Below are 43,913 nucleotides of genomic sequence, written 5' to 3' on the forward strand. Positions count from 1 at the left end.
GGCGCGCTTGAAAACCAGCGTGCCGTTAGTCCCGCCAAAGCCGAAGGAGTTCTTCAGCGCGACATCAATCTTCATGTCGCGCGCTTCGTTCGCGCAGTAATCGAGATCGCATGCCGGATCCTGATCGAAGATGTTGATGGTCGGCGGCGACACCTGGTTGTGCACGGCAAGCACCGTGAACACCGATTCGAGGCCGCCCGCCCCGCCCAGCAAGTGGCCCGTCATCGACTTCGTCGAGTTGACCACCATCTGCTTGGCGCGATCGCCGAACGCACGCTTGATACCGGTCGTTTCGGCCAGATCGCCGAGTTGCGTCGACGTGCCGTGCGCGTTCAGGTAATCGACCTGATCGACGTTGATGCCGGCGTTGCGCAGCGCAGCCAGCATGCAGCGGCGGGCGCCGTCGCCGTCTTCGAGCGGTGCGGTCATGTGATAAGCGTCGCCGCTCATGCCGTAGCCGCTGATTTCGGCGTAGATCTTCGCGCCGCGTGCCTTGGCGTGCTCGTACTCCTCGAGCACCATCACGCCCGCACCTTCGCCGAGCACGAAGCCGTCGCGATCCTTGTCCCACGGACGGCTCGCCGTCGCCGGATCGTCGTTGCGCTGCGACAACGCACGCGCGGCCGCGAAGCCGCCGATGCCGAGCGGCGACACGGTGGCTTCCGCGCCGCCCGCGATCATCACGTCGGCGTCGCCGTATTCGATCATGCGCGAGGCCTCGCCGATGCAGTGCAGGCCGGTGGTACAGGCCGTCACGATGGCGAGATTCGGGCCTTTCAGACCGAACTTGATCGACAGATGGCCCGAGATCATGTTGATGATCGAGGCCGGTACGAAGAACGGCGAAATCCGGCGCGGGCCGCGGTTCAGCAGCTCGGTTTGCGTGACTTCGATCATCGGCAGACCGCCGATGCCCGAGCCGACGATCACGCCGATGCGCTCGGCGTTTTCCTCGTTCACTTCCAGGCCGCAGTCCTTCATGGCCTGCATGCCTGCCGCGATGCCGTAATGGATGAAGGTATCCATGTGACGCGCTTCTTTCGCGGGCAGGTAGTCTTCGACGTTGAAGCCTTTCACCTCGCCCGCAAAGCGGGTCGAGTAGTTCGTTGCATCGAACTTGGTGATGTTGGCAATGCCGGACTTCCCGGCGACGAGATTGGCCCACCCGTCGGCAACATTATTGCCAACAGGCGAGATCAGCCCAAGGCCTGTAACAACAACTCGACGGCGGCTCACGGTACCCTCTTTTCCATAGGATGACAAAAACAGAAGCCACAGGGGCCGCAGGAACCAGCCCTGCGAGCCCTGTGGCTGTTAGCGCGGCCGGCAAGCGTGCCGGCGGCGAGATCTGGCGCCCATGCAGCGTTTCGACAACGTTGCAAGTGGCGTTGCCTTGGTTAGGCCTTGACGTTCGCGCGAGCGTAGTCGATCGCTTGCTGAACCGTCGTGATCTTTTCGGCCTCTTCGTCCGGGATTTCCATGCCGAACTCGTCTTCGAGCGCCATCACCAGCTCGACGGTGTCGAGCGAGTCTGCGCCGAGGTCGTTCACGAACGAAGCTTCGTTCTTGATTTCGCCTTCGGCCACGCCCAGTTGCTCGGCGACGATCTTCTTGACACGTTGTTCGATGTTGTCCATTACCCCTCCGAGGGAAGTTTGAGATTTACAAGTGCGCGCATTTTATCAGGTTTGATGCCTCCAAAAATGCGCGCCGGCATTGCGGTTCGACAGGCGCCGACAGCGCCTCCATCCGACATACGGCGCGGATGGTAAACGAATTCCGTTACGACATGTACATACCGCCGTTCACATGCAGCGTCGTGCCGGTGATATACCCGGCGAGCGGCGAGGCGAGGAACGCGACGGCGTGAGCGATATCGTCGGTGCTGCCGAGGCGCCCGAGCGGAATCTGGGTTTTCAGTGCGGCCTGCTGTTCTTCGGGCAGCGACTTGGTCATGTCGGTATCGATGAAGCCCGGCGCCACGCAATTGACGGTGATGCCGCGGCTGCCGATTTCACGTGCCAGCGCACGTGTGAGGCCGGCCACGCCGGCCTTGGCGGCCGCGTAGTTGGCCTGGCCCGGATTGCCGAGCGAGCCCACCACCGACGTGATGTTGATGATGCGGCCGCCACGGGCCTTCATCATCGGGCGCAGCACGCCGCGCGACAGGCGGAACACCGATTTCAGGTTGGTGTCGATCACGGCGTCCCAGTCGTCGTCCTTCATGCGCATCGCCAGTTGATCCTGGGTGATGCCGGCATTGTTGACGAGGATGTCGAGACGGCCGAATTCCTTGACGACGGAATCGATCAGCGCATCGCTCGACGCGGCGTCGTTTACGTTCAGCACCGCACCGCGGCCGGCCAGGCCGGCTTCGCCGAGCGCCGCGCCGATGCCTTCGGCGCCCGCTTCGCTGGTGGCCGTGCCGATCACCGTCGCGCCCTGGCGTGCGAGTTCGAGCGCGATCGCCCGACCGATGCCGCGCGACGCGCCGGTGACGATCGCCACCTGTTTGTCGAGAGTCTTGTCCATGTTGTTCCGTGAATCGGATGAATCGGAATGCGTCAGGCGGTGACGAGCTTGAGCACGTCGTCGAGCGTCGCCGGATCGTACACGGCAGCGCCCATCAGTTCGCCATCGATGCGCTTGGTCAGGCCCATCAGCACCTTGCCCGGCCCGCATTCGACCAGATGCGTGACGCCCGTGCCCGCGATATGCCGGACGCATTCGACCCAGCGCACCGGGCCTGCCGCCTGGCGCACCAGCGCATCCTTGATGGCGGCCGGATCCGACACGACGGCAACGTCGATGTTGTTGACCACGGGAATATGCGGCGCGGCGATCGTGACGCCGGCCAGGTAGTCGCGCAGTTGATCCGAGGCCGGCTTGAGCAGCGACGAATGGAACGGCGCCGACACCGCCAGCGGCAGCGCGCGCTTCGCGCCCTTCGCCTTGGCGACTTCGCAGGCCTTCTCGACCGCGGCCTTGGTGCCGGCGATCACGACCTGCGCGGGTGCGTTGAAATTGACGGCTTCGACCACGCCGGCCACCGACGCCTCGGCGCACACCGCGCGCACCGTGTCGTCGTCGAGGCCGAGGATCGCGGCCATGCCGCCCTCGCCGACCGGCACGGCGCTTTGCATGGCCTGTGCGCGGAAACGCACCAACGGCACGGCGTCGCGAAACGCGAGCGCGCCCGAGGCGACCAGCGCCGTGTATTCGCCAAGGCTATGGCCCGCGACGATCGACGGCGCCGGGCCGCCGGCCTGTTGCCAGGCGCGATAGCACGCGTAGGCGGCCGTCAGCATCACGGGCTGCGTGTTGGTGGTGAGGTTCAGTTCTTCGGCCGGGCCTTCGGCGATCAGCTTGCCGAGATCCTGGTTCAGCGCATCGGACGCCTCCTGGACCGTTTCGCGCACCACGGCGAGCTCGGCGAATGCGTTGAGCATGCCGACCGCTTGCGAACCCTGCCCCGGAAAAACAAATGCAAATTTCATCTCGTCCTCGTTTGATTCGTTCGAACGACGCGCCGGCCTGGGCGCGCCCGGTGAAGCGCGGCTCCGCTCAGAAGCGGAACACCGATGCGCCCCACGTGAAGCCGCCGCCGACGCCTTCGACCAGCACGGTCTGGCCGCGCTGGATGCGGCCGTCGCGCACCGCCACGTCGAACGCGAGCGGGATCGATGCGGCGGACGTGTTGCCGTGTTCGCCGACGGTGACGACCATGCGCTCCTGCGGCAAGCCGAGCTTGCGGCAAGTGCTGGTCATGATACGGATATTCGCCTGGTGCGGAATCAGCCAATCGACCTGGTCGGGCGTCAGATTCGCCTTCTCCAGCGCTTCCACGGCCACCTTCTCCAGCACGTTCACGGCGAGCTTGAACACCGCCTGGCCGTCCATGTGAAGAAACGCGCTGCCCGCGATCACGCCGCCGTTCACGTTGCCCGGCGTGCAGAGGATGTGCGAGTAGCTGCCGTCGGCGTGCAGTGCGCTGCCGAGGATGCCCGGCTCTTCCGAGGCGGACAGCACGACCGCGCCGGCGCCGTCGCCGAACAGCACGCAGGTGGTGCGGTCCTTGAAATCGAGGATGCGCGAGAAGGTTTCGGCGCCGATCACCAGCGCGTTGCGATGCTGGCCGCTGCGGATGAAGCTGTCGGCCGTCGCCAGCGCATAGGCGAAACCCGAGCACACGGCCTGCACGTCGAACGCGGCGCCGCCGTTGCGGATGCCGAGCTTGTTCTGCAGCAGGCAGGCGGTGCTGGGAAAGACGAAATCGGGTGTGGAGGTGGCGACGATGATCAGGTCGATCGACTGCGGATCGATATCGGCCGCTTCGATCGCGCGCTGCGCGGCGATCAGGGCGAGATCGCTGGTCGTGACGTCGGGATCGGCGAAATGGCGCGTATGGATGCCGGTGCGCGCGACGATCCATTCATCGCTGGTTTCGATGCCGTCTTTCGCGAGGCGGTCGGCGAGCGCCTGATTCGTGACGCGGTTGGGCGGCAGGTAGCTGCCCGTGCCGAGCACGCGGGAATAGAGAGTCGATTGGGCCATTTATGCTTTGGAGGACAAACCGGCAGAAGGTTCGGCCTGCTGGCCTGCAGACGGTGCTGCCTGACCGGCCCCGCCCGCGTCGTGACCGCTTTCGCCAAGCGGCATCGCGTTTTCCGCCATGGCCCGGGAAAGGCGCTCCAGCACGCCATTTTTGACCGCATCATACCCGCGTTTGATAGCCCACTCAAACGCGTAGGCATCGGCGGAACCGTGGCTCTTGATCACCAGGCCGCGCAGGCCGAGCAGCGCCGCGCCGTTGTATTGGCGGTGGTCGACGCGCTTCTTGAAGCGCATCAGCACCGGCAGCGCGAGGATCGCCATCAGCTTGCTGGGGAGCGAACGGCTGAACTCTTCCTTGATGATGTTGGCGAGCATCTGCGCGAGGCCTTCGGACGTCTTCAGGGCGACATTGCCGACGAAACCGTCGCAAACGATCACGTCGACCGTGCCCTTGTAGATGTCGTTGCCTTCCACGTTGCCGCGGAAATTGAGCGTGCTGGTACGCAGCAGCTCGCCGGCGCGCTTGATGGTCTCGTTGCCCTTGATCACCTCTTCGCCGATGTTGAGCAGGCCGATGCTCGGGCGCTCCTTGCCTTCGAGGGCGGCGACCAGCGCGTGCCCCATTTCGGCGAACTGGAGAAGGTGCTGAGGCTCGCAATCGACGTTGGCGCCGAGGTCGAGCATCATCGTGTAGCCGGACGGATTCGGCAGCGCCGAGGCGATGGCGGGCCGTTCGATGCCGGGCAGCGTCTTGAGCACGTAGCGCGACACGGCCATCAACGCACCGGTGTTGCCGGCCGAGATGCAGGCCTGGGCGGCGCCGTCCTTGACGTGATTGAGCGCGACGCGCATCGAGGAATCTTTCTTCCTGCGCAGCGCGACTTCGACGGGATCGTCCATCGCCACCACTTCGGTCGCCGCGACGATCGACAGCGAAGGATCGTCGAGCGCCTTGAGCTTCTTCAGCTGGGAGCGGATGGCCGAATCGAGGCCGACCAGCATCAGGTGCGCATCGGGATGCGCACGGACAAACTTGACTGCCGCGGGAACGGTCACGGACGGGCCGTGGTCGCCTCCCATGCAATCGATCGTGAGCTTTACTGTCATGGAGTGCGACGAATTTCAGGCACAAAAAAGCGGCAGTTGAATGCCGCCTTCTTGTTGAGCCAGGAAAGTGTCAAGCGAACCGGGCGTCACGCGTGTCCCCCTGCAATGGTGCGGGCGGGCGCGACGCAAGGTGCTTAGTCGTTCTTCGTCTTGACGACTTTCTTGCCGCGATAGTAGCCGTTCGGGCTGATGTGGTGACGCATATGCACTTCACCCGTGCTCGGCTCGACGGCCAGGGGCGTCGTCGTCAGGAAATCGTGCGAACGGTGCATGCCGCGCTTCGACGGCGACTTCTTGTTTTGCTGAACTGCCATGACTAACTCCTAAAAATTTTCCGGATTCTAACACAGCCCGAATCGGCGCTATCCATCCAGGCACTCCCGCCCGACGCCTTCCCGTGCTCCACCTACGTCAGTGTTTCTTGTCGCCGTCCCGCTTCAGCGCTTCGAGCGCCGCGAACGGATTGGGCCGCTCATCGCCGGGCACCTCGCCGCCTTCGGATTCTTCATCGAGATCCTCGGTATCGGTGGCGGGACCGCTCACCCCCGATACGAGACTTTCGTGAACCGACGGACAGCTTTCGTGCTTCGGAACGAGCGGCAACGAGAGCAACAGCTCTTCCTCGATCAAGTCGACGAGATCGAACTGGCGCGAACCCACGATCACATCGACTTCATCGGTCTCATCGAGCGGAATGGCTTCCGCTTCTTCTTCGGTTGCAACAATTCGATACAGCATGTCGACATCGAAGGCCTGCTGATACGGGGCCATGCAGCGCTGGCATCCGAGCCACGCGGTGCCGTGCAGCGCGAGGCGCAGATACGGCTGGGCCAGCTCGCTGCCGTCTTCCTGCAGTTCCGCTTGCGTCGAGCCTTCCACCTGCCACGTGAACGTGGTGTCGCGGTCTGGCGCGTCGGCCGGCACTTCGTTTAACATGCGCGGCAGTTGCGAGAGCCGCACCGCGCCTGCCGATTGCCGCCCGCTGCGGGCGAATTCGAACAGGTCGACGAGATGCGGATCGAGCGACACCGCAGGTTTGCCAGAAGAGGAATTCATGTGCGCTCCCGCGTTGTTCGCTTGGCTTTCACCTTGCTTTTGCCGACATCGCCGAACCCGAATCGACCGGCGGACCGAGACACAGGCCTGGCCGCTTTGCCGCTCGGGCCCTTGCGCCGATCGATCGAACCGATCAGCATCGCTGCCGATGAAAAGCGCAAAACTATATCCGTTTTATCTTTTCGAGTCAATCACTTAACCTGCCGCGCTGCGCAAGCCCGCGACGCCGCTTCCGACGCCCCATGATGACCACGTTTTCCCGCCCGCCCAGGCTGATCCTGGCGTCCAGTTCGCGCTACCGGCGCGAACTGCTCGAACGCCTGAAAATCCCGTTCGATGTCGTCACACCCGATCTCGACGAAACCCCGCAAGACGGCGAAACACCGGCCGACACTGCGCTGCGGCTCGCCGCCGCCAAGGCGCGCGCCGTCGCCGGTCAGCTCGATGCGCCCGACGGCGCGATCGTGATCGGCTCCGACCAGGTCGCCACCTTCGACGGCCGCCAGATCGGCAAACCGGGCAACCACGAACGCGCGCTCGAACAATTGCAGGCGATGCGCGGTCGCGAAGTCGAATTTCATAGCGCCCTATGCGTTTTCGACAGCCGCAACGGCCACACGCAGATCGAGGACGTGATCACGCGCGTGCGCTTTCGCTCGCTGTCCGACGCCGAACTCGATGCCTACCTGCGCGCCGAAACGCCCTACGACGTGGCCGGCAGCGCGAAATCGGAAGGGCTCGGCATCGCCCTGCTCGACGCGATCGATTCAAACGACCCGACCGCGCTGATCGGCCTGCCGCTGATCGCGCTGACGCGCATGTTGCGCGAAGCGGGCCTGCCGCTGGTCGGCGCGGAGGTGCGGGCATGAGCGCCGGTACGCTGTATCTGATCCCGAACACGCTCGGCGACGGCGATGACGCGATGCTGGCCGCCGTGTTGCCCGCGGCCGTGCAGGCGCGCGCCGCCTCGCTCGGTTATTACATCGGCGAGAACGCCAAGACCACCCGCGTGTTCCTGAAGAAAGTCGGCGTCGAACGGCCGATCCAGGAAATCGAGATCCGCGAGTTGAACGTCAAGACGCCGGCCGGCGAGATCGAGCGCCTGCTCGCGCCGATCCTGGCCGGCGCAGACGCCGGGCTGGTGTCGGAGGCGGGCTGCCCCGCCGTCGCCGATCCGGGCGCGCTGCTGGTGCGCCGCGCCCACGAGCGCGGCGTGAAGGTGGTGCCGCTGGTCGGCCCCAGCTCGATCCTGCTGGCGTTGATGGCCTCGGGCCTGAACGGCCAGACCTTCGCGTTTCACGGCTACCTGCCGGTCGATGCCGCCGCGCGCGCCAAACGGCTGCGCGAGCTCGAACAGCAATCGCGCAAAGGCAGGGAAACGGAGATTTTCATCGAGACGCCGTACCGCAACCAGGCGATGCTGGAGACGCTGATCGCGACCTGCGCGCCGTCCACGTTGATCTGCGTGGCGGCCGACCTGACGCTGGAGACGGAAACCATCGTCAGCCGCAGCGCGGCCGACTGGAAGAAGAAACCGGCGCCAAATCTGCAGAAACGGCCCGCGATCTTCCTGTTGCTGGCGAACTGACGCGTTTGGCCGGGCGCGCTGACGCGGTCCGGCCAAACGCATTGCCGGCGATCAGCGCAGCGTGATGCCGCCCGCCGACAGCGCCGACTTCACCGCCCCGCCCCCGATCGCCGCGCCGAACTTGCGCGCCACGCGGTTGCCGAGGCTTTCCTTGACTGTGTAATCGACGATATCGGGCGCCTTCAGCACGTCGCGCGCGACGCTGTCGGTGGTGCCGAAGCCGTCGGCCAGCCCCAGTTCGACGCTCTTCGCGCCAGTCCAGAACAGGCCCGAGAACAGATCCGGCGAATCGTGCAGGCGCTTGCCGCGGCCATCCTTCACGGCCTTGATGAACTGCGCGTGGATCTCGTCGAGCATCTCCTGCGCGTGCGCGTCCATCTTCGGCGTTTCCGGCGAGAACGGATCGAAGAAGCCCTTGTTCTCGCCCGATGTGTGCAGGCGGCGCTGGACGCCGAGCTTGTCCATCAGCCCCGTGAAGCCGAAGCCGTCCATCAGCACGCCGATCGAGCCGACGATGCTGGCCTGATTGACGTAGATGCGATCGGCCGCCGCTGCGATGTAGTAACCGCCCGAGGCGCACATGTCGCTGACCACCACGTAGAGCGGCTTGGCCGGGTATTTCTTGCGCAGCCGGTGGATCTCGTCGTAGACGATGCCGGCCTGCACCGGGCTGCCGCCCGGGCTGTTGATGCGCAACACCACGCCGACCGTGCCCGAATCGGAGAACGCGTCGTCGAGCGACGAATTGATGTCTTCCGCGTTGGCGTTGGTGCCGGCGGCGATTTCGCCGTCGATCGTCACGAGCGCCGTGTGACGGCTGCTCGACAGCTTGCCGTCGTTGGAAAAATCGAAGATCGCGAACACCAGCCCGATCACCACCACGAGCCACAGGAAACGGAAGCCGATCCGCCAGCGGCGCGCCGCGCGCTGCTCGACGATCGCGGCCATTGCAATGCGTTCGAGCGCGGTGCGCTCCCAGGTGGGCTCGTGCAGCGGTTGGCGGCCTGCGTCACGCTCGGCGCCGGGTGCATCGGGGGGAGTCGTTTGGTCGGTCATGCGGGAAGCCAGTGAGGGTCGGGAAATCGGTCAGGAAGCCTGCGGCAGCAGCTCGGCGTCGGGCAGCCAGTAGACGGCGCGGCCCTCGGGCGCATCGCGCTCGTCCACCTCGACGGCCCGCAGCCGCGCGCCGCGGCACGGCCCGCCGACGCATTTGCCGGTATCGGGGGTGTAGATCGCGCCATGGGTGGCGCACATCAGATAGAGGCCGGACGATTCGAAGAACTGGCCCTCGTTCCAGTCCAGCTCCATCGGCACATGCGCGCAGCGGTTCAGGTAGCCGTAGGCACGGCCGTCGTAGCGCACGAAGAACACCACGACCGCCTCGCCGCGCAACGTGGCCGGCACCCGGATGCCCGCGCCGCCGTCGACGAGGGCGGCCGACGCGCAGACGAATACGGCCTCGCCGCTCATGCGTGTTCGCGCAGCCAGCCGGCCAGCGCGCCGACATCGTCGGCAAGAAAACGCGGCGACAGCGCCGCCAGCGATTCGGCCGGATGCGCACCGTAGGCAACGCCGATACCGGCCGCGCCGGCGCTGGCCGCCATCTGCAGATCGTGGGTGGTGTCGCCGATCATGACGGTGCGCGCCAGATCCTGCCCCAGTTCGCGGCTCAGTTCGTGCAGCATGGCCGGATGCGGCTTGGAGAAGGTTTCGTCGGCGCAGCGCGTGCCATCGAAAAAGCGCGTGAGCTTGGTTTCGTCGAGCGCGCGGTTCAGGCCCACGCGGCCCTTGCCGGTGGCCACGGCCAACAGGTAGCCGGTGTCGCGCAACTCTTCGAGCATCTCGCGCACGCCGGCGAACAGCTCGATGCGCTGATCCTTCACCAGATAGTGGAACCGGTACCGCTCGGCGAGCTTCGCGTAGTGGGACGGATCGAGCGTGGGCGCGGCGATCGCCAGCGCGTCACGCAGGCCGAGGCCGATCACGTAGCGCGCGGCGTCGTCGGACGGCGCCGGCAGGCCGAGATCGCGGCAGGCCGCCTGGATGCTCAGCGCGATGTGCGCCGTCGAATCCATCAGCGTGCCATCCCAGTCGAAAACGATCAGGTCAAATTGCTGTCGGGACATGCGGTTCATGCGCCGGAAGCGCGCAGTTCGTTGAGTTGGTCGAGAAAGCGCCGGCATTCGTCGGGCAGCGGCGCGTCGAACTGCAGCGTGTCGCCGGACAGCGGATGCACGAGCTTCAGGCGATAGGCGTGCAGGAACATGCGCTTCAGCGAAGGGCGCGCGTTCGCACGCGCCAACGCCTTGTTCAGGGCGAAATCGCCGTACTTCGCGTCGCCGGCGATCGGCAGCCCAAGGTGGGCCAAGTGTACGCGGATCTGGTGGGTCCGACCCGTTTTCAGCTCCGCTTCGAGAAATGCATAGCCGGGCCAACTGTCGATCAGGTTGAACACGGTGTGCGACGACACGCCGTCGTCCTGCACGCGCACGCGGCGCTCGCCGTCGGGCGTCAAATACTTGAACAGCGGCGCCTTGACGGCCCGCCGGCGCCCCCAGTCGGGCGCCCACTCGCCATGGCCGCAGGCGTAGTAACGCTTGTCCATGCGATTTTCGCGGATCTGCTCGTGCAGCCCGACCAGTGCCGAGCGCTTCTTGGCCAGCATCAGGATGCCCGAGGTTTCGCGGTCGAGCCGATGCACCAGTTCAAGGAACTTGGCCGTGGGCCGTGCCGCGCGCATTTGCTCGATCACGCCGAACGATACGCCGCTGCCGCCGTGCACCGCCACACCGGCCGGCTTGTTGATGACGACCATCGCGTCGTCCTCGAACAGGATCTCGAATTCGGCGGCCGGCACCGGGGCGGACTCTTGCGCGGCATCCGGTGTGGCGAGCCGGATCGGCGGAATTCGCACGACGTCGCCATAGGCCAGCCGATACTGGGCATCGATCCGGCCCTTGTTGACACGAACCTCGCCACTGCGCAGGATGCGATAGATGTGACTTTTTGGCACGCCCTTACAGACGCGCAACAGGAAGTTGTCGATACGTTGACCGGCAGAATCATCACCGATCTCGACCATGGAAACCTGACCGCTCTCGACCGATTTCTGGGATATTTTGCCTAACTCATTCATACTGAATATAATTTTGCCGAGCTTTCCGCTGCGTGCGGCCGGATCGGCCGGTTTCGGGCGGATTGCGAAGGGCGCAAGCGCAAACCGCTATTTTACTTGCGCCAGGGGTCTGCTGCTCACCCTTGCATAAAAGAGAAGCAGCAAAAGTTGCACGCACGGCACTTCATCCCGGCAAGGATCGCGCCCACAGGCGGATTCGGTCGGAAGCGTGCCGCGGTAACGGAATGTTGGACAAAAAGAATTTAATTGGCAGCGGCAGACCGGCACGATTCAGGCCGGCCGCGCTGCCGGTTGCGATTATGACGGCGTGCGCCACCCCAGGTTTCGCGAAGCGTGCGAAGCCGGCGACGTCAAACCAGGGTAGAACACCCCAGGCGGGAAAGTCGGGCTGGATTCGATACTCCCCGCTGCGGCCTGGCCGCAGCACATGCCGCCCAGCAGCGTCGCGCGCAACTTGCGCCGCGTACTGCGTGGCATTGCCCGGTTACAGGCTTAGCGCGCCGCATGGCGCGCGGAGTGGTCATCCGTGCTTTGAAGCCGCATTCGCAGGTGCCCCTGGCTGCCGGCCGGTCGTATCGGCCCGCGCCTGATCAGGCAATTCTCCCGCCATCGTTCCCGCTCCAGCGTGCTTGTGACAACACAACAAGGCGCGGCCTGTCTTCGCACGCGTTCCGCCTGACAAGCGAAACGCGCCGCCGGCAGCGCCGCCTGGAGTCGTTCAATGAAACGCATGCTGTTCAATGCGACGCAGCAGGAAGAACTGCGCGTCGCCATCGTCGATGGGCAGAAGCTCATCGACATCGACATCGAAACCGCCGGCCGCGAACAGCGCAAAGGCAATATCTACAAGGGCGTGATCACGCGCATCGAGCCCTCGCTCGAAGCGTGCTTCGTCAACTACGGCGAAGATCGCCACGGCTTCCTGCCGTTCAAGGAAGTCGCGCGCCAGTACTTCCGCGACGGCGTCGACATGCGCTCCGCGCGCATCCAGGACGCCCTGCGCGAAGGCCAGGAACTGATCGTTCAGGTCGAGAAGGAAGAACGTGGCAACAAGGGCGCCGCCCTGACCACCTTCATCTCGCTGGCCGGCCGTTACCTCGTGCTGATGCCGAACAACCCGCGCGGCGGCGGCGTGTCGCGCCGCATCGAGGGCGACGAGCGTCAGGAACTGCGCGAAACCATGGCGCAGCTCGAAATCCCCGAAGGGATGAGCATGATCGCCCGCACCGCGGGCATCGGCCGCAGCGCCGAAGAACTGCAATGGGACCTGAACTACCTGCTGCAGCTCTGGCATGCGATCGAGGCTGCGTCGAAGAGCGGCCACAACGGCCAGCCGATGCTGATCTATCTCGAATCGAGCCTCGTGATTCGCGCGATCCGGGACTATTTCCAGCCCGATATCGGCGAAATTCTGATCGACACCAACGAAATCCATGACCAGGCCCGCGCCTTCATGGACATCGTGATGCCGGACAACGTCGGCAAGGTGAAGCGCTACCACGACGACGTCCCGCTGTTCTCGCGCTTCCAGATCGAACACCAGATCGAAACGGCGTACTCGCGCACGGTGCCGCTGCCCTCGGGCGGCGCGATCGTGATCGACCACACCGAAGCGCTGGTGGCGATCGACGTGAACTCGGCCCGCGCCACCAAGGGTGCGGACATCGAGGAAACGGCCACCCGCACCAACCTCGAAGCCGCCGATGAAGTGGCGCGCCAGTTGCGCCTGCGCGACCTCGGCGGCCTGATCGTGATCGATTTCATCGACATGGAATCGGCCAAGAGCCAGCGTGAAGTCGAGCAACGCCTGAAAGATGCGCTCAAGCACGACCGTGCGCGCGTGCAGATGGGCAAGATCTCGCGCTTCGGCCTGATGGAACTGTCGCGTCAGCGCCTGCGTCCGGCGCTGTCGGAAGGCAGCCATGTGACCTGCCCGCGCTGTAACGGCACCGGCCACATCCGCGATACGGAATCCTCGGCGCTGCAAGTGCTGCGGATCATCCAGGAAGAGGCGATGAAGGAGAACACCGCGGCGATCCATTGCCAGGTGCCCGTCGAAGTCACGGCCTTCCTGCTGAACGAAAAGCGTCAGGAAATCAACAAGATCGAGTCGCGCTTCAAGGTCGGCATCGTGCTGATCCCGAACAAGCACCTCGATACGCCGCACTACAAGCTCGAACGCCTGCGTCACGACGACGCTCGCCTCGACGACCCGCGCGCCTCGTGGAAGATGGCCGAGGAAGCGGCCCGCGAACTGGAATCGGAAACCGGTTACAGCAAGCGCGATACCGAAGCGAAGCCGAAGCAGGAAGCCGCCGTCAAGGGCATCACGCCGGCCAGCCCGGCGCCGAGCGCAGCACCGCAACGCGAAGCCGCACCGGCTCCGGTTGCCGCCCCGGCTCCGGCCGCGGTGGCCGCACCGGCCGGCGGTGGTTTCTTCGGCTGGATCAAGAGCCTGTTCGGCGCGGCGCCTACGCCCGCTCCGGCACCGGAACCGGTCAAGGAAGCAGCGGCACCGGCCCGTCCGGCCCGCGAACGCGGCGAGAAATCCGAGCGCGGTGAGCGCGGCGGCGATCGCAGCCGCAACGGCAACCGCCGTGGCCAGCAAGCCGGCACGCGCGACGCCCAGCCCGCCGTGACCGGCGGCCGTCAGCCGCAGCAGCCGCGCGGCGAGCGCGAAGGCAAGGAAACCCGCGAACCGCGCGAACAACGCGAACCGCGTGAGGCCCGCGAAGGCCGTGGCAACCGCGAACCGCGCGAGGCACGTGAAGGTCGCGAAGGCCGTGAGGGTCGCGAAGTCCGCGAACCGCGCGAGCCGCGTGAACAACGCGAACCGCGTGAGGCCCGTGAAGCCCGTGAGCCGCGCGAGAATCGTGAACCGCGCGAACGCGCCGTGACGGCCGACGATGCAGCGGAAACGCCGCGTCAGGAACGTCGCGAACGTGGCGAGCGCGGTGAACGCCGCAAGGCCGTGCCGCACGCCGCCACGCTCGAAACCGTCAACCGCGGCGAAGCCCACGCCGAGACGGACGAGAACGCAGCGCAACTGGATGCATCGGGTGCGGACTTCGCCGCCGACGCCGAAGCCGGCGCACGCGACGGTGAAGAACGCCGCCGCCGCCGCCGCGGCCGTCGTGGTGGTCGTCGCGATCGTGAAGAAGGCGCAGCAGGCGCACAGGACGGCGTGGAAGGTTCGGAAGGCGCAGAGCAAGCCGAAGCCGGTCATGCCGAGCACGCACCGGTGGTGGCCGCCGTCGCAACCGTGACGGCCGCAACCGCCGCCGTGGCGGTCGAAGCCGTTGCCGCACACGCAGAAGCCGCACCGGCTCCGGCCGAAGCAGCAGCACCGGAAGCCCCGGCGCCGGCGATTTCGCCTGCCGCCGCGCGGGAAGCCGTCGCACCGGCCCCGGTCGTCGAAACCGAACCGGCTCCGGAACCGGCCGTGCTGGCCACGCCGGCACCGGTCGAAGCCGCACCGGCCGCCGAGCCCGTCCAGGCGGAACCGGCTCCGGCCGCCGCCGAACCGGTCAGCGAAGCCCCGGCTCCGGTCGAAGCGCCTGCTGCCGAAGCCGCGCCGGTCGTCGAAACCGCGCCGGTCGTCGAAGCGGTTCCGGCCCCGGCCGAAGCACCGGCTGCCGTCGAACCGGCCGCGTCGCCCGCCGCCGCTCCGGCACCGGCTCCGGTGGAGGCCGCGCAGGTCGCCGCTGAACCGGCACCGGCTCCGGTCGCTGAAGTCGCGCCGCAAGTGCCCGCTGCCGTCGAAACGCAGCAACCGGCTCCGGCTGCCGCACCCGCAGCAGCCGTCGGCATCGAAGCCGCGCTGGACGCCGCCGGCCTGACCTGGGTGAACACGGATGCCGACAAGCTCCGTGCCGCGCAGGAAGCCGCGTCGCGCCTCGCCGCGCCGGTGCGCGCCCAGCGTGAACGCAAGGTGCTGCCGCCGGTCGATTCGGCGCCGATGCAGCAGGTCGAAACCCACACGCAGCAATAAGTCGCACCGGGTTTCGCCCCCCAAACCCGCCCTTCCGAGGGCGGGTTTTTTTATGTCTACCGGCTTGCAGCGTTGACAGGCGCGGCTGTGCATCGCCGTCTGTGCTCTTTTTCTACGGGTTTCCGTGCGCCGGCCCGATCGGCGCGTTGCCGCTAAAATAGACGTCTGAACGTTCCCACGAATTCGCACCCGATTCATCCGCCATGTCCCGACGCATCATCCCGCTCATCGACGCCAGCAGCATCCCGGATCTGTCCGGCGCCCTGCTCGCTCCGAACGGCACGCTGCGCGACGCGCTCGCGCGGCCGCTGCGGGACCTGCGCATCTCGGTCACCGATCGCTGCAACTTCCGCTGCGTCTACTGCATGCCGCGCGACGTGTTCGACAAGGACTATCCGTTTCTGCCGCACAGCGCGCTGCTCTCGCTCGAGGAACTGGAACGCACGGCGCGCCTGTTCGTCGCGCACGGCGTGGAGAAAATCCGCATCACCGGCGGCGAGCCGCTGCTGCGCAAGAACCTCGAATTCCTGATCGAACGGCTCGCGCGAATGGAAACGGTGGACGGCCACCCGCTCGACCTGACCCTGACGACCAACGGCTCGCTGCTGGCGCGCAAGGCACGCAGCCTGCGCGACGCCGGGCTGTCGCGCGTCACCGTCAGCCTCGACGCGCTCGACGACACGCTGTTCCGTCGCATGAACGATGCCGATTTCGCGAGCGCCGACGTGCTCGAAGGCATCTTCGCCGCGCAGGCGGCCGGGCTGGAGCCGGTCAAGGTCAACATGGTGGTCAAGCGCGGCACCAACGACGCCGAAATCCTGCCGATGGCGCGTCGCTTCCGGCACACCGGCGTGGTGCTGCGCTTCATCGAATACATGGACGTCGGCAGCTCGAATGGCTGGAACATGACCGACGTGCTGCCGTCAGCCGACGTGTTGAAACGCATCGACGCCGAATTCCCGCTCGTGCCGCTCGACGCCCACACGCCCGGTGAAACCGCCCAGCGCTGGGCCTACGCCGACGGCGGCGGCGAAATCGGCCTGATCTCCAGCGTGACGCGCGCGTTCTGCGGCGATTGCACGCGCGCGCGCCTGTCGACCGAAGGCAAGCTGTACACGTGCCTGTTCGGCACCTCGGGCCACGATCTGCGCGGGCTGCTGCGCAACGGCGCGTCCGATGCGCAAATCTCCAGCGCCATCGCGCGCATCTGGCACGCGCGCGACGACCGCTATTCGCAATTGCGCGGCACCAGCCAGGCCAAAGCGCCGGCCGAGGGCCATGCGCCGCGTGTCGAGATGTCCTATATCGGCGGCTGACCGCCGCTCCGCCACGCCCGTGCCGCCCTCCGATTCGTCCACGCCCCCGAGTGCCGCTCGGCACGCCACGCTGACCGGCCTGCTGCTCGCAGGTGGCCAGGGTTCGCGCATGGGCGGCGTCGACAAGGGCCTGCAACCGCTGCACGGCGAACCGCTCGCGCAGCATGTGCTGCGCCGGCTCGCGCCGCAAACTAGCGCCTGCCTGATCAGCGCGAACCGCAACCCCGAGGTCTATCTCGCGCTCGGCCAGCCCTACGGCGCGCGCGTCGTGGCCGATGCGACGCCCGGCTTCGCGGGGCCGCTCGCCGGGCTGCTGGCCGGGCTGCGCGCCGCGCCCACGCCGCTGGTGCTGACGGCGCCATGCGACACGCCGTATCTGCCGCTCGACCTGGCCGTGCGCCTGCTGGCCGCGCGCGAGGCGCACGCCGCCGAGATCGCCGTCGCTTTGTCGATCGGCGCCGACGGCACGCGCCACGCGCAGCCGACCTTCGCGCTGGTGCCCGCCGCGCTCGCCGACGACCTCGACGCCGCACTGGCGGCCGGAGAGCGGCGTGTGCGCGCGTGGTACGCACGCCACACGGCCGTCGAAGTGCCATTTCACGACGAGCGCGCGTTTTACAATGCCAATTCTTTGCAGGAATTGACCCGCCTCGAGCGCGAATGACGCCGGCACGGCCATTCCGGCCCGCCGCACCCGCTGCCGCCGCAGCACGCCATCGCCCACCGGCGCGAACCGTCCGCCTCGCGGCGCCTCACCAGCCATGACCACGCATCCGTCGCCCGCCGCTCCGAACTCCGAAACCTTGTCCGTCGATGCCGCGCGCGCGCTTGCACTGAGCCTTGCCGCGCCGGTCGAGGGCACGGAGCCGGTCGCGCTCGACGCCGCACTCGGCCGTGTGCTGGCCGAGGCGATCGCCTCGCCGCTCGACGTGCCGGCCTATGACAACTCGGCGATGGACGGCTATGCGTTCGACGGCGCGGCGCTCGTGGCCGCCGTGGCAAACGGCGGCGAACTGGCGTTGACGGTGGCCGGCACCGCGCTGGCCGGCCATCCGCATCCGGGTGCGACGCCTGCCGGCGCCTGCGTCCGGATCATGACCGGCGCACCGATGCCGGCCGGCTGCGACACCGTGATTCCGCAGGAACGCGTCGACCTGAGCACACACGCCATCGCGCGCTTCGCGGCGAACGCCGTGGCGCGCGGCGCAAACTGCCGGCGCGCCGGCGAGGATCTCGCCCACGGCGCCACCGTGCTCGACGCCGGTCGCATCGTGCGCCCGGCCGACCTCGGCCTGCTGGCCTCGCTCGGCATCGATCGCGTGCTGGTGCGGCGGCGCTTGCGCGTGGCCTGCCTGTCGACCGGCGACGAATTGCGCGCGCCGGGCGAGCCGCTCGGCGCGGGCGGACGTTACGACAGCAACCGCGCGATCCTGTTCGGCATGCTCGCCACGCTCGGCGTGGAAACGATCGACGGCGGCATCGTCCGCGACGATCCGGCCGCGCTCGAAGCGGCGCTGCGCGACGCGGCCACGCGGGCCGACGTGGTCATCACCTCGGGTGGCGTGTCGGTGGGCGACGCCGATTTCACGCGCGACCTGCTCGGCAAGCTCGGCCACGTGCATTTCGCGAGCCTCGCGATGCGCCCCGGCCGGCCGCTCGCCTGCGGCCAGCTCGACGCCTGCGCACCGGGCGCTCGTGCCGCGCTGTTCTTCGGCCTGCCCGGCAACCCGGTAGCGGTCGCCGCCACGTTCCAGGTGATCGTGCGCGACGCGCTGCTGGCCTGCATGGGCGCGCAGCCGGAACCGGCCGCGCGCTACCCGGCCCGCGCGCTCGACGCGATCGACACGCGCACGGGCCGCACCGATTTCCTGCGCGGCATCGCCACGCGCGACACCGATGGCCACTGGCAAGTCGCCCCGGCAGGCTCGCAAAGTTCGGCATCGCTGAAAGGCCTCAGCGACGCGAATTGCTTCATCGTGATCGGCGCGGCGCACGCTCGCGTCGAAGCCGGCGAGACGGTCGAGATTCTGCCGTTCGCCGGCGCACTCTAAAATTCAATATTTCCTGCACTAGCACTTACGGGGCAACTCGACTATGAAAAAGCAAATTACCTCGATCGCGGCGGGGCAGACGGCCAAGGCGCTGATCCTCGTGTACCTGACGTTCAGCGTGCCGATCGTGCTGCTCGGCATTCTCGTCGCGTTCGTGCGTTATGGGTCGGTCGAGTTGAGCACGATCTTCAGCGCGCTGCTGCTGAACGCGATCATCGGCTTCGTGCTGCTGTGGATTGCCTGCCACGCCTACAACTGGGTGGCCTCGCGCTTCGGCGGCATCGAGATCGTGCTGTCCGACGTTCAGGAAGAAGCGTGAGCACGGCGGCCATCCGCGCCGCCCAACCCGGCGATGCCGCCGCGCTGGTCGCGCTGATGCGCGAGTTGGCCGAGTTCGAATCGTTGACGCACCTGTTCGTCGCAACCGAGGCCGATCTCGACGACGCACTGTTCGGGCCGAACCCGGCCGCGGGCGCGCTGGTCGCGACGCAAGATGGCGCCGTGGTGGGCTACGCGCTGTATTTCCAGAACTATTCGACGTTCCTCGGCAAGCGCGGGCTGTATCTCGAAGATCTCTACGTGCAGCCGGCCTGCCGTGGCACCGGCCTCGGCACGCGGTTGCTGCGCGCGCTGGCGGCCCTGGCGGTGGAGCGGCGCTGCGGGCGCTTCGAATGGACCGTGCTCGACTGGAACCAGCCGGCCATCGATTTCTACGAACGGCTCGGCGCGACGGTACTGCCCGATTGGCGCGTGGTGCGCGTGACGGGCGAGCAGCTCGAAGCGCTGGCCAAGCCGGCCGGCAACAACTGACACGGACCAACACGGCGCACCGCCCGGTGCGCCGCTTCATCACCCTTCCTCGTCCGGCCCCGCCTCACCGAGCAAGCCTGCCGCATCGTCGCCGGGCAAGGCCTCGACGTCCTTGAGCTTGCGGCTCATCACGCGCGTACGCTGCTCGGCCGACTCGATCGAGCGCGTCACCGTTTCGAGTTGCGCCTTGGTGCGCGCCAGCACGTCGCCGAACTTGCCGAACTCGGTCTTGACCGCGCCCAGCACCTGCCAGACTTCGCTCGAACGCTGCTCGATGGCCAGCGTGCGGAAGCCCATCTGCAGGCTGTTGAGGAGTGCCGTCAGCGTGGTCGGCCCGGCAACCGTCACGCGATACTCGCGCTGCAGCAGGTCGGTCAACCCGGGGCGCCGCAGAACCTCGGCATACAGCCCCTCGGTCGGCAGGAACAGCAGCGCGAAATCGGTGGTGTGCGGCGGCGAGACGTACTTCTCGGCGATGGTCTTGGCCTCGGCGCGAATCCGCATTTCGAGCGCGCGCGCCGCCTCCTCCACGGCCACGACATCGGCGCGCTCCTGCGCATCGATCAGCCGCTCGTAATCCTCGCGCGGGAATTTCGCGTCGATCGGCAGCCACACCGGCTGCGAATCGTGCTGCCTGCCGGGCAGGCGGATCGCGAATTCGACGCGCTCGCTGCGCTTGGGCACCGTCGCGACGTTCTTCGCGTACTGGTCGGGCGTCAGCATCTGTTCGAGCAGCGCTTCGAGCTGCACCTCGCCCCAGGTGCCGCGCGTCTTGACGTTGGTCAGCACCTTCTTCAGATCGCCCACGCCGGCCGCCAGCGTCTGCATTTCACCGAGCCCGCGATGCACCTGCTCCAGCCGCTCGGACACCAGCCGGAACGATTCGCCGAGCCGCTGTTCGAGCGTCGCGTGCAGTTTTTCGTCCACGGTGCGGCGCATCTCGTCGAGCTTCGCGGCGTTGTTCGCCTCGATGTCCTTCAGGCGCTGTTCGAGCGTGGCGCGCACTTCGCCGAGGCGACGGTCGTTCGCCTCGGTCAGTTGCACGAGCTGCTGGTTCAGCACGGCGCCGAAATGGCGCAGCGCGGCGCCCTGCTCGTCGCGCGCCAGTTGCGCCTGCTGATGCAGGCCGTCGCGCATCGCGTCGAACTGCTGCGTGTTGGCGGCCACCAGCTTCGCCAGTTGCTGCGCGAAGCCGTCGATCTGCTGATTCTGCACGGTGGCCACGCTCGTCATCTGCGCGGCGAGCATCTGCTGGAGCTGCGCGAAGCTGCCCGACAACTCGGTGCGCGCGCCGCGCGAGCTTTCGGTGATTTCGCCGCGCAGCGCGCGTTCGAGCCGCTCAGTGGCGCGAGCCTGCTCGTCCTGCACGTCGTCGAGCCGCTCGCCGAGCCAGCCGATGCCATCGCCGGCGCGGCCCGAGCCGCGCCAGAGCACCACCAGCGCGATCGCGAGCGCCACCGCCAGCACGACGATCGCGCCAAGCAACAACGGCATCGTCATGCGCGTGCCTTGCCGAGCACGTCGGGATTGACCGGGTTCGGCGGGCGGCCCGCGCGCGGCCCGACGCCGAGGCCCGCGATCAGGTTGTCGGCGGCGAGGTTCGCCATCGCGCGGCGCGTCGCCTCGGTGGCGCTCGCGATATGCGGCGTGATGACGATGTTCGGCACCTCGAGCAGCGCCGGGTTCACGCTCGGCTCGCCCTCGAACACGTCGAGGCCGGCCGCCGCGATGCGGCGCTCGCGCAGCGCCACGGCCAGCGCCGCGTCGTCGACGATGCCGCCGCGCGCGATATTGGTCAGCGTGGCGGTGGGCTTCATCAACGCCAGCTCGGCCGCGCCGATGGTGTGATGGCTTTCCTTCGTATAGGGCAGCACCAGCACGACATGATCGGCCTGGCGCAGCAGCGCTTCCTTCGAGAGATATTCGGCGTTCAGGTCGGCCTCGATCTCGGGCGCGACGCGCGAACGGTTGTGATACACCACGCGCATGTTGAAGCCGCGCGCGCGGCGCGCGAGCGCCTGGCCGATGCGGCCCATGCCGACCACGCCGAGCGTCGCGCCATGCAGGTCCGCGCCGAGGAAACTGTCGAACGACCACTTCTCCCACTTGCCGGCGCGCAGCCAGTGCTCCGATTCGGCGATACGGCGCGCGGCCGCCATCATCAGCGCCCAGCCGAAATCGGCGGTGCTCTCGTTGAGCACGTCGGGCGTGTTGGTGCCGAGCACGTTTGCCGCGTTGAACGCCGCGATGTCGAAGTTGTTGTAGCCAACCGCCATGTTCGATACGACGCGCAGCTTGGGCGCGGCGGCCAGCGCAGCGGCGCCGATCGGGTCGCCGGCCGTCAGCGCACCGTCCTTGTCGGCGAGCCGCGCATGGAGTGCGTCGGGCGAGAGGGCGTCGCCGTTGTTCCAGTCCACCTCGAAATGCTGCTTCAGACGCTCGATCACATCCGGAAAGATCGGACGCGCCACCAGGATTTTCTGCATTGCCTGCCTCCGTCAAATGCGCGCGGCCGGCTTCGCACGACTGCGCCGCCGGGCCGCCCGCCAAACCGTGTTGAAATCCGCCCTGCTCAGGCGGAGAAGAAGAGCCATGTCGTCAGCGCGAACACCGGCACGAGAATGCCGAACGACCAGCCCAGGTAGGCGAAGAAGCTCGGCATGCGAACCCCGCGCGATTCGGCGATCGCCTTCACCATGAAGTTCGGCGCATTGCCGATATAGCTGTTCGCGCCCATGAAGACCGCGCCGGCCGAGATCGCCGCGAGCGAGGCAGCGCCCGTGGTCATCAGCGTCGACGCATCGCCGCCGGCGAGGTTGAAGAATACGAGGTAGGTCGGCGCATTGTCGAGGAACGAGGACAGCAAACCGGTGGCCCAGAACAGCATCGGCACGATCGGCTCGCCGTGCGCGTCCGTCACCAGATGCACGATCGAGGCGAACGCGCCGCCCGCGCCCGCGCGCAGGATCACGATGACCGGCGCGATCGTCACGAAGATGCCGGCAAACAGCTTGGCCACCTCCTCGATCGGCGCCCAGTCGAACGCATTGCCTTCACGCGCCGCGCGCGGCGTCAGCGCCAGCGAAAGCAGCGCAACAGCGATCAGCGCCACGTCGCGCACGGCGTTCTGCAACGCCACGTGCGTGCCGAACACGTCGAACACGATGCCCGGCTTCCAGATGCCGCTCATCAGCACCAGCCCGACGATCACGGCCAGCAGCACGAAGTTGAACGTGCCCTCGATACGGATCGGCACCGGCGCGACGCCGGCGGGCTTATCGCCACGGCCACCGTCGCCGTCGCGCCGGAAACGCCAGCTATCGAGCGCATGAAAGACCGCCAGCAGGACGCCGCAGATGAACAGCGTGGGCAGCGCGAGATGGATCGTGGTCCAGAAGAAATCGACGCCGTTCAGGAAGCCGAGAAACAGCGGCGGATCGCCGAGCGGCGACAGCGCGCCGCCCGCGTTCGCCACCAGGAAGATGAAGAACACCACGACGTGCACCACGCGCGGCCGCGCGGCATTGGCGCGCAGCAACGGCCGGATCAGCAGCATCGCGGCGCCGGTGGTGCCCATCAGGCTTGCGAGCAGCGCGCCAAGCGCGAGCAGCCCGGTATTGCGCGCGGGCGAGGCGCGCAGGTCGCCGTGCACGCAAATGCCGCCCGCTACCGTATAGAGCGTGGTCAGCAGCACGATGAACGGGATGTATTCCTCGAGCAGCGCATGCACCAGCGTGCCGAACGCCACGCCCGCGCCGAACACGGCCGCGAACGGCACGAGAAACGCGAGCGCCCAGGCCGCGGCGATCTTGCCGAAATGGTGATGCCAGAACAATGGCGCGACGAGCGGGAACACCGCGATCGACAGCAGCATGCCGGCGAACGGCAGGCCCCACAGCGCCGACAGCGTGGCGCCGTCGAGCGTGGCGGCAGAGGCCGGCAGTGGCATCAGCGCCAGCACGGCCAGCACCGGCACGCACGCGGCGAACGGTACGCGCGGCAAACGCAGCGCGCCATGCAGCGACGAAAAAAACAAACGGGCGGCGCGGCTCATGCGCCGCCCACGATGATCGCGTGGACGCGGTACGGACCATGCGCGCCGAGCACGATGGTCTGCTCGATATCGCCGGTGCGCGACGGCCCTGACACGATATTCACGGCGCGCGGCAACTCGCCGTGTTCGGCGCGGATCAGCGCGAACGCTTCTTCGTGCCCGGCCACGATGCGCGAGGCGGGCACCACCACGAGATGGGTTTCCGGCAGCAGCGCGGCCGATGCGTAGGTGTCCGGCCCGGACAGCAGCACCAGCGAGCCGGTTTCGGCCGTCGCGCAGAAACAGCCCGTGATGCCGACCAGATCGCCGTCGCGCGGCTTGCGGCATTCGACGCCGAGGCCGGCCGCGCGCCAATCGAGTTCGGCAAGCGTGCGCCAGGCGATCGCCTGCGTGGGCAAGGCATGTTCGGCGAGATAGCGGGCGGCGGCGGCCGGCACGTCGGCCAGCGTATCGACGGCTTCGACCGTGGTGGCCATGCGCACGGCTTCCTCGGTGAAGCGTGCGACGAGCGCGTCGGGATCGGTGGGCATCGGCGGGCGCGGGCCGGCCGGATGGCGCGCCAGGTAATCGGCGGCCTGTTCGTGCTCGTGCGCCTCGGCTTCGGCCGGGCGCCCCTGGGCCGCGCGGATGCGCGCGAAGATCTTGCGGCGGGCAGCCGACGTGTCCATGTGCGGTCCTCGTGAACGTGGCGGTGGGATCGCGCTCGATTATAACGGCCGGTGCCGGCGCGATGGCCCGCCACCGGCCGTTCGGACAGGTCGCGGCAGCGCGCCCGGGGGGGCGCGTGCCGGCTCGCGGCCTTATTTGCCCGCGCTGTCCTCGTCCGGCTGGGCGATGCCGAACACCTGGCGCAGATAGGCCAGATAGTTCTTGTCGTCGCACATGCTCTTGCCCGGCGAATCGGACAGCTTGGCGACCGGTTGGCCGTTGCAGCGAACCATCTTGATGACGATCTGCAGCGGCCGGTAGCCGAGGTCGTTGGTCAGATTGGTGCCGACGCCGAACGCGAGCCTGCAGCGGTCGCGGAAGCGCTCGTAAAGCTGCAGCACCTTCGGGATGTCGAGCGCGTCGGAGAACACCAGCACCTTGGTGCGCGGGTCGCAGCGGTTCGACTCGTAGTGACGGATCATCCGCTCGCCCCACTCGAACGGATCGCCGGAATCGTGGCGCGCGCCGTCGAACAACTTGCAGAAGTACATGTCGAAATCGCGCAGGAACGCATCCATGCCATACACGTCGGACAGCGCGATGCCGAGGTCGCCGCGATATTCCTTGGCCCACATCTCGAGCCCGTAGATCTGCGAATCGCGCAACCGCGGGCCGAGCGCCTGGCAGGCCTGCAGGTATTCATGTGCCATCGTGCCGAGCGGCGTGATGCCGTGCTTCTTGGCGTAATACACGTTGCTGGTGCCGGCGAACTGCGCACCGAGCCCGTCGCGCAGCGTCATCGCCACTTCCTCGTGCCACACCTTCGAGAAGCGGCGGCGCGTGCCGTAATCGGCGATCTTGCATTCGGAGAATTCGGGCTTCGCGCCGAGCAGGGTGATCTTGTCGCGCAGGCGATCGCGGCCCTCGCCGTAATCGGGCTCGGTCTGCGTGTTGCGGAAATACACCTCGTTGACGATCGCCAGCACCGGGATCTCGAACAGGATCGTGTGCAGCCACGGGCCGCGAATCACGATGTCGATCTCGCCGTTGGCCTTCGGCGACGGCGAAATCTCGATGTACTTCTCGTTGAGATGGAACAGCGCGAGGAACTCGACGAAATCGCCCTTGATGAAGCGCATTTCGCGCAGGTAATCGAGTTCAGCCTCGGTGAAACGCAGATGGCACAGGCCGCGCACTTCATCGCGAATCTCGTCGATATACGGCACGAGATCGATGCCGGGATTGCGGCACCGGAACCGGTATTCGACGTTGGCGGCCGGGAAGTGATGCAGCACCACCTGCATCATCGTGAACTTGTACAGATCGGTGTCGAGCAGCGAAGTAATGATCATGATTCGAGACTGCCTAGAAAGACTGCCTAACGCGCGAAGACCGCCGCGCACGACCCCGGCCGCGAGGAAGCGCCGGAACCGGAACGAGCCGCAGCGTTTCCACGCGAGCGCCCTGCCCGGACATGCCTGCCGCATGTTACCCGAATGCGCGCCAGACCATCCCCGTCACGGCGACGCGGCGCCACGCCATAAACTAATCACGAAACGGTATAAGACAGGGCCGGGGTGGCTGGATAAGGGTTTTCCGCTTCAGTTACAATGCCGCATTTGGCGCAAAGCCTACCCCCACACATATCATCGCCAAGCAGGAGCGTTTTGAATGACTCACGTTGTGACCGAAGGCTGCATCAAGTGCAAATACACGGATTGCGTCGATGTGTGCCCGGTGGATTGCTTCCGTGAAGGTCCCAATTTTCTCGCGATCGATCCGGACGAGTGCATCGACTGCGCCGTGTGCGTGGCCGAATGCCCGACCAATGCGATCTACGCAGAGGAAGACGTTCCCGGCGACCAGCAGCAATACACGCCGCTGAATGCCGAACTGGCCAAGCTGTGGCCGTCGATCACCAAGACGAAGCCCGCCCCCGGCGACGCCGACGAGTGGAAGGACGTGCAGGACAAACTGCACCTGCTCGAGCGCTGATCTCGTCACGCTGCGCCCGTCCGCGGCGCAGCCTCGCATCCGGGTTTCCGGAAATTTCGCGCAGGGGCTTGACACGTTTTCGTTAGCCTCATAGAATCTCGTTTCTCTGCTGTTTGTTCCCCGATAGCTCAGTCGGTAGAGCGCCGGACTGTTAATCCGTAGGTCCCTGGTTCGAGCCCAGGTCGGGGAGCCAAAAATGCTTGGCGCGCTGGTTTCAGCGAGCCCGCACTGAACAAACGCAGTACCGATTTATTCCCCGATAGCTCAGTCGGTAGAGCGCCGGACTGTTAATCCGTAGGTCCCTGGTTCGAGCCCAGGTCGGGGAGCCAAACAGCGAAAAGGCCCGTCTCACGACGGGCCTTTTTGTTTTTCCGCCCTGCCCCTCGCCGTTTCCGCATCGCTGCCCGCGCGAAAACCCGGCAGCGCGCCGTGCTAGAGTCGAATTCCTTTCGCATTCCGCCCGCCCCGCCCATGATCCACCATCGCCTTGCCGCCGCGACCTGCCTCGCCGTCTCGTTGCTTCCGTTCGCCGCCGGCGCCGAGGAAGTCGCCAGCGTCAACACGAACTTCCGCGTCACCGGCTCCGATCGCGTGGTGGTCGAAGCCTACGACGACCCGCTCGTGCAGGGCGTGACCTGCTACGTATCGCGGGCGCGCACCGGCGGCATCAAGGGCAGCCTCGGCCTGGCCGAGGACCCGAGCGAGGCGTCGATCGCCTGCCGCCAGGTCGCGCCGATCCACTTCACGCAGCCGCTCAAGCAGCAGACCGACGTGTTCAGCGAACGCATGTCGTTCATCTTCAAGACCCTGCACGTGGTGCGCGTGGTCGACAAGAAACGCAACACGCTGGTGTACCTCACCTACAGCGATCGCGTGGTGTCGGGCAGCGCGAAGAACAGCGTCACGGCCGTGCCGGTGCCCGACGGCACGCCGATCCCGCTCAAGTAATACCGCCCGTTCCCGTCGCCACGCCATGCGCTCCGCCCGTCTCGTCGATGCCGCCCGCTACTGGCGCACGCCGTTGCTGCCGGAGGCCGATCTCGTCACCGCCACCTATCGCGAGCACACGTTCGCGCCGCACTGGCATGACGCGTATACGGTGCCGGTGATCGAAACCGGTGCCGAGCACTATCGCTATCGCGGCAGCCTGCGGATCGCCGATACCGGCTCGATGCCGATCATCCACCCGGGCGAGGTGCATACCGGTTCACGCGCGACCGAGGACGGCTGGCGCTATCGCGTGTCCTACGTGCCGATCGATTACCTGCGCGCGCTGGCCGACGAAATCGCCGGATCGCCGCAACCGGTGCCGTGGTTCCCCGACGACGCGCTGCACGATCCCGACTGCGCACGCCGCCTGCTGCTCGCGCATCGTCTGCTCGAAGCGGACGGCATCGATATCGCGCCGGCTCACGACGATCCCCCGCCACCACCCGGCCCGCTCGCCGCCCCACCGCTGCCGCGCGGCCTGGTCGAGCCGCTGGCGGCCGAAACGGCGCTGCTCGACGCGCTCTCCACGCTGCTCGTGCGGCATGCGCTCGGCCGGCCGCGCGCCGGCGTGCCGGCCGCCGACGAACCCCGCGTCGCGCGCATGCGCGAACGGCTCGCCGCCGATCTGACCACGCCCGTCACGCTGGCCGAAATGGCCGAGGCGGCCGGGCTGTCGCCGTTCCATGCGGCGCGGCTGTTCACGCGCGCGACCGGCATGGCGCCGCACGCGTGGCGCAATCAGTTGCGCCTGCACCGCTCGCTCGCGCCGCTGCGCGCGGGCCTGGCCGTGGCCGACGTGGCGGCCGCCAGCGGGTTCGTCGATCAGAGCCATTTCACGCGCCACTTCAAACGGATGTTCGGCGTGCCGCCGGGCCGCTGGCAGAGCGCGAAGAAGTAAGTTCACCGCCGCGCAAGAACGTACAAGCCTGCCTGACGCCGCTTCGCTATGCTCGGCGTTCAGGAGGACTCACCGTTGAACCCGTCTCACCCCAATCCATCCCTCACGCAGCGCCAGCCGCGCCCGCTGCGCGAATTCGCCGACGGCGCGCGCGATACGTTTCCGATGATGGTCGGCGCCGCGCCGTTCGGCGTGATCTTCGGCACGCTCGTCACGGCCGGCCCGCTGGCCTGGTGGCATGGCGAGCTGATGTCGCTGATCGTGTTCGCCGGCTCGGCGCAATTCATCGCGATCGGCCTGCTGGCCGGCGGCGCCGGCGCGCTGGTGGTAATCGCCACCACGCTGATCGTCAACCTGCGCCATCTGCTCTACTCGGCCACGCTCGCGCCGTATGTGGCGCATCTGCCGCTGCGCTGGCGCGCCACGCTCGGCGCGCTGATGACCGACGAGGTGTTCGCGGTGGCCTACGCGCGCTACCGCCACACGCGCCCCGGCGAAATGGGGCCGCACTACTTCCTCGGCTCCGGCGTCGCGATGTACGTGAACTGGCAGATCTGGACCGTGGTCGGGCTGCTGTTCGGCGCGGCGTTCCCCGGCCTGCAGGCGCTCGGGCTCGATTTCGCGATGGCCGCCACGTTCATCGCGATCGTGGTGCCGCAACTGGCCGCGTTCCGCTATCTGGCCGCGGCGGCCACGGCCGGCGTGATCGCCCAGCTTTGCCATGCGCTGCCGTACAAGCTGAACCTGCTGGCCGCCGTGGTGGCGGGCGTGACGGTGGGCGTCGCGCTGTCGCTGCGCGATCACGTGCGCGCGCGCCGTTGCTCGGAGGCTGCCTCGTGAGCTACGTCCTGATTCTGCTCGGCATGGCCGCCGTCACCTACGCGATCCGCACGACGCTGTTCCTGTTCGGCGAACGGCTCGTGTTCCCGCCGCTGGTGCGCACCGCGCTCGGCTTCGTGCCCGTCACGGTGCTGACGGCGATCATCGTGCCGATGACGGTCGCGCCGCACGGCGGCGGCGTCGAGTTCGGCCTGCGCAATCCGCAACTGGTGGGCGGCCTGGCGGCGGTGATCGTCTCGGCCGCCACACGCCGGCCGCTCCTGACGATCGCCGTCGGGCTGGCGGTGTTCTTCGTCTGGCAAGGCGTGGTGATGCCGCGCTGGCTGCCGGCCTGAATCGGGCCGGGGGCTCCGAACTCATCACGGGATTCGTCGCTGAGTCGCCGCCGGGCTCGTCCGGACCGGCGCGGGCCGAGCCTAACCGAGTCGGACCGAGTCGGACCGAGTCGAGCGGAGCCGGATCAGACGGACCGAGCCCGGCCGGCACGCCCCGCGCCCGCGCCCACGCCCTCAAGTTTCTTTCGCACGCGCCGATAAGAGAGGAAAACCCTCCTGGCGCCAATCGCGACGGAGCCGGCCGGCATCAGCCACGGCCGGCCGATGCGGGCGGCGCATGCCGGCGCGCGGTCGACGCCGGCAGCCACCGCGTTCCGAGAAATTCATGGGTCATATCACGCTGTCGATCAAGGACGACACCATCACGTCGCTGCGCAAGGATTTCGATGCGTTCGTGCGTGTCTCGCTGAAGCTCGATCCGCAGTTCGCGACGCCCTCGTTCGAGGATTTCCTGCGCGCCAAGCTGCTCGACAACATGGTGCCGCTCACCGAGCACGCCGTGCAGCGCATGTTGCAGGGCGGCCAGTACGCCTGGGCCAAGCGCACGCTCGACAAGGAATTCCCGAACGTGGTCGAGATCCTGATGCGTCAGGCGGAAACGTTCGGCTTCGGCTTTGCCTCGCGCAGCGAATGGACTCCCGACGAACTGCTGAAGGCCTGCCATGACTGGGCCGCCGCAATCGTCACGGAAGCGCAGGGCGACGCCTCGCTGGTCGATCCGCTGGCCGCGCAGATCAAATCGGCCGTGCACGACATCCAGACGCTCGAGGAGCGCATGCAGACGCCGGCCTGGCGGCTGGCCGAATCGCTGCGCCAGCGCGTCTATGAAGCCAAGCTGGCCTGCGAGATGAGCGTGGGCAGCACGGCGCGCGAGAAGCTCGGCGAGCTGCGCGGCCTGCTGCGGCTCGGGCTGTCGCACGGCTCGTTCCAAAAGCAGGAAGCGCAGCAGATCATGGAATACCTGCGCCTGCTGAAGCCGGAAATCTTCGTCGAGGAACCGCACGACGTGTTCACGCGGCTCGCCGCGTGGCTGCGCAGCATCTTCATGGTGCCCACGCCGGCCAGGGCCGCGCAGCAGAACCCGGCGGCACGGCCACCGCAGCAGCGTCAATAACGAGGTACGCCGCGCCTGCCCTGGCGCGGCATAAAAACGGGCCGAACCCCGCACAAAGCGAGGTTCGGCCCGTTGCCGTTTTCAAGCCCGGCGGCAAAGGCGGATCGGCGTCCCGCCCCGTTGTTGCCGCATCGCTTACTGCGACTGGCCCGAACCCGGCGTACCGTTGCCGGCCGGCGACATCCCGCTCGTATTGCCGTTCACGGCATCGCCCGCCTTCGAGTTCGCGCCGTGCGCCGAGCTGTTCGCGCGCGTCTTGGCGTGATGCGACTTCATCGTGTGCTTGGCGCCCGGCGCGCTCATCGCGCCGCTGTTGGCGGGCGTGCCGTTGCCCGGTGCGGTCGGTGCGGCGTCGTTGCCGCCGGTGCCGCCCGACTGGCCGCCCGCGCCGGCTGCACCGCCGCCGCCACCGCCAGCACCGCCGCCCGCGCCACCACCGGCCTGGGCCATCGCGGATGTTGCCGCGAACACGGTCGTCGTCACCAGCGCAGCGCTCATCAGCATTTTGCGAATCGTGGTCATAGCATTCCTCCTCGGGGAATTGGCCGGCGCGGCCTTCGAAACGGGCCGCACCGCCCCGCCGCGACATGCGGCAGTTGGTAGACAGACCGGCCCGTGCCGCGGCCGGTTCGCCGGAAACGCCGACTGTTACCCAAGCTTGCATTTGCTGACGGTTGGCATACATCCACTTACATGGGCCATCCGCCGGCGCCTCGGGATCGGGATCTTCGCTTCCGGTCCCGTTTCCTGACGCAGCGAACGTTCCCGTTCCGCGCCCACACCGGCCGAACCCGCTCCAGCCCGCCAATCCGGCGGTTTCGCGCGCCGCGCTCGCCCCCGGCCGCGCGCTGGCTTATGATGCGAGCCTTGCTTTTTTACACATTGCGCGCCGTTCGCGCGCATCGCCCCATGCCCAACCTCGATTTCACGCTGACCGGCGATTACGTCGAACTGCACAACCTGCTCAAGATCTCCGGCGTGGCCGACAGCGGCGGCTCCGCGAAGGTGCTGGTCGCCTCGGGCGCCGTCAAGGTGGACGGCGCGACCGAGCTGCGCAAGACCTGCAAGATCCGCGCGGGCCAGGTGGTGCTGTTCGAAGACACGCGGATCGCCGTCCACGGCGCCTGAGCGCCGACGCGGGTGCCCGAGCGGCGCCCGCCGCTGCCCGGCATGTCGATTCGACAGCCGTGCAGGAAAACCGTAAGCTTGCCGTCTCACTACAACAACCGAGAGCGCGGGCCTGTCTTCCCGCGGCCCTTCATGTCGCTTCCCGGCCTCCCGCGCGCGGCCCACGCGCCGCCGCCTTCCTTTTCCCGTCACGCCGCCGACACCGCCCGTCTCGCCGCGCCGCTCGCGATCGCCCAGTTGTCGCAGATGGCGATGAGCGTGACCGACACCGTCCTGCTCGGCTCGCTCGGCCCCGACGCGCTCGCGGCCGGCGGCCTCGGCGCAACGCTGTTCTTCGTGGTCGTCACGGTGCTGCAAGGCGTGCTGACCTCGGTCAGCGTCAGCGTCGCCCACGCGCGCGGCGCGCAGGACGACGACCGCATCCCGCACATCTACTGGACAGGCGTGGCGCTGTCGCTGCTGCTGGCGGTGCCGGCCATCGTCGTGCTGCTGTTTGCCGAGCCGTTGCTGCTGATGTTTCACGAGCCGGCCGAGCTGGCGCGCAACATCGGCGAATACTGCCGCGTGCTGTGCTTCGCCGCGCCCGGCAGCCTGATCGGCGTGGGCCTGATGCGCGCGTTCCTGCCGGCGATCGGCGCGGCGCGCCGGCTGCTGTGGGTGTCGATCGCGAGCGTCGGCGTGAACGCGGTGCTGAACTACGGCCTGATCCACGGTGCATTCGGCCTGCCGCGCCTCGGCTTTCTCGGCTCGGCGGTGGCCACCACGCTGTCGATCTGGCTGACGGCCATCGCGCTGGTCCTGCTGCTGCACGGCCGCCCGGCGTTCCGCCATTTCGTGGCGGCGTCGCGACCGAAGCTGCCGCTGATGGGCGAGCTGGTCAGCGTCGGCTGGCCGGTCGCGATCACCTACGGGGTCGAATCGACGTTGTTCCTCGCCACCGGCCTGACCATCGGCGTGCTCGGCGAATCGTCGCTGGCGGCGCACCAGATCGCGCTGAACGTGGCCTCGGTCATGTTCATGGTGCCGCTGGCGATCGGCCAGGCGGCCAATGTGCGGGTGGGCTACTGGATGGGCGCGGGCGCGCCGCTGGCGGCACGGCACGCGGGCTTCGCCGCGATCGGGCTGGGCGTGGCGTTCATGTCGCTGTCGGGGCTGTTGCTGATCGCCGCGCCGCACGCGATCGTCGGGCTGTACCTGGATCTGGGCGACCCGAAGAACGTCGGCACCGTCGCGCTGGCCACGCAGTTGCTCGCGATCGCCGCCCTGTTCCAGATCGTCGACGGCATGCAGACGGTCGGCTCGGGCTGCCTGCGCGGCCTGAAGGACACGCGCATCCCGATGATCGTCGCGACGCTCGGCTACTGGGGCGTCGGCTTTCCGGTCGGCTACTGGTTCGCGTTCCACGTCGGGCTCGGCGCGCGCGGGCTGTGGTGGGGGCTGGCGGCGGGGCTCGCGAGCGTCGCCGTGCTGATGACCTGGCGCTTCCACAGCAAGACCCGCGCGGCGCGCGGCAGCGCGCACTGACCGTTCGGCAGCCGGCCGCGCACGCCACGACGGCGCGCGGGCCGGTTGCCTGCTCCCCCGGGTTTTACGCCTGCGGCCCCCGCACCGATACCCGCACGCGCGCCCGTCCCATTGCCCGCCGCGCCGCCAGCCGACGTAAAATCGCGCCCGGCGCTATGCTTGTCGCCTCTGGACGCCGTCATGAGAACGGTGCCCGTCCCCACCTACGCTTTCGTGCCGCGCCGCCGCGCGCGGCGGAGCCAATTCTCGTGACGGAGTCATCAAGATGAGCGAAGCAGTACGGATGGAACGCGATACGTTCGGCGAAATCGCCGTGCCGGACGCCCGCCTGTGGGGCGCGCAAACGCAGCGGTCGCTGCAGAACTTCAAGATCTCGACGGAAAAGCAGTCGCCCGAACTGATCCACGCGCTCGCGCTGATCAAGCGCGCGGCCGCCAGCGTCAACCGCGAACTCGGCGTGCTGGCCAATGACAAGGCCGACGCGATCGTCGCGGCCGCCGACGAGATCATCGCCGGCCGTCATCCCGAGGAATTCCCGCTGGCCGTCTGGCAAACGGGCTCGGGCACGCAGACCAACATGAACCTCAACGAGGTCATCGCGAACCGCGCCAGCGAGCTGCTCGGCGGCGTGCGCGGCGAGTCGCGCAAGGTTCACCCGAACGACGACGTGAACCGCGGCCAATCGTCGAACGACGTATTCCCGACGGCCATGCACATCGCCGCCGCGTTCGCGATCCACACGCAGTTGCTGCCGGCGCTCAAGCGCCTGCGCGCCACGCTCGACGAGAAATCGAAGGCGTTCGCCGAGATCGTCAAGATCGGCCGCACCCACTTGCAGGACGCCACGCCGCTCACGCTCGGCCAGGAATTTTCGGGCTATGTCGCGCAACTCGATCACGGCATCCGCCACGTCGAATCGACGCTGCCGCACCTGTACGAACTCGCGCAGGGCGGCACGGCGGTCGGTACCGGCCTGAACGCGCATCCGAAGTTCGCGGCGGCCGTGGCCGGCGAGATCGGCAAGCTCACGCAACTGCCGTTCGTGACCGCGCCCAACAAGTTCGAGGTGATGGCCGCGGCCGACGCGCTGGTGTTCGCGCACGGCGCGCTGAAAACGGTCGCCGCCAGCCTCATGAAGATCGCCAACGACGTGCGCTGGCTCGCGAGCGGCCCGCGCTGCGGCCTCGGCGAGCTGTCGATCCCCGAGAACGAGCCGGGCAGCTCGATCATGCCGGGCAAGGTCAACCCGACCCAGTCCGAAGCCGTGACGATGCTGTGCTGCCAGGTGTTCGGCAACGACGTGGCCGTCAACTTCGGCGGCGCGAGCGGCAATTTCGAGCTGAACGTGTTCCGCCCGATGATCGCGCACAACGTGCTGCAATCGGTGCGTCTGCTGGCCGACGGCGCGTTGAGCTTCAACGATCACTGTGCGGTGGGCATCGAGCCGAACCGCCCGCGCATCGATACGCTGCTCAACGAATCGCTGATGCTGGTGACGGCGCTCAATCCGCACATCGGCTACGACAAGGCCGCGCAGATCGCGAAGAAGGCGCACAAGGAAGGCACCACGCTGAAGGCTTCCGCGCTGGCGCTCGGCTACGTGACGGATGCCCAGTTCGACGAATGGGTCAAGCCGGGCGAGATGATCGGCAACCACTGAGCGTCGCCGCACGAGCCGCCAAAGGGCGTGCTGAACGCCCTCGACGAACAAGGCCGGCAAATGCCGGCCTTGTCGTTTTGCGAGGATGCGTGCGGCGCGCCGTTCAGACGCTGCCCTTCGCGACTTCCTCGGGCTTCAGTTCGACGATCTTGTCGAGCGCGGCGCGCACGTCCATCGCGTATTGCTGGAGGCGACGCTCTTCATCGTTGCTCGGCACGAACGGCGGCACCGGCAGCGGATTGCCGTTCTCGTCGACGGCGACGAACACCACCATGCAGTCGGTGGTCTGGCGCAGCACGCCGCCCTTCGGGTCGCCCGCGTGCACCGAGACGTGAATATGCATGCTGGTGCGGCCCGTCGCGACCACACGCGCCTTCAGTTCGACCAGGTTGCCGACCAGGATCGGCCGCTGGAAACGAATATTGCCGACGCTGACGGTCACGCAATAGCGGCTCGACCAGATCGCTGCACAGGCGTAGGCGGTCTCGTCGATCCATTTCATCAGCGCACCGCCGTGGACCTTGCCGCCGAAGTTCACCGAGGTGGGCTCGGCGAGAAAACGGAACACGGTCTCGGTGCGATCGAGGGGCGCGGTGGGCGATGAGTTCGACATCTGGGCTCCGTTTCGACGGTATCGTGTGGGAACGCCGATTATACGGGGCCGGGCCGGCGAACCGCCCTGGCGCGGCGTGCCCTGCTTGTGTCAGTTGTGGACGGTGATGCCCTGATCGATCGTGCCGTACATCTCGATGCTGCCGTGGCCGCCGTCCGAGGCACCGCCACCGCCGCCGTTCGCGCAGCCCGCGCAACAGCCGGCCGCCACGAGCGCCGCCAGCAGCATCCTGATCCTTCCGCGCATGATGTCCGTTCCTCGAGGTTCGATGGCCGCATTCTACGCGGCGCTCCGTGCATTCCACGTTTCAAGATCGGGTGAAACGTCGGATGCCGGACGCATCTACACTACGCGGATTCTCATCGCCCCCAGGAGCCGCCCATGATCGCGACCGACCCGCACTTTCCCGGCCTGAGCCGGATCGGCGCGTTGCTGGCCGACCCCGGCCGCGCGGCGATGCTGTGGGCGCTGATGGACGGCAGCGCACGCCCGGCCGGCGAACTGACGCAGATCGCCGGGCTTTCGCCGTCGGCCGGCAGCGCGCATCTGGCGCGTTTGAGCGACGGCGGCCTGCTCGCGCTGGAAGTGCGCGGCCGCCATCGCTATTACCGGATCGCGTCGCCCGACATCGCCGCCTCGATCGAGGCGCTCGCCAATCTCGCGCAGGCCACGGCGGCCACGCGCCCGACACCGTCCGCCGCGCGCACCGTGCCGCCGGCAATGCGCCACGCGCGCACCTGCTACGACCACATGGCCGGCGAACTGGCCGTGCGCGTGTACGACCGCATGCTCGAACGCGGCTGGCTCGCCGCCCGCGAGCGCGAGGTGGACGTGACGCCGCTCGGCGCGGCCGCGTTCGCGCAGCGCTGGCGCATCGATATCGGCGCGCAACGTCAGCGCAAGCGGCGCTTCGCCTGCACCTGCCTCGACTGGAGCGAGCGGCGCGTGCATCTGGCCGGCGCGCTCGGCGCGGCGCTGCTCGACGCCTGGCTCGGCGCGCGCTGGGTCGAGCCGGCCAGCCAGCCGCGCGTGCTGCGCATCACGCCCGACGGGCAGCGCCGTTTCGAGGCGCTGCTGGCCGACGCCTGACGGCACGCCGCGAAGCCCGCCGGGATGGCCGCCGCGAGGCCAGCCGTGAAGCCCACAGTAAAGGCCGCCAACGAGCGGCGCGCGGGCGGCGACATGCTTTGTTACGCCGTGCATAGGCGCATTACAAAAGCGGCGAACCGGATACACGGAGCGCGGGTACAGTGGGCGCACGCGGGCCAGGTACGCGCCCGCGACGATCCATAACGAGTCCGACATGACCTCGCTCCGCGCTCCGTATTCCCTCAGTTCACTGGCGGCCTCGACGCTGCTCGCGATCGCGACGCTCGCCACCGCGCTGCCGCCCGCGTTCGCCCAGACACCGCCCGCGCCGGACGGCGCGCCCACGGCGCAGCAAGCCGGCGGCGATCCGCCGTCGCGCGTCGCGCGGCTCGATTACCTGTCCGGCCCGGTCACGACCGAGCCGGCCGGCGCGAGCGACTGGTCGTACGCGACCGTCAACCGCCCGCTGACCAGCGGCGATCAGCTCTGGAACGACCAGGGTGCGCGCTCGGAACTGCATATCGGCTCGACGGCCGTGCGGCTCGACCAATCGACGTCGCTCGCGATTCTCAATCTCGACGACAGCAGCACGCAATTGAAGGTGGGCATCGGCACGCTGTCGACGCACGTGCGCGAACTGACACCCGGCGGCGCCTACGAGATCGACACGCCGAACCTCGCGCTCGCCATCAATGGCCCCGGCGACTACCGCGTCGACGTCGCGCCGGACGGCGCCTCGACCACCGTCACCGTGCGCCGCGGTACGGCGACCGCCTACGGCGAGGCCGGCCAGATCCCGCTCGCGGCCGGCCAGCAACTGACGTTTTCCGGCACCAACCTGCAGAGCACGGCCGGCAACGCCGTGCCGCCGGCCGATCCGTTCGATAGCTGGGCCGCCGCGCGCGACGCGGCCGAGGATCGTTCGATCTCGGCGCGCTACGTGTCGCGCGACATCCCCGGTTATCAGGACCTCGACGCGAACGGCACCTGGCGCGAGACGCCCGAATACGGCGCGGTCTGGACGCCGAACAGCACGCCGGCCGGCTGGGCGCCGTATCACACCGGCCACTGGATCTGGCAGGCGCCATGGGGCTGGACCTGGATCGACGACGCGCCGTGGGGCTTCGCGCCCTACCACTACGGCCGCTGGGCCTATGTCGACGACAACTGGGCCTGGGTGCCCGGCCCTGTCGTGGCGGCCGAGCCGCCTTGCTATGCGCCGGCGCTGGTCGGTTTCGTGGGCGGCGGGGGCGGCGGCTTCGACTGGAGCGTCGGGCTGGCCGTGGGCGGCGCGGTGGCCGCCGGCGTGGCGTGGTTCCCGCTCGCGCCGCACGAGGCCTGGCGGCCGGGCTGGGGCGGCTGGAGCCCGCGCTACTACGAGCGCGTGAACCGCACCACGATCGTCAACAACATCAACATCCACAACACCTATATCAACTACCGCGTGCGCAACGGCGTGACCGCCATCCCGGCGCAGGCGTTCGTGCACGGCCAGCCGGTGGCGCGCTTCGCGCAGCATGTCGATCCGCGGCAGTGGCGCAACGCGCATCTCGGCGCGGGCGCGCCGGGCATTGCGCCGGTACGTCAGAGCTTCGCGGGCGGGCTGCGCAACGCGAGCTATCGGCCGCCGCAAATGGCGCTCGGCCATCCGATCGTGGCGACGCGCAATCCGGTCGTGCCTGCCGCGTTCCACGACCGGCAGGCGCAGCAGTTCGCGCGGCATGGCGGCAACGTGCCGGGCGCCGGTGCGCCCGTGATTCGCAGCAGCACGCCGCCGAACTACGCGGCGCGGCCGGTGCACCCGGTCGCCGGGCAGGCCGGCGCGCCGAATCAGTGGGCCATGCACAACGTGCAGCTCGTCAACCGTCAGGGGCCGGTGTTGCAGCCGGGCCAGCGCGGGCCGGGTGCTCAGTTCGGTGGCGAGGCGCGCGGGCCGGGCGGCATGAACCCGGCGGGCGGGCCGGCACCGGTGGCCGTGCGATCCGCCACCGCGGGCGGTCAGGTGATGCCGCGCGGCGAACCGGGCATGCCGGGTATGTCCGCCGAACGCGGCGGCGCGCCGATCCAGCGCGGCGGCCAGGGCATGCCACCCACGGCCGGCTTCGCGCCGCATCAGCCGGGGATGGCTGCACCGGCGCCGGCCGGCAACGGCGTGCCGCGTCCGCCGATGGATGCGGGCCGGGCCGGCTTCCATCCAGGGCAGTCAGAGGCGGGACAGTCGCCTTCGTGGACTCAGCCGCATGCGCCGATCGCGCAGCAACGCGCGAACGCGCCGTTCCATGCCGGCCAGCCGCAAGGCCTGCGCGAGAACGGTGTGCCGCCGCGTCCGCAGTTCGGGCAGTCGGGTGGCGTCGAGGGGCAGCGTCCGCAAGCGGGCGACACGATGCAGCCCGGTTTCGTCTCGCGGCCGCCGGAGCAGGCGCATTCGGCGCCGATGCAGCGCTTGCCGGCGCAGCAGCCCGTTCCGCAGCCGGTCAACGAGCCGCGCCGGAACCTCCCGCAACCGTCGTTCGGCCAGCCGCAGATGCATGAAGCGTCGCCGCGCATGGAGCCACGCGCGCAATCGCAGCCGCACTTCGAGCCGCAGCAGGCGCCTCGCATGGAGCGGCCACAACCGCATTTCGAACCACAGCCAGCCCCGCGCATGGAGCGCCCGCAACCGCATTTCGAACCACAGCAAGCCTCGCGCATGGAACGGCCGCAACCGCATTTCGAACCACAGCAAGCCCCGCGCATGGAGCAGCCGCGTCCCGCCCTTCAACCGCAGCCGCACTTCGAGCGTCCCGCCGCGCCGCCGCCCCATTTCGAGCAACCACGCTCCGCGCCGGCCCCCGCGCCGCAAGCGCCGTCGAACGAGGGGCACCCAGGCCGTCACTAAAGCGCGGCCTCTCGCCCGCCTCAACGCAAAAAGCCCGCGCCGAACGAAACGGCGCGGGCTTTTTTAACGGCCACGAAAATCGGGGGCCACTTGCCCCCGGAGCGCTACACCGCCATCGGCGCCGTCAGCGGCGCATGGTGGCGATAGCCTTCGAGCGAGAAATCGGACGGCTCGATCCGTTCGAGCCATTCGGGCGCGTACACGCCCGTCTTCGCGTACTCGGGCACACGGTCGGCGATCACGAGGCGCGGGCTTTCGTACGGTTCGCGTTCGAGCTGCTGCGTCAGCATGTCGAGCTGGTTCTCGTAGATGTGCGCATCGCCGATGAAGTACGTAAACCAGCGCGGCGTGTAGCCCGTCAGCCGGCCGACCAGTTCCAGCAGCGCCGCGCCTTCGGTCAGGTTGAACGGCGTGCCGAGACCCACGTCATTGCTGCGGATGTAGAGGCACAGCGAGATCTCGCGCTTCGCCGCGTTCGGCAGGAACTGATATAGCAGGTGGCAGGCCGGCAGCGCGATCTCGTCGAGCTTCACGGGGTTCCAGCCATGGAACAGGATGCGGCGGCTCGACGGGTCGCGCATGATCGTGTCGAGGCAATCGCGCAACTGGTCGATCGCCTTGTACAGCAGCACCTGCTGCGCGCCGCCGTCCTCGAAGCCGGTTACCACGCGGTAGCCGCGCGAGACGGCGTCGTCGATCTGCGCGGTGGCCTGCGCGGCGAGCACCTTGTAGCCGGGCCAACTGCGCCATTGCACGCCGTACACGTCGCCGAGATCGTCCACGCCGGTGCGATACGGATTCGCGAGCCACGCGGCGTTGTCGTTGGCGTTCGCATCCCACACCTTGCAGCCGAGCGCGCGAAAATCGGCCGCACTGCGCGTGGCGCGCAGGAAGCCGACCAGTTCGCCGATCGCCGACTTGAACGCCAGCTTCTTGGTCGTGACGGCCGGAAAGCCTTGCTGCAGGTCGAAGCGCAGCATCGCGCCCGGCATGCTGATGGTGCGGATGCCGGTGCGGTTCTCCTGCCAGGAGCCGGTATCGAGGATGGTGCGAACGAGATCGAGATACTGTTTCATGCGGGTTCCTTCGGCCGCCAGCGCGACCCGTCCCGCGATTCTAACAAGCCTCGCGACACTCAGCCGGCGGCCGGCATGGGCAGCCCGATCGTCTCGACATCGCGATCGCGCATGCCGTGCGCCACCAACAGCCGGTACAGCGTGACGCGCGACACCCCGAGTTCGCGCGCCGCGTCGGCGAACCGGCCGCGATGGCGCAGCAGCGCGATCTCGATCGCGCGCCGCTCGGCGGCCTCGCGGGCCGCGTTCAGCGAGATCGGCGCCGATTCGGTGAAATCCGTCAATTCCAGATCGGCTGCGCTGATCATGCGCCCTTCCGACATCACGATCGCGCGCCGCACGCGATTGATCAGCTCGCGCACGTTGCCGGGCCACGTGTAGTTGTGCATCGCTGCGATCGCGTCGGGCGCGAAGCCGCGCAGCCGGCGGCTCGCATCGCCCCGGAACCGTTCGAGCATGTGGCGCGCCAGCACCTCGATATCCTTGCCGCGCTCGCGCAGCGGCGGCTCGATCACCTTCAGCACGCACAGCCGGTGATACAGATCCTCGCGGAACCGGCCGGCGCGCAACGCCGCTTCCATGTCCACGTGGGTCGCGCAAATCACGCGCACATCCACCGGAATCGACGCATGGCCGCCGAGCCGCTCGATCCGCCCTTCCTGCAGGAAGCGCAGCAGGCTCGACTGGCTTTCGAGCGGCAGGTCGCCGATCTCGTCGAGGAACAGCGTGCCGCCATGCGCAGCCTCGACGCGGCCGATCTTGCGCTGCGTCGCGCCCGTAAACGCGCCGCGCTCGTAGCCGAACAGTTCGGACTGCAACAGATGATGCGGAATCGCGCCGCAATTGATCGCGACGAACGGTGCGGCGGCGCGCGCCGAACGTTCATGGATCGCCACGGCGCTCAACTCCTTGCCGGTGCCCGATTCGCCCGAGATGAAGACGGGCGCGTCGGTCGACGCGACCTTGCGCAGCGTGCGGAACAGCCCGAGCATCGCCTCGCACGCGCCGACCATCTCGCCCTCCCCGCGCGTCGCCGCCAGCGGCGGCTCGGTCAGCGTGACCATGCCGTAGGCATGCCCGACCGATTCGACGATGCGCTCGCGGTCGCACGGCATCGTCATGTAGTCGAAGCAGTAATCGCGTACCAGCCGCCGCAGTCCGACGTTCTGCATCTGGCCGCGCTGGGCCACCGCGATCCAGCCGACGTTCGGCGTGCTCAGGCAGGCCTCGACGTCGCCGAGTTCGCCCGGATCGATGCCCGACATGTCGAGCAGGCCGCCGGCCGCGCCGCCGCGCGCGGCCGCCCGGCGCAGATCGCGCGCCGTGGCCGCATGCTCGACCCGCCAGCCGCGCGCGTCGAAGCTGCGTTGCAGTTCCACGCTCGGGTCGCGCGAGAAATAGATCAGATGCCTAGTGACGATTTCCATCGCACCATCCTTCGTTCGATGCCCGGCACGCGAGGCCTTGCGTGCGACCGCGCCGCCGAACCGGCCCTCACGAGCGGATACGGCCAACGCGTCCTGTTGCAGACATTCAAGTCTCCCCGGCAATAAGGCGCTTGCTTTTTTGGCGGCCGCGACCCACGGCCATATTGTTGTTTCGCTCTCGCATTGTTGTTCGACTGGATACTTGACGCGATTCCTCTGGAGAACCTCCGGAGCGGCGGCCCCGCGCGCGGGCTGCACCGAGATGGCGAAACCAGTGTCAGCCGTTTTAATTCGCTTGGGTATCCGAAGTAATCCGTACATGCCGCGTTTCAGAATTGAAACGATTTTGCTTCGGGACACTGTCAAATTTTCCGAATGGCGAGGAGACATCCTTGTGCGACAGGCCTCGCGCGTCGATGGCACGCGTTTCGCTAAAGGAAGCCCGTCGAACAGCGCGACGCACGCGTGAGCCGACACCTTTTTTCACGTGCCCCGTCCCCCGGCGGGCACGCTTTTTATTCCTCCGACCGTTACATCACCGAGCCCATTCATGAAGCGTACCGTCATCGCCGCCGCCCTCCTCGCCTCGTCCGCCAGCACCGCCTTTGCCGCCGACGCATTCCTTTACAACCTGACAGGCGTCACGCAAGCCGTGGGCATCTTCGGCGCCGTCGGCCTGTATGGCGTGGTCGGCGTGTCGAGCAGCGCCGGCGCCGTGATCGACAACCATCAGGCCGTGGCACTGAATCATGTGTCGCTGGCACCGCTCCATCAAAGCAGCACGCAGGGCGCCGTGACGGTGTCGGTCGACAATGTCGCCGCCAGCACCACCGCCGACGATTACGCCTATCGCAGCAGCGCGCAGTCGGCCTCGTTCGATGCCTCGGTGAAGACGAAATCGTCGCAATCGGCTTCGGCCAGCGGCAGTGGCTGGATCGCGGGCGGCAGCACCAGCACGGCCAGTTCGCAGCAGAGCGTAACGGCGAACCAGTCGTCGAACCAACACCGCACGGGCAGCACCGGCGGCGCGGCGTTCATCGCGGGCGGTGCGGCGTCCGCCTCCGGCAGCAGCCAGAGCAACCAGGTCAGTGGCTACGTGCTGCCGGGCCTGTTCGGCTTCGTGGCAGGCGGCAGCGCCTCGCACAGCGCGAGCGGCTATCGCGTCGGCGCGGCCGAGGCGGCGTGGGGCGGGTCCTCGTCGACGGATGCGGCCAGCAGCACGCATCGGCATGCCGACGTCAGCGCGAGCCGCAGCAGCAGCGCATCGGGCTCGGCCTGGCAGGCGAATGCTTCGCAGAGCGAATCGAAAACGGCATCGAGCGGTTCGCTCTCGACTCGCGAACACGCCGAGACGGCGCGCAGCGCGTCATGGGGCTTCGGCAGCAACATCGAAGCGCAGCGCACCGAAACCTCGGGCAGCGTCACCACCGTCACCGACACGCGCCAGGCCGGCACGCTGACTGCCACTACCGGCAGCAACGCGGCCACCGGCGTGAAGGGCAACCTCGGCATCAACGTCGCGATGGGCATCGACAACGCACAGAGCAACGACGTGTCGCTCGCCTCGGTCGATATCGGCAACGTGTTCGGCAACGCGCAGGCGTTCAGCACGCAGTCGTCGGCGGGCCACGCGCGCATCGACAACTTCGTGCTCAACGCCTCGCTGGGCGACGGCTCGCTGGCCGGCGTGTCGGGCAATGTCGGCGTGAACGTCGCCTCGGGCGTCGGCAACGTGCAGAACAACAGCCTGGCCGGCTCGATGACGACCACCAGCGCCGGGCAGGCGAAGACGGTCGCGATGGTCGCCACCGACGACAACACGCAGCTTGCCGGCGCGCAGATCGACGGGCGCTTCGTGGGCACCGCGATGCTCGGCGCGAATACCCTCACGGGTGCGACCGGCAACATCGGCGTGAACATCGCCGGCGGCGCGGGCAACCTGCAGCACAACGGCCTCGCGATCGCGGCGCTCAACAGCGGGCACTGAGCGTTGCACGGCCCGCGCGTCGCGCAATCGGGCGACGCGCGGGCCGCC

42 protein-coding genes and 2 tRNA genes are annotated in these 43,913 nt (G+C 67.9%); 22 read left to right on the forward strand and 22 right to left on the reverse strand.

Translation table 11 applies throughout. From position 1 onward, the window contains the following. The 8 genes from fabF to ACYP33_RS08030 form a co-directional block, all read right to left on the reverse strand. A partial coding sequence (fabF, locus tag ACYP33_RS07995; RefSeq protein WP_414444288.1) for a beta-ketoacyl-ACP synthase II occupies positions 1-1,236 on the reverse strand: 1,236 nt, incomplete at its 3' end. A gap of 161 nt (positions 1,237-1,397) precedes the next feature. Next, on the reverse strand, positions 1,398-1,637 hold the full coding sequence (acpP, locus tag ACYP33_RS08000) for an acyl carrier protein (RefSeq protein WP_012735022.1): 240 nt from the start codon (positions 1,635-1,637) through the stop codon (positions 1,398-1,400). Between the two features lie 145 nt (positions 1,638-1,782). Next, positions 1,783-2,532 (reverse strand): 3-oxoacyl-ACP reductase FabG, encoded by a 750-nt coding sequence (gene fabG, locus ACYP33_RS08005; protein ID WP_414444287.1) that lies wholly within the window; start codon positions 2,530-2,532, stop codon positions 1,783-1,785. Positions 2,533-2,564: 32 nt separating this feature from the next. Next, a complete protein-coding gene (gene fabD, locus ACYP33_RS08010; RefSeq protein WP_459620853.1) occupies positions 2,565-3,497 on the reverse strand; it encodes an ACP S-malonyltransferase in 933 nt (310 codons plus the stop codon). A 67-nt stretch (positions 3,498-3,564) separates the two neighbouring features. Continuing rightward, the gene (locus tag ACYP33_RS08015; RefSeq protein WP_414444285.1) at positions 3,565-4,554 is read right to left on the reverse strand and encodes a beta-ketoacyl-ACP synthase III; all 990 of its coding nucleotides are present in this window, start codon (positions 4,552-4,554) and stop codon (positions 3,565-3,567) included. Next, positions 4,555-5,661 carry a phosphate acyltransferase PlsX gene (gene plsX / locus ACYP33_RS08020; RefSeq protein ID WP_414444284.1) on the reverse strand — a complete coding sequence of 369 codons (1,107 nt, stop codon included), beginning with the start codon at positions 5,659-5,661 and terminating at the stop codon, positions 4,555-4,557. A 134-nt stretch (positions 5,662-5,795) separates the two neighbouring features. Beyond that, entirely contained in the window at positions 5,796-5,975 is a 180-nt protein-coding gene (gene rpmF / locus ACYP33_RS08025) for a 50S ribosomal protein L32 (RefSeq protein ID WP_010105341.1), read from the reverse strand. A gap of 97 nt (positions 5,976-6,072) precedes the next feature. After that, positions 6,073-6,717 carry a DUF177 domain-containing protein gene (locus ACYP33_RS08030; protein ID WP_459620856.1) on the reverse strand — a complete coding sequence of 215 codons (645 nt, stop codon included), beginning with the start codon at positions 6,715-6,717 and terminating at the stop codon, positions 6,073-6,075. Between the two features lie 242 nt (positions 6,718-6,959). On the opposite strand from ACYP33_RS08030, the gene ACYP33_RS08035 reads away from it, so the two are divergent. Further along, positions 6,960-7,586, forward strand: coding sequence for a Maf-like protein (locus tag ACYP33_RS08035; protein WP_459620858.1), 627 nt, complete (start codon positions 6,960-6,962; stop codon positions 7,584-7,586). Then, positions 7,583-8,305, forward strand: a complete 723-nt coding sequence (locus ACYP33_RS08040; RefSeq protein ID WP_459620860.1) for an SAM-dependent methyltransferase — start codon at positions 7,583-7,585, stop codon at positions 8,303-8,305. Before ACYP33_RS08035 ends, ACYP33_RS08040 begins: the two co-directional genes overlap by 4 nt. A gap of 51 nt (positions 8,306-8,356) precedes the next feature. Here ACYP33_RS08040 and ACYP33_RS08045 read toward each other — a convergent pair whose 3' ends face one another. From ACYP33_RS08045 to ACYP33_RS08060, 4 genes are read right to left on the reverse strand one after another with little or no spacing between them, the layout of a single operon-like run. Further along, positions 8,357-9,361 carry a S49 family peptidase gene (locus ACYP33_RS08045; protein WP_459620862.1) on the reverse strand — a complete coding sequence of 335 codons (1,005 nt, stop codon included), beginning with the start codon at positions 9,359-9,361 and terminating at the stop codon, positions 8,357-8,359. A gap of 30 nt (positions 9,362-9,391) precedes the next feature. Next, a complete protein-coding gene (locus ACYP33_RS08050; protein ID WP_414444279.1) occupies positions 9,392-9,775 on the reverse strand; it encodes a Rieske (2Fe-2S) protein in 384 nt (127 codons plus the stop codon). After that, positions 9,772-10,431, reverse strand: a complete 660-nt coding sequence (locus ACYP33_RS08055) for an HAD-IA family hydrolase (RefSeq protein ID WP_414450106.1) — start codon at positions 10,429-10,431, stop codon at positions 9,772-9,774. The genes ACYP33_RS08050 and ACYP33_RS08055 overlap by 4 nt, the downstream gene beginning before the upstream one ends. 5 nt (positions 10,432-10,436) lie before the next feature. Then, a complete protein-coding gene (locus tag ACYP33_RS08060; RefSeq protein WP_459620864.1) occupies positions 10,437-11,441 on the reverse strand; it encodes an RluA family pseudouridine synthase in 1,005 nt (334 codons plus the stop codon). Between the two features lie 721 nt (positions 11,442-12,162). Here ACYP33_RS08060 and ACYP33_RS08065 point away from each other — a divergent pair. The 6 genes from ACYP33_RS08065 (at position 12,163) to ACYP33_RS08090 (ending at position 19,609) form a co-directional block, all read left to right on the forward strand. After that, complete coding sequence (locus ACYP33_RS08065; protein WP_459620866.1) at positions 12,163-15,432, forward strand: Rne/Rng family ribonuclease; 3,270 nt, start codon at positions 12,163-12,165, stop codon at positions 15,430-15,432. 203 nt (positions 15,433-15,635) lie between these two features. Beyond that, entirely contained in the window at positions 15,636-16,748 is a 1,113-nt protein-coding gene (gene moaA / locus ACYP33_RS08070; RefSeq protein WP_459620868.1) for a GTP 3',8-cyclase MoaA, read from the forward strand. Positions 16,749-16,857: 109 nt separating this feature from the next. Continuing rightward, positions 16,858-17,412, forward strand: coding sequence for a molybdenum cofactor guanylyltransferase MobA (mobA, locus tag ACYP33_RS08075; RefSeq protein WP_459621075.1), 555 nt, complete (start codon positions 16,858-16,860; stop codon positions 17,410-17,412). A 97-nt stretch (positions 17,413-17,509) separates the two neighbouring features. Further along, entirely contained in the window at positions 17,510-18,799 is a 1,290-nt protein-coding gene (gene moeA, locus ACYP33_RS08080; RefSeq protein WP_459620870.1) for a molybdopterin molybdotransferase MoeA, read from the forward strand. 43 nt (positions 18,800-18,842) lie between these two features. Continuing rightward, entirely contained in the window at positions 18,843-19,118 is a 276-nt protein-coding gene (locus ACYP33_RS08085; RefSeq protein WP_414444272.1) for a hypothetical protein, read from the forward strand. A gap of 56 nt (positions 19,119-19,174) precedes the next feature. Then, complete coding sequence (locus ACYP33_RS08090) at positions 19,175-19,609, forward strand: N-acetyltransferase family protein (protein WP_459621077.1); 435 nt, start codon at positions 19,175-19,177, stop codon at positions 19,607-19,609. 39 nt (positions 19,610-19,648) lie between these two features. On the opposite strand, the gene ACYP33_RS08095 is transcribed toward ACYP33_RS08090, so the two are convergent. The 5 genes from ACYP33_RS08095 to pncB all read right to left on the reverse strand — a co-directional run bounded on the left by ACYP33_RS08095 (position 19,649) and on the right by pncB (position 25,663). After that, positions 19,649-21,109, reverse strand: a complete 1,461-nt coding sequence (locus ACYP33_RS08095) for a DNA recombination protein RmuC (RefSeq protein WP_414450111.1) — start codon at positions 21,107-21,109, stop codon at positions 19,649-19,651. Next, complete coding sequence (locus ACYP33_RS08100; RefSeq protein ID WP_414444270.1) at positions 21,106-22,095, reverse strand: 2-hydroxyacid dehydrogenase; 990 nt, start codon at positions 22,093-22,095, stop codon at positions 21,106-21,108. The genes ACYP33_RS08095 and ACYP33_RS08100 overlap by 4 nt, the downstream gene beginning before the upstream one ends. An 86-nt stretch (positions 22,096-22,181) precedes the next feature. Beyond that, complete coding sequence (locus ACYP33_RS08105; RefSeq protein WP_459621079.1) at positions 22,182-23,558, reverse strand: sodium:proton antiporter; 1,377 nt, start codon at positions 23,556-23,558, stop codon at positions 22,182-22,184. 101 nt (positions 23,559-23,659) lie between these two features. Beyond that, positions 23,660-24,331 (reverse strand): LutC/YkgG family protein, encoded by a 672-nt coding sequence (locus ACYP33_RS08110; RefSeq protein ID WP_459620873.1) that lies wholly within the window; start codon positions 24,329-24,331, stop codon positions 23,660-23,662. Between the two features lie 132 nt (positions 24,332-24,463). Further along, positions 24,464-25,663: a nicotinate phosphoribosyltransferase gene (pncB, locus tag ACYP33_RS08115; protein ID WP_414450113.1), complete on the reverse strand. Its 1,200-nt coding sequence runs from the start codon at positions 25,661-25,663 to the stop codon at positions 24,464-24,466. A 319-nt stretch (positions 25,664-25,982) separates the two neighbouring features. On the opposite strand from pncB, the gene fdxA reads away from it, so the two are divergent. From fdxA to ACYP33_RS08155, 8 genes are all read left to right on the forward strand, one after another. Further along, positions 25,983-26,306, forward strand: coding sequence for a ferredoxin FdxA (gene fdxA / locus ACYP33_RS08120; protein WP_206130446.1), 324 nt, complete (start codon positions 25,983-25,985; stop codon positions 26,304-26,306). Positions 26,307-26,423: 117 nt separating this feature from the next. Next, positions 26,424-26,499, forward strand: a tRNA-Asn gene (locus ACYP33_RS08125). Positions 26,500-26,559: 60 nt separating this feature from the next. Beyond that, positions 26,560-26,635 (forward strand) — tRNA-Asn (locus tag ACYP33_RS08130). A gap of 142 nt (positions 26,636-26,777) precedes the next feature. After that, a complete protein-coding gene (locus ACYP33_RS08135) occupies positions 26,778-27,254 on the forward strand; it encodes a CreA family protein (protein WP_414450114.1) in 477 nt (158 codons plus the stop codon). 25 nt (positions 27,255-27,279) lie between these two features. Next, on the forward strand, positions 27,280-28,194 hold the full coding sequence (locus tag ACYP33_RS08140) for an AraC family transcriptional regulator (protein WP_414450115.1): 915 nt from the start codon (positions 27,280-27,282) through the stop codon (positions 28,192-28,194). A 48-nt stretch (positions 28,195-28,242) separates the two neighbouring features. Beyond that, positions 28,243-29,034, forward strand: coding sequence for an AzlC family ABC transporter permease (locus ACYP33_RS08145; protein ID WP_414450116.1), 792 nt, complete (start codon positions 28,243-28,245; stop codon positions 29,032-29,034). Beyond that, a complete protein-coding gene (locus tag ACYP33_RS08150; RefSeq protein ID WP_414450117.1) occupies positions 29,031-29,369 on the forward strand; it encodes an AzlD domain-containing protein in 339 nt (112 codons plus the stop codon). Before ACYP33_RS08145 ends, ACYP33_RS08150 begins: the two co-directional genes overlap by 4 nt. A gap of 325 nt (positions 29,370-29,694) precedes the next feature. Continuing rightward, positions 29,695-30,483: a DUF4088 family protein gene (locus ACYP33_RS08155; RefSeq protein WP_414450118.1), complete on the forward strand. Its 789-nt coding sequence runs from the start codon at positions 29,695-29,697 to the stop codon at positions 30,481-30,483. A 135-nt stretch (positions 30,484-30,618) separates the two neighbouring features. Here ACYP33_RS08155 and ACYP33_RS08160 read toward each other — a convergent pair whose 3' ends face one another. After that, entirely contained in the window at positions 30,619-31,005 is a 387-nt protein-coding gene (locus ACYP33_RS08160; protein WP_414444262.1) for a hypothetical protein, read from the reverse strand. A 387-nt stretch (positions 31,006-31,392) separates the two neighbouring features. Here ACYP33_RS08160 and ACYP33_RS08165 point away from each other — a divergent pair, with 387 nt between their 5' ends. The 3 genes from ACYP33_RS08165 to fumC all read left to right on the forward strand — a co-directional run bounded on the left by ACYP33_RS08165 (position 31,393) and on the right by fumC (position 34,795). Further along, a complete protein-coding gene (locus ACYP33_RS08165) occupies positions 31,393-31,611 on the forward strand; it encodes an RNA-binding S4 domain-containing protein (protein ID WP_414444261.1) in 219 nt (72 codons plus the stop codon). A gap of 132 nt (positions 31,612-31,743) precedes the next feature. After that, positions 31,744-33,135 (forward strand): MATE family efflux transporter, encoded by a 1,392-nt coding sequence (locus ACYP33_RS08170; RefSeq protein ID WP_459620878.1) that lies wholly within the window; start codon positions 31,744-31,746, stop codon positions 33,133-33,135. Between the two features lie 265 nt (positions 33,136-33,400). Further along, entirely contained in the window at positions 33,401-34,795 is a 1,395-nt protein-coding gene (fumC, locus tag ACYP33_RS08175) for a class II fumarate hydratase (protein ID WP_414444259.1), read from the forward strand. Positions 34,796-34,898: 103 nt separating this feature from the next. Here fumC and ACYP33_RS08180 read toward each other — a convergent pair whose 3' ends face one another. Next, positions 34,899-35,408 carry an acyl-CoA thioesterase gene (locus ACYP33_RS08180; protein WP_414444258.1) on the reverse strand — a complete coding sequence of 170 codons (510 nt, stop codon included), beginning with the start codon at positions 35,406-35,408 and terminating at the stop codon, positions 34,899-34,901. A 90-nt stretch (positions 35,409-35,498) separates the two neighbouring features. After that, the gene (locus ACYP33_RS08185) at positions 35,499-35,654 is read right to left on the reverse strand and encodes a hypothetical protein (protein WP_459620879.1); all 156 of its coding nucleotides are present in this window, start codon (positions 35,652-35,654) and stop codon (positions 35,499-35,501) included. Between the two features lie 135 nt (positions 35,655-35,789). On the opposite strand from ACYP33_RS08185, the gene ACYP33_RS08190 reads away from it, so the two are divergent. After that, positions 35,790-36,497 carry an ArsR/SmtB family transcription factor gene (locus ACYP33_RS08190; protein WP_459620881.1) on the forward strand — a complete coding sequence of 236 codons (708 nt, stop codon included), beginning with the start codon at positions 35,790-35,792 and terminating at the stop codon, positions 36,495-36,497. Positions 36,498-36,711: 214 nt separating this feature from the next. Beyond that, positions 36,712-39,375, forward strand: a complete 2,664-nt coding sequence (locus tag ACYP33_RS08195; protein WP_459620883.1) for a DUF6600 domain-containing protein — start codon at positions 36,712-36,714, stop codon at positions 39,373-39,375. A gap of 104 nt (positions 39,376-39,479) precedes the next feature. Here the strand turns inward: ACYP33_RS08195 and ACYP33_RS08200 are convergent, their stop codons facing one another. Beyond that, positions 39,480-40,451: a thymidylate synthase gene (locus tag ACYP33_RS08200; RefSeq protein ID WP_459620885.1), complete on the reverse strand. Its 972-nt coding sequence runs from the start codon at positions 40,449-40,451 to the stop codon at positions 39,480-39,482. A gap of 59 nt (positions 40,452-40,510) precedes the next feature. Further along, positions 40,511-41,878: a sigma-54 dependent transcriptional regulator gene (locus ACYP33_RS08205; RefSeq protein ID WP_459620887.1), complete on the reverse strand. Its 1,368-nt coding sequence runs from the start codon at positions 41,876-41,878 to the stop codon at positions 40,511-40,513. Positions 41,879-42,428: 550 nt separating this feature from the next. Here ACYP33_RS08205 and ACYP33_RS08210 point away from each other — a divergent pair. After that, positions 42,429-43,865, forward strand: a complete 1,437-nt coding sequence (locus ACYP33_RS08210; protein WP_459620889.1) for a cell wall anchor protein — start codon at positions 42,429-42,431, stop codon at positions 43,863-43,865. The last annotated feature ends 48 nt before the right edge of the window (positions 43,866-43,913 follow it).

The sequence above is a fragment of the Burkholderia sp. 3C genome (genome assembly GCF_054589155.1).

Coding starts and splice junctions, on each gene's coding strand:
- acpP (WP_012735022.1), bottom strand. CDS start 1,637: ATGGACAACATCGAACAACGTGTCAAGAAGATCGTCGCCGAGCAACTG.
- fabG (WP_414444287.1), bottom strand. CDS start 2,532: ATGGACAAGACTCTCGACAAACAGGTGGCGATCGTCACCGGCGCGTCG.
- fabD (WP_459620853.1), bottom strand. CDS start 3,497: ATGAAATTTGCATTTGTTTTTCCGGGGCAGGGTTCGCAAGCGGTCGGC.
- ACYP33_RS08015 (WP_414444285.1), bottom strand. CDS start 4,554: ATGGCCCAATCGACTCTCTATTCCCGCGTGCTCGGCACGGGCAGCTAC.
- plsX (WP_414444284.1), bottom strand. CDS start 5,661: ATGACAGTAAAGCTCACGATCGATTGCATGGGAGGCGACCACGGCCCG.
- rpmF (WP_010105341.1), bottom strand. CDS start 5,975: ATGGCAGTTCAGCAAAACAAGAAGTCGCCGTCGAAGCGCGGCATGCAC.
- ACYP33_RS08030 (WP_459620856.1), bottom strand. CDS start 6,717: ATGAATTCCTCTTCTGGCAAACCTGCGGTGTCGCTCGATCCGCATCTC.
- ACYP33_RS08035 (WP_459620858.1), top strand. CDS start 6,960: ATGATGACCACGTTTTCCCGCCCGCCCAGGCTGATCCTGGCGTCCAGT.
- ACYP33_RS08040 (WP_459620860.1), top strand. CDS start 7,583: ATGAGCGCCGGTACGCTGTATCTGATCCCGAACACGCTCGGCGACGGC.
- ACYP33_RS08045 (WP_459620862.1), bottom strand. CDS start 9,361: ATGACCGACCAAACGACTCCCCCCGATGCACCCGGCGCCGAGCGTGAC.
- ACYP33_RS08050 (WP_414444279.1), bottom strand. CDS start 9,775: ATGAGCGGCGAGGCCGTATTCGTCTGCGCGTCGGCCGCCCTCGTCGAC.
- ACYP33_RS08055 (WP_414450106.1), bottom strand. CDS start 10,431: ATGTCCCGACAGCAATTTGACCTGATCGTTTTCGACTGGGATGGCACG.
- ACYP33_RS08060 (WP_459620864.1), bottom strand. CDS start 11,441: ATGAATGAGTTAGGCAAAATATCCCAGAAATCGGTCGAGAGCGGTCAG.
- ACYP33_RS08065 (WP_459620866.1), top strand. CDS start 12,163: ATGAAACGCATGCTGTTCAATGCGACGCAGCAGGAAGAACTGCGCGTC.
- moaA (WP_459620868.1), top strand. CDS start 15,636: ATGTCCCGACGCATCATCCCGCTCATCGACGCCAGCAGCATCCCGGAT.
- mobA (WP_459621075.1), top strand. CDS start 16,858: ATGGGCGGCGTCGACAAGGGCCTGCAACCGCTGCACGGCGAACCGCTC.
- moeA (WP_459620870.1), top strand. CDS start 17,510: ATGACCACGCATCCGTCGCCCGCCGCTCCGAACTCCGAAACCTTGTCC.
- ACYP33_RS08085 (WP_414444272.1), top strand. CDS start 18,843: ATGAAAAAGCAAATTACCTCGATCGCGGCGGGGCAGACGGCCAAGGCG.
- ACYP33_RS08090 (WP_459621077.1), top strand. CDS start 19,175: ATGCGCGAGTTGGCCGAGTTCGAATCGTTGACGCACCTGTTCGTCGCA.
- ACYP33_RS08095 (WP_414450111.1), bottom strand. CDS start 21,109: ATGACGATGCCGTTGTTGCTTGGCGCGATCGTCGTGCTGGCGGTGGCG.
- ACYP33_RS08100 (WP_414444270.1), bottom strand. CDS start 22,095: ATGCAGAAAATCCTGGTGGCGCGTCCGATCTTTCCGGATGTGATCGAG.
- ACYP33_RS08105 (WP_459621079.1), bottom strand. CDS start 23,558: ATGCCACTGCCGGCCTCTGCCGCCACGCTCGACGGCGCCACGCTGTCG.
- ACYP33_RS08110 (WP_459620873.1), bottom strand. CDS start 24,331: ATGGACACGTCGGCTGCCCGCCGCAAGATCTTCGCGCGCATCCGCGCG.
- pncB (WP_414450113.1), bottom strand. CDS start 25,663: ATGATCATTACTTCGCTGCTCGACACCGATCTGTACAAGTTCACGATG.
- fdxA (WP_206130446.1), top strand. CDS start 25,983: ATGACTCACGTTGTGACCGAAGGCTGCATCAAGTGCAAATACACGGAT.
- ACYP33_RS08135 (WP_414450114.1), top strand. CDS start 26,778: ATGATCCACCATCGCCTTGCCGCCGCGACCTGCCTCGCCGTCTCGTTG.
- ACYP33_RS08140 (WP_414450115.1), top strand. CDS start 27,280: ATGCGCTCCGCCCGTCTCGTCGATGCCGCCCGCTACTGGCGCACGCCG.
- ACYP33_RS08145 (WP_414450116.1), top strand. CDS start 28,243: ATGCTCGGCGTTCAGGAGGACTCACCGTTGAACCCGTCTCACCCCAAT.
- ACYP33_RS08155 (WP_414450118.1), top strand. CDS start 29,695: ATGGGTCATATCACGCTGTCGATCAAGGACGACACCATCACGTCGCTG.
- ACYP33_RS08160 (WP_414444262.1), bottom strand. CDS start 31,005: ATGACCACGATTCGCAAAATGCTGATGAGCGCTGCGCTGGTGACGACG.
- ACYP33_RS08165 (WP_414444261.1), top strand. CDS start 31,393: ATGCCCAACCTCGATTTCACGCTGACCGGCGATTACGTCGAACTGCAC.
- ACYP33_RS08170 (WP_459620878.1), top strand. CDS start 31,744: ATGTCGCTTCCCGGCCTCCCGCGCGCGGCCCACGCGCCGCCGCCTTCC.
- fumC (WP_414444259.1), top strand. CDS start 33,401: ATGAGCGAAGCAGTACGGATGGAACGCGATACGTTCGGCGAAATCGCC.
- ACYP33_RS08180 (WP_414444258.1), bottom strand. CDS start 35,408: ATGTCGAACTCATCGCCCACCGCGCCCCTCGATCGCACCGAGACCGTG.
- ACYP33_RS08185 (WP_459620879.1), bottom strand. CDS start 35,654: ATGCGCGGAAGGATCAGGATGCTGCTGGCGGCGCTCGTGGCGGCCGGC.
- ACYP33_RS08190 (WP_459620881.1), top strand. CDS start 35,790: ATGATCGCGACCGACCCGCACTTTCCCGGCCTGAGCCGGATCGGCGCG.
- ACYP33_RS08195 (WP_459620883.1), top strand. CDS start 36,712: ATGACCTCGCTCCGCGCTCCGTATTCCCTCAGTTCACTGGCGGCCTCG.
- ACYP33_RS08200 (WP_459620885.1), bottom strand. CDS start 40,451: ATGAAACAGTATCTCGATCTCGTTCGCACCATCCTCGATACCGGCTCC.
- ACYP33_RS08205 (WP_459620887.1), bottom strand. CDS start 41,878: ATGGAAATCGTCACTAGGCATCTGATCTATTTCTCGCGCGACCCGAGC.
- ACYP33_RS08210 (WP_459620889.1), top strand. CDS start 42,429: ATGAAGCGTACCGTCATCGCCGCCGCCCTCCTCGCCTCGTCCGCCAGC.